56 protein-coding genes (2 of these 56 running past the window's edge) are annotated in these 56,414 nt (G+C 71.8%); 17 read left to right on the top strand and 39 right to left on the bottom strand.

The window, feature by feature from the left end; genetic code table 11:
- Positions 1–236, top strand: partial view of an alpha/beta fold hydrolase gene (locus tag ACERZO_RS35025; RefSeq protein WP_372670078.1) — the 3' end only. The gene continues 646 nt to the left of window position 1, outside the view; only the last 236 of its 882 coding nucleotides appear in the window; the start codon falls outside the window, past its left edge; the stop codon is at positions 234–236.
- Here the strand turns inward: ACERZO_RS35025 and ACERZO_RS35020 are convergent.
- On the bottom strand, positions 220–975 hold the full coding sequence (locus ACERZO_RS35020; RefSeq protein WP_372670076.1) for a 2-keto-4-pentenoate hydratase: 756 nt from the start codon (positions 973–975) through the stop codon (positions 220–222). The genes ACERZO_RS35025 and ACERZO_RS35020 overlap by 17 nt on opposite strands.
- Positions 972–1,763 (bottom strand): 2-keto-4-pentenoate hydratase, encoded by a 792-nt coding sequence (locus ACERZO_RS35015; protein ID WP_372670074.1) that lies wholly within the window; start codon positions 1,761–1,763, stop codon positions 972–974. The genes ACERZO_RS35020 and ACERZO_RS35015 overlap by 4 nt, the downstream gene beginning before the upstream one ends.
- Positions 1,764–1,902: 139 nt before the next feature.
- Here ACERZO_RS35015 and ACERZO_RS35010 point away from each other — a divergent pair, with 139 nt between their 5' ends.
- The 3 genes from ACERZO_RS35010 to ACERZO_RS35000 are packed head-to-tail and all read left to right on the top strand — an operon-like array spanning position 1,903 to position 3,462.
- Complete coding sequence (locus ACERZO_RS35010) at positions 1,903–2,406, top strand: VOC family protein (RefSeq protein WP_372670071.1); 504 nt, start codon at positions 1,903–1,905, stop codon at positions 2,404–2,406.
- A 57-nt stretch (positions 2,407–2,463) separates the two neighbouring features.
- Positions 2,464–3,036 (top strand): hypothetical protein, encoded by a 573-nt coding sequence (locus ACERZO_RS35005; protein WP_372670068.1) that lies wholly within the window; start codon positions 2,464–2,466, stop codon positions 3,034–3,036.
- A gap of 24 nt (positions 3,037–3,060) precedes the next feature.
- Positions 3,061–3,462: a CoA-binding protein gene (locus ACERZO_RS35000; RefSeq protein WP_372670066.1), complete on the top strand. Its 402-nt coding sequence runs from the start codon at positions 3,061–3,063 to the stop codon at positions 3,460–3,462.
- A 104-nt stretch (positions 3,463–3,566) separates the two neighbouring features.
- Here the strand turns inward: ACERZO_RS35000 and ACERZO_RS34995 are convergent, their stop codons facing one another.
- From ACERZO_RS34995 to ACERZO_RS34940, 12 genes are all read right to left on the bottom strand, one after another.
- On the bottom strand, positions 3,567–4,094 hold the full coding sequence (locus ACERZO_RS34995) for an NHL repeat-containing protein (RefSeq protein ID WP_372670064.1): 528 nt from the start codon (positions 4,092–4,094) through the stop codon (positions 3,567–3,569).
- A gap of 74 nt (positions 4,095–4,168) precedes the next feature.
- A complete protein-coding gene (locus tag ACERZO_RS34990) occupies positions 4,169–4,726 on the bottom strand; it encodes a GvpL/GvpF family gas vesicle protein (RefSeq protein WP_372670062.1) in 558 nt (185 codons plus the stop codon).
- Entirely contained in the window at positions 4,723–5,040 is a 318-nt protein-coding gene (gene gvpJ / locus ACERZO_RS34985) for a gas vesicle protein GvpJ (RefSeq protein ID WP_372670060.1), read from the bottom strand. The genes ACERZO_RS34990 and gvpJ (ACERZO_RS34985) overlap by 4 nt, the downstream gene beginning before the upstream one ends.
- A complete protein-coding gene (gene gvpK / locus ACERZO_RS34980) occupies positions 5,041–5,256 on the bottom strand; it encodes a gas vesicle protein GvpK (protein ID WP_372670058.1) in 216 nt (71 codons plus the stop codon).
- Complete coding sequence (gene gvpJ, locus ACERZO_RS34975; RefSeq protein WP_086674556.1) at positions 5,253–5,405, bottom strand: gas vesicle protein GvpJ; 153 nt, start codon at positions 5,403–5,405, stop codon at positions 5,253–5,255. Before gvpJ (ACERZO_RS34975) ends, gvpK begins: the two co-directional genes overlap by 4 nt.
- Positions 5,398–6,129, bottom strand: a complete 732-nt coding sequence (locus ACERZO_RS34970; RefSeq protein WP_372670056.1) for a GvpL/GvpF family gas vesicle protein — start codon at positions 6,127–6,129, stop codon at positions 5,398–5,400. Before ACERZO_RS34970 ends, gvpJ (ACERZO_RS34975) begins: the two co-directional genes overlap by 8 nt.
- Positions 6,126–6,449, bottom strand: coding sequence for a gas vesicle protein (locus tag ACERZO_RS34965; RefSeq protein WP_444843242.1), 324 nt, complete (start codon positions 6,447–6,449; stop codon positions 6,126–6,128). Before ACERZO_RS34965 ends, ACERZO_RS34970 begins: the two co-directional genes overlap by 4 nt.
- An 8-nt stretch (positions 6,450–6,457) precedes the next feature.
- On the bottom strand, positions 6,458–6,787 hold the full coding sequence (locus tag ACERZO_RS34960; RefSeq protein WP_372670052.1) for a gas vesicle protein GvpO: 330 nt from the start codon (positions 6,785–6,787) through the stop codon (positions 6,458–6,460).
- Positions 6,788–6,971: 184 nt separating this feature from the next.
- Positions 6,972–7,652: a response regulator transcription factor gene (locus ACERZO_RS34955; protein ID WP_372670050.1), complete on the bottom strand. Its 681-nt coding sequence runs from the start codon at positions 7,650–7,652 to the stop codon at positions 6,972–6,974.
- Positions 7,652–9,040 (bottom strand): sensor histidine kinase, encoded by a 1,389-nt coding sequence (locus tag ACERZO_RS34950; RefSeq protein ID WP_372670048.1) that lies wholly within the window; start codon positions 9,038–9,040, stop codon positions 7,652–7,654. Before ACERZO_RS34950 ends, ACERZO_RS34955 begins: the two co-directional genes overlap by 1 nt.
- 23 nt (positions 9,041–9,063) lie before the next feature.
- Positions 9,064–9,771, bottom strand: coding sequence for a type 1 glutamine amidotransferase (locus tag ACERZO_RS34945; RefSeq protein WP_372670046.1), 708 nt, complete (start codon positions 9,769–9,771; stop codon positions 9,064–9,066).
- Positions 9,764–10,993: a MurT ligase domain-containing protein gene (locus ACERZO_RS34940; RefSeq protein WP_372670044.1), complete on the bottom strand. Its 1,230-nt coding sequence runs from the start codon at positions 10,991–10,993 to the stop codon at positions 9,764–9,766. The genes ACERZO_RS34945 and ACERZO_RS34940 overlap by 8 nt, the downstream gene beginning before the upstream one ends.
- Before the next feature lie 474 nt (positions 10,994–11,467).
- Between ACERZO_RS34940 and ACERZO_RS34935 the strand changes: the two genes are divergently transcribed.
- From ACERZO_RS34935 to ACERZO_RS34925, 3 genes are read left to right on the top strand one after another with little or no spacing between them, the layout of a single operon-like run.
- Entirely contained in the window at positions 11,468–12,250 is a 783-nt protein-coding gene (locus ACERZO_RS34935) for an IclR family transcriptional regulator (protein WP_086674550.1), read from the top strand.
- Positions 12,247–13,932 (top strand): L-lactate permease, encoded by a 1,686-nt coding sequence (locus ACERZO_RS34930; RefSeq protein ID WP_372670041.1) that lies wholly within the window; start codon positions 12,247–12,249, stop codon positions 13,930–13,932. The genes ACERZO_RS34935 and ACERZO_RS34930 overlap by 4 nt, the downstream gene beginning before the upstream one ends.
- A 10-nt stretch (positions 13,933–13,942) precedes the next feature.
- Positions 13,943–14,497: an HD domain-containing protein gene (locus ACERZO_RS34925; RefSeq protein ID WP_372670039.1), complete on the top strand. Its 555-nt coding sequence runs from the start codon at positions 13,943–13,945 to the stop codon at positions 14,495–14,497.
- On the opposite strand, the gene ACERZO_RS34920 is transcribed toward ACERZO_RS34925, so the two are convergent.
- From ACERZO_RS34920 to ACERZO_RS34905, 4 genes are read right to left on the bottom strand one after another with little or no spacing between them, the layout of a single operon-like run.
- The gene (locus tag ACERZO_RS34920; RefSeq protein ID WP_372670037.1) at positions 14,494–15,264 is read right to left on the bottom strand and encodes a hypothetical protein; all 771 of its coding nucleotides are present in this window, start codon (positions 15,262–15,264) and stop codon (positions 14,494–14,496) included. The genes ACERZO_RS34925 and ACERZO_RS34920 overlap by 4 nt on opposite strands.
- A gap of 4 nt (positions 15,265–15,268) precedes the next feature.
- A complete protein-coding gene (locus ACERZO_RS34915) occupies positions 15,269–16,534 on the bottom strand; it encodes an RNA polymerase sigma factor (protein WP_372670035.1) in 1,266 nt (421 codons plus the stop codon).
- 39 nt (positions 16,535–16,573) lie between these two features.
- Positions 16,574–16,921 carry a YciI family protein gene (locus ACERZO_RS34910; RefSeq protein WP_372670032.1) on the bottom strand — a complete coding sequence of 116 codons (348 nt, stop codon included), beginning with the start codon at positions 16,919–16,921 and terminating at the stop codon, positions 16,574–16,576.
- Complete coding sequence (locus ACERZO_RS34905; protein WP_372670031.1) at positions 16,921–17,346, bottom strand: YciI family protein; 426 nt, start codon at positions 17,344–17,346, stop codon at positions 16,921–16,923. The genes ACERZO_RS34910 and ACERZO_RS34905 overlap by 1 nt, the downstream gene beginning before the upstream one ends.
- Before the next feature lie 146 nt (positions 17,347–17,492).
- Here ACERZO_RS34905 and ACERZO_RS34900 point away from each other — a divergent pair, with 146 nt between their 5' ends.
- Positions 17,493–18,467 carry a small ribosomal subunit Rsm22 family protein gene (locus tag ACERZO_RS34900; RefSeq protein WP_372670029.1) on the top strand — a complete coding sequence of 325 codons (975 nt, stop codon included), beginning with the start codon at positions 17,493–17,495 and terminating at the stop codon, positions 18,465–18,467.
- A gap of 102 nt (positions 18,468–18,569) precedes the next feature.
- Here the strand turns inward: ACERZO_RS34900 and ACERZO_RS34895 are convergent, their stop codons facing one another.
- Positions 18,570–19,406, bottom strand: a complete 837-nt coding sequence (locus tag ACERZO_RS34895; RefSeq protein ID WP_372670027.1) for a maleylpyruvate isomerase family mycothiol-dependent enzyme — start codon at positions 19,404–19,406, stop codon at positions 18,570–18,572.
- 64 nt (positions 19,407–19,470) lie between these two features.
- Between ACERZO_RS34895 and ACERZO_RS34890 the strand changes: the two genes are divergently transcribed.
- Both ACERZO_RS34890 and ACERZO_RS34885 read left to right on the top strand, forming a co-directional pair.
- Positions 19,471–20,775 carry a sensor histidine kinase gene (locus ACERZO_RS34890; protein ID WP_372670025.1) on the top strand — a complete coding sequence of 435 codons (1,305 nt, stop codon included), beginning with the start codon at positions 19,471–19,473 and terminating at the stop codon, positions 20,773–20,775.
- Between the two features lie 56 nt (positions 20,776–20,831).
- On the top strand, positions 20,832–22,139 hold the full coding sequence (locus ACERZO_RS34885; protein ID WP_372670024.1) for a DUF2079 domain-containing protein: 1,308 nt from the start codon (positions 20,832–20,834) through the stop codon (positions 22,137–22,139).
- A 123-nt stretch (positions 22,140–22,262) separates the two neighbouring features.
- Here the strand turns inward: ACERZO_RS34885 and ACERZO_RS34880 are convergent, their stop codons facing one another.
- From ACERZO_RS34880 to ACERZO_RS34855, 6 genes are all read right to left on the bottom strand, one after another.
- The gene (locus tag ACERZO_RS34880; RefSeq protein ID WP_372670021.1) at positions 22,263–22,841 is read right to left on the bottom strand and encodes a DUF4232 domain-containing protein; all 579 of its coding nucleotides are present in this window, start codon (positions 22,839–22,841) and stop codon (positions 22,263–22,265) included.
- Positions 22,842–22,861: 20 nt separating this feature from the next.
- A complete protein-coding gene (locus ACERZO_RS34875) occupies positions 22,862–23,353 on the bottom strand; it encodes a DUF4232 domain-containing protein (RefSeq protein WP_372670019.1) in 492 nt (163 codons plus the stop codon).
- Between the two features lie 131 nt (positions 23,354–23,484).
- A complete protein-coding gene (locus ACERZO_RS34870; protein WP_372670017.1) occupies positions 23,485–26,001 on the bottom strand; it encodes a CHAT domain-containing protein in 2,517 nt (838 codons plus the stop codon).
- Between the two features lie 181 nt (positions 26,002–26,182).
- The gene (locus ACERZO_RS34865) at positions 26,183–26,668 is read right to left on the bottom strand and encodes a hypothetical protein (RefSeq protein WP_372670015.1); all 486 of its coding nucleotides are present in this window, start codon (positions 26,666–26,668) and stop codon (positions 26,183–26,185) included.
- Positions 26,665–27,240, bottom strand: coding sequence for an RNA polymerase sigma factor (locus ACERZO_RS34860; RefSeq protein ID WP_372670013.1), 576 nt, complete (start codon positions 27,238–27,240; stop codon positions 26,665–26,667). The genes ACERZO_RS34865 and ACERZO_RS34860 overlap by 4 nt, the downstream gene beginning before the upstream one ends.
- Entirely contained in the window at positions 27,237–28,856 is a 1,620-nt protein-coding gene (locus ACERZO_RS34855) for a S8 family serine peptidase (protein WP_372670011.1), read from the bottom strand. The genes ACERZO_RS34860 and ACERZO_RS34855 overlap by 4 nt, the downstream gene beginning before the upstream one ends.
- Positions 28,857–29,038: 182 nt before the next feature.
- Between ACERZO_RS34855 and ACERZO_RS34850 the strand changes: the two genes are divergently transcribed.
- On the top strand, positions 29,039–32,164 hold the full coding sequence (locus ACERZO_RS34850) for a SpvB/TcaC N-terminal domain-containing protein (protein ID WP_372670009.1): 3,126 nt from the start codon (positions 29,039–29,041) through the stop codon (positions 32,162–32,164).
- A 26-nt stretch (positions 32,165–32,190) separates the two neighbouring features.
- On the opposite strand, the gene ACERZO_RS34845 is transcribed toward ACERZO_RS34850, so the two are convergent.
- Positions 32,191–33,069 (bottom strand): sigma-70 family RNA polymerase sigma factor, encoded by an 879-nt coding sequence (locus ACERZO_RS34845; protein ID WP_372670007.1) that lies wholly within the window; start codon positions 33,067–33,069, stop codon positions 32,191–32,193.
- Between the two features lie 151 nt (positions 33,070–33,220).
- Here ACERZO_RS34845 and ACERZO_RS34840 point away from each other — a divergent pair, with 151 nt between their 5' ends.
- Positions 33,221–36,025, top strand: coding sequence for an alpha-L-fucosidase (locus ACERZO_RS34840; RefSeq protein WP_372670005.1), 2,805 nt, complete (start codon positions 33,221–33,223; stop codon positions 36,023–36,025).
- On the opposite strand, the gene ACERZO_RS34835 is transcribed toward ACERZO_RS34840, so the two are convergent.
- Complete coding sequence (locus tag ACERZO_RS34835) at positions 36,014–36,637, bottom strand: hypothetical protein (protein WP_372670003.1); 624 nt, start codon at positions 36,635–36,637, stop codon at positions 36,014–36,016. The two genes, ACERZO_RS34840 and ACERZO_RS34835, sit on opposite strands and share 12 nt — an antisense overlap.
- Before the next feature lie 72 nt (positions 36,638–36,709).
- Positions 36,710–37,942 carry a S53 family peptidase gene (locus ACERZO_RS34830; RefSeq protein ID WP_372670001.1) on the bottom strand — a complete coding sequence of 411 codons (1,233 nt, stop codon included), beginning with the start codon at positions 37,940–37,942 and terminating at the stop codon, positions 36,710–36,712.
- A gap of 267 nt (positions 37,943–38,209) precedes the next feature.
- Between ACERZO_RS34830 and ACERZO_RS34825 the strand changes: the two genes are divergently transcribed.
- Positions 38,210–40,534 (top strand): chitobiase/beta-hexosaminidase C-terminal domain-containing protein, encoded by a 2,325-nt coding sequence (locus ACERZO_RS34825; protein WP_372669999.1) that lies wholly within the window; start codon positions 38,210–38,212, stop codon positions 40,532–40,534.
- Positions 40,535–40,590: 56 nt separating this feature from the next.
- Here the strand turns inward: ACERZO_RS34825 and ACERZO_RS34820 are convergent, their stop codons facing one another.
- On the bottom strand, positions 40,591–41,559 hold the full coding sequence (locus ACERZO_RS34820; RefSeq protein ID WP_372669996.1) for an erythromycin esterase family protein: 969 nt from the start codon (positions 41,557–41,559) through the stop codon (positions 40,591–40,593).
- Between the two features lie 29 nt (positions 41,560–41,588).
- On the opposite strand from ACERZO_RS34820, the gene ACERZO_RS34815 reads away from it, so the two are divergent.
- A complete protein-coding gene (locus tag ACERZO_RS34815) occupies positions 41,589–42,278 on the top strand; it encodes a TioE family transcriptional regulator (protein ID WP_372669994.1) in 690 nt (229 codons plus the stop codon).
- On the opposite strand, the gene ACERZO_RS34810 is transcribed toward ACERZO_RS34815, so the two are convergent.
- The 3 genes from ACERZO_RS34810 to ACERZO_RS34800 all read right to left on the bottom strand — a co-directional run bounded on the left by ACERZO_RS34810 (position 42,267) and on the right by ACERZO_RS34800 (position 45,723).
- Complete coding sequence (locus ACERZO_RS34810) at positions 42,267–43,121, bottom strand: ion transporter (RefSeq protein ID WP_372669992.1); 855 nt, start codon at positions 43,119–43,121, stop codon at positions 42,267–42,269. The genes ACERZO_RS34815 and ACERZO_RS34810 overlap by 12 nt on opposite strands.
- Positions 43,096–44,481 (bottom strand): tetratricopeptide repeat protein, encoded by a 1,386-nt coding sequence (locus tag ACERZO_RS34805; RefSeq protein ID WP_372669991.1) that lies wholly within the window; start codon positions 44,479–44,481, stop codon positions 43,096–43,098. The genes ACERZO_RS34810 and ACERZO_RS34805 overlap by 26 nt, the downstream gene beginning before the upstream one ends.
- A gap of 261 nt (positions 44,482–44,742) precedes the next feature.
- The gene (locus ACERZO_RS34800; protein WP_372669989.1) at positions 44,743–45,723 is read right to left on the bottom strand and encodes a hypothetical protein; all 981 of its coding nucleotides are present in this window, start codon (positions 45,721–45,723) and stop codon (positions 44,743–44,745) included.
- Positions 45,724–46,092: 369 nt separating this feature from the next.
- Here ACERZO_RS34800 and ACERZO_RS34795 point away from each other — a divergent pair, with 369 nt between their 5' ends.
- Positions 46,093–48,288, top strand: a complete 2,196-nt coding sequence (locus ACERZO_RS34795) for an NB-ARC domain-containing protein (RefSeq protein WP_372669987.1) — start codon at positions 46,093–46,095, stop codon at positions 48,286–48,288.
- A gap of 150 nt (positions 48,289–48,438) precedes the next feature.
- Complete coding sequence (locus ACERZO_RS34790; RefSeq protein ID WP_372669985.1) at positions 48,439–48,597, top strand: hypothetical protein; 159 nt, start codon at positions 48,439–48,441, stop codon at positions 48,595–48,597.
- 2 nt (positions 48,598–48,599) lie between these two features.
- Here the strand turns inward: ACERZO_RS34790 and ACERZO_RS34785 are convergent, their stop codons facing one another.
- The 6 genes from ACERZO_RS34785 to ACERZO_RS34760 all read right to left on the bottom strand — a co-directional run bounded on the left by ACERZO_RS34785 (position 48,600) and on the right by ACERZO_RS34760 (position 54,500).
- Positions 48,600–49,217: a TetR/AcrR family transcriptional regulator gene (locus ACERZO_RS34785; protein ID WP_372669983.1), complete on the bottom strand. Its 618-nt coding sequence runs from the start codon at positions 49,215–49,217 to the stop codon at positions 48,600–48,602.
- Between the two features lie 14 nt (positions 49,218–49,231).
- Positions 49,232–50,635 (bottom strand): MFS transporter, encoded by a 1,404-nt coding sequence (locus ACERZO_RS34780; protein WP_372669981.1) that lies wholly within the window; start codon positions 50,633–50,635, stop codon positions 49,232–49,234.
- Positions 50,636–50,738: 103 nt separating this feature from the next.
- The gene (locus ACERZO_RS34775) at positions 50,739–51,602 is read right to left on the bottom strand and encodes an alpha/beta fold hydrolase (protein ID WP_372669979.1); all 864 of its coding nucleotides are present in this window, start codon (positions 51,600–51,602) and stop codon (positions 50,739–50,741) included.
- Positions 51,603–51,874: 272 nt separating this feature from the next.
- Positions 51,875–52,519: a response regulator gene (locus tag ACERZO_RS34770; protein ID WP_372669977.1), complete on the bottom strand. Its 645-nt coding sequence runs from the start codon at positions 52,517–52,519 to the stop codon at positions 51,875–51,877.
- Complete coding sequence (locus ACERZO_RS34765; protein WP_372669975.1) at positions 52,516–53,682, bottom strand: sensor histidine kinase; 1,167 nt, start codon at positions 53,680–53,682, stop codon at positions 52,516–52,518. Before ACERZO_RS34765 ends, ACERZO_RS34770 begins: the two co-directional genes overlap by 4 nt.
- The gene (locus tag ACERZO_RS34760) at positions 53,679–54,500 is read right to left on the bottom strand and encodes a CPBP family intramembrane glutamic endopeptidase (RefSeq protein WP_372669973.1); all 822 of its coding nucleotides are present in this window, start codon (positions 54,498–54,500) and stop codon (positions 53,679–53,681) included. Before ACERZO_RS34760 ends, ACERZO_RS34765 begins: the two co-directional genes overlap by 4 nt.
- A 139-nt stretch (positions 54,501–54,639) precedes the next feature.
- Here ACERZO_RS34760 and ACERZO_RS34755 point away from each other — a divergent pair, with 139 nt between their 5' ends.
- A complete protein-coding gene (locus ACERZO_RS34755; RefSeq protein WP_372669971.1) occupies positions 54,640–55,791 on the top strand; it encodes a pentapeptide repeat-containing protein in 1,152 nt (383 codons plus the stop codon).
- A gap of 52 nt (positions 55,792–55,843) precedes the next feature.
- Here ACERZO_RS34755 and ACERZO_RS34750 read toward each other — a convergent pair whose 3' ends face one another.
- Positions 55,844–56,414: the 3' portion of a hypothetical protein gene (locus tag ACERZO_RS34750; RefSeq protein WP_372669969.1), read on the bottom strand. It continues 122 nt past the right edge of the window; the window shows 571 of its 693 coding nt (coding positions 123–693); the start codon falls outside the window, past its right edge; it ends in the stop codon at positions 55,844–55,846.

Raw genomic sequence — 56,414 nt, 5'->3', positions numbered from 1 at the left:
AGCGCGACCGGGCCCCGCGGCTGCGGAAGGTGCGGACACCCGCGTTGGTGATCCACGGGGCTCGCGACCCGCTGGTCCACGTCTCGGGCGGCCGCGCGACGGCGAGAGCCATCCCGGGCGCCGACCTCGACGTCGTCCCGGGCATGGGCCACGACCTGCCCCGCGCGGTCTGGCCGCGGATCGTGCGCGGCATCGCGCGGATCGCCGACCGCGCCGACGTCACCCGGAGAGCGTGATCGAGCCCAGGTGGGAGAAGTGGGCCGCGACGCGGGATCCGCGCCGGAGCGGGACCGCGTCCGTCATGCCGCCCGTCAGCACGAGCCAGCCCGGCTCCAACGCCAGCCCGCGCGCGCCCAGCGCGTTCGCCGCCAGGGCCAGCGCCTCCGCCGGGTGGCCCTGGACCGCCGCGCCCGTCGCCGTGTCGACGATCTGGCCGTCGACCTCCAGCAGCGCCGCCTCCAGCGAAAGGTCCAGCGACGCCGGCGGCAGCCCCACCGGCCCGACGCTGAAGTACGCCGACGAGCCGTTGTCCGCGACGGCGTCCGGGAGCGTGAAGCGGTAGTCCGCGTACCGGCTGTCGATGATCTCGATGCCGCCGTAGACGCGGTCGACCGCGGCCAGCGCCGTCGCCGCCGTGACACCCGGGCCCGCCAAGCGGTCCCGCAGCACGAAGACCAGCTCCGGCTCGGCGCGCGGGTGGATCAGTTGCGGCACGGGGACCCCGGCCGGAAGCACCATCGCGTCCGTCAGCCAGGCCAGCAGCGGCGCGTCGATGCCCATCCGCTCCTGCTTCGCCCGGGACGTCAGGCCCAGCTTGAGCCCGACCAGCGTCTCGCCGCGGGCCCGTCGCTGCCGCAACGCCTCGTCCTGGATCGCGTACGCCGTGTCGACGTCCAGCTCCGGCCACTCCTCGGACAGCGGCGAACGCTCCGAAGTCGTCCCCAGCAGCGCGGTGGCCGCCTCGCGCACGTTCACGATTCCTCCGAAAAGACCGCGGTGACACTGCCCAGGCCGGCGATGGTCGCGACGATCGTGTCGCCCGGCGACACCGGGATCGCGCGGGTCATCGAGCCCGGCAGCACGACGTGCCCGGGCTCGAGGGTGACGCCCAGCGGCCCGACCGTGTTCGCCAGCCACACGAGCGAGTTCAACGGCGACCCGAGCACCGCGCCACCCGCGCCCGTCGCCGCCACCGCACCGTTCTGGTACAGCACGCAGCCGGCGAGCCGCAGGTCGGCGTCGCGCAACGCCGTCGGACGGCTGCCCAGCACGACCCCGCCCGACGACGCGTTGTCGGCGATCGTGTCGAACAGCGAAATCTTCCAGTCCTGGATCCGCGAGTCGACGATCTCCAGCGACGGCAGCACGAAGTCGACCGCGCGCACCGCGTCGGCGACCGTGACGCCGGGGCCGCGCAACGCCGAGCCGAGCACGAACGCGATCTCCGGCTCGATCCGCGGCTGCAGGAACTCCGTCGTCGGGATCGGCTGGTGCTCCAGGTGGAACATGCTGCCGGTGAGGTGCCCGTAGTCGGGCTGGTCGACGCCCATCTGCCGCTGCATCGCGGCGGACGCGAGCCCGACCTTGTGCCCGCGGACGGCGTCCCCGCCCTCGACCCACTGGCGCACCTGCTCCTGCTGGATCCGGTACGCGTCCTCGATCCCCGCGTCCGGGTAGGTCTTGATCAGCGGCTCGATCGGTTCGCGCGTCGCGTAGGCCCGCGCCAGTACGGCGGCGGCCTCCTGCACCAAGCTGGCATCCACGCACCGGACTCTGCCGTGCGGGCACCCCGCGCACAAGCCTGGCTGTTCCGGCCAACGGAACTCTCGCCGTGCAATGTCTTGCGCGCGAGATAAATCGGGCGTAGCGTGAACGTCACCACCAGGAAGGGACGTGAGGGACATGGCACCGACCCAGGCCGAGGTCACCAAGCTCGCCGAAATCCGCGACGAACTGCGCGAGCGCCACCTGCACCCGGCCGCCGACCGCCCGGCGACGAACGGGCGCGGCATCCACCACACCGCGCTGATCTCCAGCGACGTCGAGCGGACCATCGAGTTCTACCAGGACATCCTCGGCTTCCCGCTCACCGAGCTGATCGAGAACCGCGACTACCCCGGTTCGAGCCACTTCTTCTTCGACGTCGGCAACGGCAACGCGGTCGCGTTCTTCGACCTGCCCGGCCTGGACCTCGGCCCGTACGCGGAAGTCCTCGGTGGACTGCACCACCTGGCCCTGTCCGTCACGCCCGAACGGTGGAGCGCGATCAAGGACAAGCTCGACGAAGCCGGCGTGCAGTACCTGCTGGAGAGCAGGACCTCCATCTACCTGTCCGATCCGGACGGTGCCCGCGTCGAGCTGATCTCCGACCCGCTCGGGGAGATGTACGGCGAGAAGATCGGCTGAAAGCGTGTTCCGGGCGCCGCGTGCCGCTTACCCTGTGCGCGACGCCTGGAGGTCCCCATGTCCGACTGGTCGCTTTCCCGCGCGAAGGCGCGGCTCGATCGCCGCGAGCTGCTCGACGAACTCACCGCGCGCACCCGCTTCGAGGTCCGGCTGCACCTGAACGAGCCGGCGACGAACGGCGCCTACGACGAGCTGACGAGCATCTTCGCGATCGGGCACGGCGAATGCGCCGCGCTGCTGGCCCACCACCGGCTGCTGCCGTGGTGGGAGCGCTCGCTGCTGTTCCGGTACGCGCGGCGCGTGCACGGCAAGGCGATCATGCGCAGCGTCGGCGTGGTGCCCGCCGAGGTCGCCCCGCAGGCCGCCCGCGCGTTCGGCGCCGAGATCGCCGAGCTGGCCCCCGATTCCGGCGACACCGGCGCGAAGTACGACCTCCAGGGCCGCGGGCTGCTGACGGTGTTCCGCATCGCGGTCGGCGCCAAGGGCGCGGTCTGGCCGGACCAGCACGAGGTGGCGACGACGTCCGCCCGCAACATCCTGACGTGCGCCGCGACGTTCGCCCGCCGCAAGCCGTGGCACGTGATCTGGCCCGTGTACCGCGTCCGTGGCCTGCGGCTCTGGAAGCTTTGACGCCCGCTGGGCGTTCTGGTCGGTATGAAGGCAGAGGAAATCCTCGAAGGCGCGAAGACGATCGCCGTGGTGGGGCTGAGCCGCGATCCGGCCAAGGCCGCGCACGGCGTACCGGCGGTCCTGCAGGCACACGGGTTCCGGATCATCCCGGTCCACCCGACGGCGACCGAGCTGCTCGGCGAGAAGGTCTACCGGTCGTTGAAGGACATCCCGGAACCGGTCGACCTGGTCGACGTCTTCCGCCCGTCCCCGGAGGCGCCGGGCATCGCGCGTGAAGCCGTGGAGATCGGCGCGAAGGCGTTGTGGCTGCAGCAGGGCATCATCTCGGCGGAGGCGCGCCGCATCGCCGAGGAAGGCGGGCTCGAGTACGTCGAGAACCGCTGCACCGCCGTGGTACGCGCGACGGCCGCGATCTCGAAAAACTAGAGTCGCGGGTTGCCGAGCAGCCCCGGCCGCAGTGAATGACCCATTCACCTCTCCCGACGACATGAATGACCCATTCATGTCGTCGGACCGGCGTACTGCTGCGGCTAGGCCGACGCTCCGAAGTGGACAATGCGGTGGTTACCGGTCTCGGCGACCCAAACCCCACCGACGCCGTCGTCCGCCATGTCGCGAGGGGAGCTGATCGGCTCGGTCGTGTCGGACAGCGCCGCGCCCGTGCGGGTGTCGAAGCGGGCCACCCGCCCGGTGTCGTCGACCAGCAGGCGCCCCGCGTGGTCCAGCGCCAGTCCGCGCGGCCGGTCCAGCCCGCCGAACTCGCGGACGAACCCGCCCCACCACGAAAACTGCACCACGCGCCGATTGCCCGTGTCGGCGACGTACACGTGACCCGCCGCGTCGACCGCGACCCCTTCCGGCCCCTTGAGCCGGCCGGCCAGGACCCGGACGAGTGCACCGTCGCGGGTGAACGCCTGGACGCGGTCGTTGCCGGTGTCCGCCACCCACACCCGGCCGCGGACGTCGACGGCGATCCCGGACGGCGCGCGGAACTGGCCCGGCCCGGCGCCGGGCCCGCCGAACGCGCGCGGGAGCGCCGCGACTTCACTGGTGGCCACGGCGTCAGGATCGCCGACCGCGAGCCACGGCGGCCAGTAACGAAACGAGTGTTCAGCGACTGTTCGGCCGTCGCTCACCAGGTCCACCGTGAGCACGTCCGCCGCTCCAGGAAGCTGTACGCGGGCAGCGGCCCGATCCAGTCGGCCTCGACGCCGCCGCGGGCGAGCCCGGTGACCGCGTCGCGCACGACGAGCAGGTCGCCCATCCCGACGAGGAACGCCCAGCGCTCGTCGGCGGACTCACCCGCCGGCAGCGCCACGGAGTCGCGGGCCCGCTCGGCGACCTCGGACAGCAGGACGTCGGAGCGGGCGGCCCGCCACGCCGAGCCGGGCTCGGTGAACCGCAGGCAGACGTGCACCTCGGCCAGGCCGTCGAGCCGGTCGAGGTCGGCGCGGTACGTGTCGGCCGCCGGAGCCAGCACGTCGGCGCGGACGGCGTCCTCGTCGTCGGCCACCGTGCCGAACCGGACCGGCAGCACCGGCCCGCCCTCGACCAGCGCGGACACCACCGCCAGGTGCACGGCCGGGTCCGGCTCGGGGTCGCCGACGACCATGGCCAGGTCTTCCCAGTCCACCGTCCGCGGCGCCCGCGGGTGCCCGGCGCGCACGACGCCGTAGAGCTGCAGCGTCACGGCTGGTCGACCGGGACGGCGGCCTCCACGGGTACCGCGACCGCGGGAGTCGGCGGCGGGGGCGGGATGAGCCCGGTCGTCTGCCCGAGCCCCTGGGAGATCTGCCCGGGCACCGGCGTGCTCTGCAGCCGCTGCATGGCTTCGAGGTAGCGGATGTAGGTGTCGACGCTGGCGATCACGATCCGCGCCTCGATCGCCAGCAGCTCGATCCCGATCACCGACACCCGGACCGAGGCGTCGATGACGAGACCCTTGTCGAGCAGGATGTCGAGCGTGTCGGCGAGGCCACCGCCGGTCTGTCCCGGTCTGGTCACCTAGAACCTTTCGTCGAGGACCGCGCGGAGCTCTTCGAACCGGAGGTCCAGCGCGATCAGGGCCTGGCCGAGGTCTTCGACCTGGGCGGGGGTGAGGGTCTCCAGGCGCCGCAGCGCTTGGCGTTCGAGCACTTCGCGGAGGATGTCGAGCACGGTGACGACCAGGTGGCCGAGCCCGCGGCCGGCGTCGGCGGGGATCCGGACGGGCTCGCTCATCCTTCGAGCCCGAGCAGCAGCAGCCGCAGGTCGAGCCGCACGAGGTCGATCCCCGCGAGCGAGATGATCACGTCACCGGTCACGACGGCACCGCGGTGCACGACCCGGTCGAGCAGGTCGGCCACGGACTCCACGGCGGCGTCAGCCATCGGCCGTCACCCCGAGCTCGACGTCGGTGAACGAGTACGGCGGCCACGGCCCGGACGTCTCCACCGTCGCGCCCGCCGCGCGCAGCTCGCGGGCGAACCACTCGAACTCCGCGTGGAACGCGGCCTCGCGCCCGGTTTGGACGAGGTAGGCGGTGTTGACCAGCACGCCGTGCGGCCGCGCGCGCTCGATGCTGTCGGCCGCGTGCCGGCGCAACGCGTTCTGGAGCCGCCCCGCCGCGCCGACGACGTCTTCGCGCGCCTGTTGGAGCGCCTTCAGCCGTTCGCGCCGCCGGACGAGGTACTGCGTGCCGGTCAGGCCCTCGGTGTCCGGCCGGGTGGTCGCGGCGGGTTCGGTGTGCCGGACCCGGACACCCCATTCGCGATGCCCCTCGACCTCGTCGAGGCAGTCCCGCGCCTGGTCGTAGGCGACTTCCAGGAGCCGTTTCACCGAGGCTTCGCCGTCGAGGACCGTGCCGAACCGCAGCGGCAGCACCGGTTCGTGGCGGAAGACCGCACGCACGACGGCGTCGTGTTCGCGGGCCAGTTCCGCGAGCGCGCCGTCCACCGGGTCGAGCGTGTCGATCCGGTCGAAGCGCGCCGGGCTCACCTCCGAGACGACGACGCCCAGGTCGCGGTAGCCGACGAGCCGGGGCGCCGGGCCGAGGTCCAGCCCGTCGCGGTTGCGGGTGATCGCGTAGGCGCAGAGCCAGTCGCGGGTGGTCACCGGGGTTCTTCCCTCCCGCTCGGCACGGGCAGCCGAGCCTCGAGTTCGGCGACGCGCGCCGCCAGGTCCAGTTTTTTCCCGGCGCTGTCCGCCAGTTCGCCCCGCGCCGCGTTCGGCGCGAAGAAGGGGTCGTTCGTCCACCAGTCCATGCCCATTTCCCGGGCGGTCTGCGCGGAGGCGATGAAGAGCCGGATCCGCAGCGTCAGCAATTCGACGTCGACGACGCTGACGCCGATGTCACCGGCTATCACCACGCCCTTGTCGAGCACGCGTTCCAGAATGTCCGCCAATGAATCGGACGAAGCGGCCAATCGTGTCACCCTTCCTTTCAGGAATCGGTGGTGCCCCGCGTGAACCGCCGCAGCCGTTCGCACGCGGTCAGCTCACCCGCGGCGTCGACGTCGACCCGGTAGGTGGCCAGCACACTGGTGGAGTCCGGGATCCGGGCCAGCTCGACGACGTCGACGAGCACGGACCAGCCACCGTCGGCGCGGGTCCGGACCCCGGTCACGGCGTGCGGGGTCATCCCCGTGACCACGCCGAACTGAGCCGTCGCTTCGCGAATGGCGTCGACGGCACGCAGCCGGGAAACGGATTTCCCGGAGGTTTCCGGTATATTGTTGTTTTGGGCAAGGAACGGCTGAGGCGATTCCGTCATCGCTTTCCTGGTCTCGGGTGGGTGCCCACCGTAGCAACGGGCACAACCACGCGCAGGTGAGCAGCGGCACGGTATTTTTCACCGGTTCGCGGGAACGGCTGGGCGATCTGCGGCAACCGGCGGCGGCGAACGGCGCAACACCGGCACGCCCAGCGGCACCAATTCCGGGATTTCCCCCGGAACATCACGATCGAGTAACGTCTACCAGTCGGTAGCCGACCCCCCGGACCGTCTCGATGGTCCGGGTGCCGAACGGGACGTCGATCTTGCGCCGCAGGTACCCGATGTAGACCTCGACGACGTTCTCGTCGCCGTCGTAGTGCGCGTCCCATACGTGGCTCAGGATCTCGTTCTTCGTCAGCGCGGTTCCCGGGCGCCGCAACAGGAACTCCAGCAACCCGAACTCGCGCGCGGTCAGCTCGATCCGCGTCTGTCCCCTGTGGACGGTGCGGGCCGACGGGTCGAGCCGCAGGTCGCCCGCCTCCAGGACGGCGGGCCGGGCCGGCGCGCCACGCCGCAGCAGCGCGCGCAGCCGGGCGATCAGCACGACGAAGGAGAACGGCTTGGACAGGTAGTCGTCGGCGCCGAGGTCGAACGCGTCGGCTTCGTCGTACTCGCCGTCCTTCGCGGTGAGCATCAGCACCGGCGTCCAGTTTTCGGCCGCCCGCAAGCGTTTGAGCACTTCGTAGCCGGACAGCTCGGGCAGCATGATGTCGAGCACGACGACGTCGTACTCCTGCTCGGTGGCCCGCCAGAGCCCCTCGCGACCGGTGTGCGCGACGTCGACGGTGAAGCCCTCGGCGACCAGGCCGCGCCGCAGCGTCTCCGCGAACTCGCGCTCGTCCTCCACGATCAGCAGCCGCACTACTCCTCCTCGGGCAGTTCGAGCACCGGCAGTTCGAGCACGAACCGCGCGCCCGGCTCGTCCGACGCGGTGTAGCGCGCGCTGCCGCCGTGGCGCGCCGCGATGCCCGCGACGATCGGCAGGCCCAGCCCGGTACCGCCGTGTTCGCGCTGCCGCGACGCGTCGAGCCGGACGAACCGTTCGAAGATCCGGTCGCGGTCGGCCTCCGCGACGCCGGGACCGTCGTCGCTCACTTCGACGACGGCGAGGTCGCCGCGCACCGAGCTGGCCACCCGGATGCGCGTGCGCGCGTGGCCGCGGGCGTTGTCGACGAGGTTCCGCACCGCCCGCCGCAGCTGGGCTTCGCTGCCGCGCACCTTCGCCGGCCCGGCGCGGACTTCGACGTCCAGCGCGCACTCGCCGCGGACCCGCTCGGCCTCGGCGCGCACGATGTCGTCGAGGTCGACCTCGGTGCGCGACGGCCGGTCGGTCGCGTCGTCGGTGCGGGCGAGCATGAGCAGGTCGTCGACGAGTTCACGCAGCCGCGCGGTCTCGCGGGCGATCACCGGCACCAGGTCTTGCGCGCTCTCGGGGTGCCGCCCGGAGACGTCGAGCGCGGTGCTGATCGTGGACAGCGGTGAGCGCAGCTCGTGGCTGGCGTCCGCGACGAACCGGCGTTGCGCCGCCTGCGCCGACGCGAGCCGGCCGAGCATCTCGTTGAGCGTCACGGCCAGCCGGTGCACCTCGTCGCCGCCCGGCGGCAGCGGGACGCGGGCGGCGAGGTCGCGCGTCGAGATCTCGGCGACGGTCCGGCGCATCCGCTCGACCGGGCGCAGCGCGGAGCCGACCGCGCGGTAGACGGCGAGACCGGAGATCGCCAGCAGCGGGATCGCGATCAGGCCGAGCAGCAGCGTCAGCCGCGTCGACGCCTCCGTCACCGGCTCCAGCGACCGCGCGGAGATCACCGTGTACGGCCCGCCCGGCCCGTTGACCTGCTGCGACACGACGCGGTAGTCGTCGCTGTCGCCGTTGAGCCCGAGCGGGAGGGTTTCGATGGCTTCCTGCCCGACGGCCGGGCGCGCGGCGGTCAGCGGCGGGTGCCCGACGATCGCCGGGTCGCTCGCGATCGGCACGCCCCGCGCGTTCAGCACCTGGGTGACGGCCTCGGTGTCGCCGGTGCTGGCGACGTCGGACGCGCTGAGGTCGCGCGCGCCCTCGCGGACGAGCTGGATGGCGACCTGGCGACCGGTGCTGCGGGCACTCTCGGTGACGCTGCGGTCGAGCGACTCTTCCAGCAGCACCACGACCACCGCGAGCGCGGCGGCGATGGCCAGCGCGAGCGCGAAGACCGCCACCGCGGTGGTCCGCATCCGCACGCCGGTCGCGGCGATCACCTTGCCCAGTTTCACCAACTCAGCGTAACCACGCGTCGTCACGACGTCCGCCGGCGGCGCGTGGCGGTGAGCCGCTCCCCGCGCAGGCGGTCGACCTCGGGCAGGTCCAGCGGCGGCAGCGGGTGCCCGGCCGTCCACGCCAGCAGCAGGTCCGCCAGGGCGGGGTTGCGGGCGAGCGCCGGGCCGTGCAGGTACGTGCCGACGACGTGGTCGGTCACCGCGCCTTCGGTGCCGTCGCCGTTGCCGGTGCCGCGCACGACCTGCCCGAGCGGTTCGCTGTCGGCGCCGAGCTTGCTGACACCGAGGTGGTTTTCGAAGCCGGTGAGCGGCTCCCCGATCCGCGGCGACGTCGCGACCAGCTCGGAGACGGCCCGCCGCTCGCCGGGCTCGGTGGTGACGTCGAGCAGGCCGAGGCCGTCGTGGTCGACGCCGTCGAGGCCGCGGAAGCGGGTTCCGAGCACCTGCAGGCCGGCGCAGACGCCGAAGACGACCGCGTCCGGCGTCAGGGCCCGCCGGTACTTCCGCAGGTGGGCCGCGGCGAGGGCCTGCGCGCCGTCCTCGCCGCCGCCGAGCAGGTAGAGGTCCAAAGTGGACGGTACCGGCTCGCCGAGCCCGACCGGCACGACCTCGGCGTCGAACCCGCGCCAGCGCAGCCGCTGGCAGAGGATCTGCGCGTTGCCGCTGTCGCCGTAGGTGCCGAGCACCTCGGGCAGCAGTAGTCCGATGTGGACCGTCGACTCAGGCACCGGGCAGCCTGCCGACGAGGTCGCGGAAGGCGGTGTAGTTGGCGACGAGCTCGACCCCACCGGGCGGCAGCGCGTCGATCGCGGCGACCGGATCGGGCTCGGCCCAGTGCGCGACCTCGGCGTAGCAGAGCCGGACGGCGAGGTCGGCGCAGCGCTCGCCGGTGACGACGACCTGGCGGCCGCGCAGCCGTTCGAAGTGGACGTCCCAGAGCCAGGACAGGTCGCGGCCGTCGGCTTCCTGGGCGTTGACGGCGACGACGACGGGGGTGTCCTCGTCGAGCACGCGCAGCGTTTCCACCCAGCCGGCGGGGTTCTTGGCGAGCATGAGCCGCACGGAGTGCCGCGACCGCCGGATGGTCCGGTAGCGGCCGCCGATGTCGGTGATGGTCCGCAGCCGGGCGGCGGCGGTGTGCGGCGGCACCCCGAGCCGGTGCGCGGCGGCGAGCGCGAAGGCGGCGTTGGCGCGGTTGGCGTCGCCGGGGAGCCGCAGGTCCAGGTCGACGTGGCGGCCGCCGGGGGTGCGGACGAGGTCGCCGTCGAGGGTCCAGGCGGGCTCGGGGCGGGCGAGGCCGCAGGCGCAGCTCCAGTGGTCTTTGACGTGGGCGATCAGGCCGTCGCAACGGGGGCAGGCGGTGGAGTCGCCGGTCCAGCGCCGTCCGGTGCCGACCCAGAGCCGCTTGTCGGCTGCGGTCGCCGCGGAGGTGACGAGGATGTCGTCGGAATTGGCGACAATCGTGGTTTCGGGATGGTTCTCGATCGCTTTGCGGAGATCTCTTTCGGTGGACCGGACCTCGCCGACGCGGTCGAGCTGGTCGCGGCTGAGGTTGAGCAGGACGAGAACGGCGGGGTTCAGCTGATCGGCAACCCAGGGGACGTAGGTTTCATCGACTTCGAGAACGGCGTAGGGCGCTTCGGGGCGCGCGGCCAGGGCGGCGAGGACACCGTCGGGCATGTTGGCGCCATCGCTGTTGGCGGCGACCTCGGCGAGGGCTTCGAGGGCTTTGGTGATCATCAGCGCGGTGGTGGTCTTGCCGTTGGTCCCGGTGACGAGCACCACGGCCCGGTCCTGGCCGACCCGCTGCAGGGCCTTCGGGTCGAGTGCGAGGGTGACGCGGCCACCGATGACACCGCCGTTGCCGAGGCCGGAGTTCCGCGAGAGCCAGGCGGTGAGCCGCCCGGCGGCGACGGACGCGCGGGTACGGAGGGGGCTTCGGGCGGACACCGGTTGGATGGTGCTCGGTGGGCGCTGTGAGTTTGCTGAGTCCGTGACCCGGGCCACCGGGCCCCGGCTTCGGCTGCGCCTTCGCGCGGCGGCTCCGCTTGACGCCCTCGTGGGGGCGCCCGGGCGACCGGTCCGTTCGGAACGTCTTGAATGACTCATTCAGGTCTTCGGGGGTCCTGAATGAGTCATTCAAGACCGCCGACCGGCGCGGTCTCTACTCCCTTCACGAGCCATTCACGAATCTGAACCACACCTGTCGAACTTGTCGAACGCACCCCGTCAACACCTCCGCAACCGCCATAGGTAGGAAACTTAACCATCGGAGGTTGTACCAATTAGCACACACAAGTAACCGCATTCTCCTGAAGCGTTTCAAGATCTTCCGCCCATACATCGGAGGTGTTACCGTCCAACCCCACCCAGCGGAAATGCGTACCGCTGAGCGGAAACCGGGAACGTCCAACGGAGGGCAGCGTGGGACCGGAGCGCGGGCTGGAGAACAGCGGAACTCTCGAACGCGGGCTCGCGGTGCTCGAGCACGTGGGTCGGCACCAGGAGATTTCCACCAATGCGATCGCGCGGCAACTGGGGCTTTCCCGCAGTGCCGCCTACCGCATCGTCGGCACCCTGAAGAGCCTCGAATACCTCGAAGCCGACCAGGTCACCGGGCGGGTACGGCTCGGCACGCGGCTCGTCGAACTCGGGGCGCGGGCCATGGCCGCCACCGACCTGCACCGCTGTGCGCCCCGGTACCTCGCCTCGCTCGCCGAACGGTCCGGGGAGACCACCTACCTCGCCGTTCCCGACAACGACACCATGGTCTACGTCGCCACCGAACGCAGTGCCAGCGCCGTCACCCTCGCCTGCCGGCTCGGCACACGGCGGCCGCAGCACGCCACCTCGCTCGGGAAAGCCTGGCTCGCCGCGCTGCCCGAAGCCGATCGGGCCGAACGCGTGCGGCGCATGAAACTCGACTCGCTCACGCTCAAGACGATCAACGATCCCCTGCGCCTGCTCGACGACCTGGCGAGGACCAGCCGCCGCGGGTGGGCGATCGACGAGGTCGAGAACGAGCCGGACGTCGGGTGCGTCGCCGCCGCCGTGCGGGACCACTCCGGGCGCCCCATCGCCGCCATCAGCATCGCCGGGCCCGCGCCGCGGGTGCTGCGCCGGCTCGACGAGCTGGGCGCCTCCGTCGCCGGCACCGCCGCCGCCCTTTCGCTGCGGCTCGGGTACGTCCGGGGGCAACGCGCATGACCTGGATCCAGGACTACCAGCCGGCCGGCGGCCTGTGGCTCTCCGCGCTGCTCGCCGCGCTCCCGATCGTCGTGCTGCTCGTCGCGCTCGGCGTCGTCCGGTTCTCCGCGCACCTTTCGGCCGCGCTCGCCTTGGTCACCGCGCTCGGCGTCGCGCTGCTGCTGTACCGGATGCCGGCCGCGCTCGCGTTCGACTCCGCGGCCATGGGCGTGCTCTTCGGCGTGTGGTCGGTCGCGTGGATCGCGTTCCACGCCGTCTACTTCCACAACGTCACCGTCGCGACCGGACGGTTCGACGCCATCAAGCGCGTCCTCGCCGGCTTCAGCGAGGACCGGCGGCTGCAGGCGCTGCTCATCGCGTTCGGCTTCGGCGCGCTGCTCGAAGGCGTCGCGGGCGGCGGGTCGCCGATCGCGATCACCGCCGCGATGATGGCCGCGCTCGGGTTCCCGCCGGTGAAGGCCGTCGTGCTGGCGCTGCTGGCGAACACCGCGCCGGTCGCGTTCGGCGGCCTCGGCAACCCGCTGATCGTGCTCGGCCGGCTGACCGCGCCGATCATGCACCTCAAGCAGGACCAGGCGACCGAGCTGTTTTCGGCGGCCGTCGGCCGTCAGGTTCCGGTGCTGGCGCTGATCATCCCCGCGTTCCTGGTCGTGGTCCTGGCCGGCTGGAAGCGCATGCTCGAGGTGTGGCCCGCGGTGCTGACCGCCGGGCTCGCGTTCGCGGCCATGCAGTTCGTCGCGTCCAACTACATCAGCGCGAGCCTGGTCGACGTCCTCGCCGCGCTCACCGCGATGGCCGCGCTGTGGGTCCTGACGCGGTTCTGGCAGCCGGCGTCGGTGTGGCGCTTCGACGGCGAAGAAAGCGCTGTCAAAAGCCTGGGCGCGGCGCAGTCCGAGCGTGGCGCGCTGTACGCGTGGATGCCTTACATCATCCTGATCCTGGCGATCTTCCTGTCCCGGATCGGCACGATCTTCAAGAACCTCCCCACCTGGCTCGACCTGACGAAGCTGCTGCACAAAGCGGACTGGATCTTCGCCTGGCCGGGGCTGCACAACCACGTCGTCCAGCACCCGCCGATCACCGCGAAGAACGCGCCCTACGCGGCGACGTTCACGGTCGACTTCCTGTTCTCGCCGGGCACGGTCGCGCTGATCGCGGCGGTCATCGCGGGCTTCGCGATGGGCGCGCGGCCAAAGCTGCTGCTCAAGACGTACCGCGAAACGCTGTTCCAGATGCGCTGGGCGCTCGCGACGATCTTCATGATCCTGGCGATCGCGTTCGTGATGAACTACTCGGGCGCGACGCAGACGCTGGGCCTGGCGCTCGCGACGACGGGCGCAGTCTTCCCGTTGTTCTCGGCGTACATCGGCTGGCTGGGCGTGTTCCTGACGGGCTCGGACGCGTCGACGAACAGCCTGTTCGGTCCGATGCAGGTGATTTCGGCCCAGCAGCTGAACCTGAACCCGATCCTGGCCGGCGCGACGAACACGTCGGGCGGCGTGATGGGCAAGATGATCTCGCCGCAGAACCTCTCGATCGGCGCGACGGCGATCGGGCAGAGCGGCAAGGAAGGATCGTTGCTGCGCCAGACTTTCCTGTGGTCCCTGCTGCTGACCGCGGTGGTCGGCGTGATCTCCCTGCTGCAGGCGACGATCCTGACGGCGATGATCCCGACGCCCTAGGCTGGGCGGCATGACGTTCGAGGGGTTGGCCGCGTTCGGCTACGAGCTGGGCCTGCTGAAGCGCGTCCGCCGGTCGGGCTGGTGGCACGCGGGGGTCCGCGACCCGGAGTCGGTGGGCGAGCACAGCCTGCGGGCCGCCCAGCTGGCGGCGCTGCTCGCGGCGGAGGAGGGGGCGTCGCCGGAGCGGGCGGCGTTCCTGGCGCTGTGGCACGACACGCAGGAGACCCGGACGGGTGATCTGCCGCTGACGGCGGTCGACTACCTGGAGAAGCCGCAGCCGCGGGCGATCACGGCCGACCAGACCGACCGGCTCCCGGCACGGTCGAAGGACCTGGTCCGCGAGGCGGTCGACGAGTACGAGACCCGCGAGTCGGCGGAAGCGTGGTGCGCCAAGGACGCCGACAAGCTGGAGATGCTGTTGCAGGCGCTGGAGTACCGGGACGTCGGGGTGCGGCGCGTGGACGAGTGGATCGAGTCGGCCCGGAAGGGATTGACGACGAAGACCGCGAAGCGGATCGCCGAAGCCGCGTTGACGCTGTCGCCGATGGCCTGGCGGGACCGCTAGCCGCTCATCGCCGCGGAGCTGATCGTCCCGTCCGCGAGGCTGTGCGCGATCATGCTGTGGGCCTCGCGAAACAGTCTGCGCGCTTCGAAAAAGAGGTAGAGGTCGGCGACGCAGATCGCCACCACTATGGCCGCTTCGAGCCACGGCGGGGCGGACAGATTTGCGCAGACCGCCACCGTGAGTATCGGCAAGGGCAGCAGGATCGCGTCCCGGAACTCACTTTCGGCCTTGATCCGCCCGAACTCGGCATGCAACTCGGGTTTCGCGACGATCAGCCTCGGAGACATGTGCAGCACCTCGCCCAGCGCTTCGATGGCACGCCGGTCGACCTCGAAGCGGTCCTCGCCCCGAGGCGACGCATCGGACACCGTGGCTTCCTGATGCTTTCGGTACTCCTTCCTTGCCCGGCTACGAACCCGGGCGACCGCACGGCCGCTGACCGGCCGGAACACCGACAGCAAACCCCGGGGTCGGTGATCGAGATCATCAGCGGTCAGGCGGCGGAGGTATCCGAGGCACACCCGGTAGAAGAATGCCTGGACAAGCCTGCTCGTCACCTCGCCGATCAGCAGGCACAACACGCTGATCACCGCCAGCCGGCCACCCGTTCCGAACAGCTCCAGCAGCTCCACCGCCGGCCGGGCCAGCAGCCCGGCCGGCGGCGGGTGGTAGTGGCCGATCAGCAGCCAGCCGGCGCAGAACCACATGTAGCCCGCCACCAGCGCACTGCGCACGTCCCGGAAGCCCGGCAGCAGCGAGGCGAGCACGGCGTCAGCGGCCCACCGCCGTCGCGCGGTCGAGCAGCAACGCCCGCTCGCGCGCGTTCTCCGTCATCTCCGCCGCCCGTCTGAACTCCTGCTCGGCCTCTTCCAGCCGGCCCAGTTTCTGCAGCAGGTCGCCGCGGACGCTCGGCAGCAGGTGGTAGTCCTTCAGCGCCGGGTCGTCGGCCACCGCGTCGACCACCGCCAAGCCCGCCGCCGGGCCGTCCGCCATCGCCACCGCCACCCCGCGGTTCAGCTCGATCACCGGGGACGGCTGGAGCTTGCCCAGCCCCTCGTACAACGCCGCGATGCGGGCCCAGTCCGTTTCCGAAGCCGTGCGGGCGCGCGCATGGCACGCCGCGATCGCCGCCTGCGCGGAATACGGGCCGTACGCGCCGTCGGCGATCTGCTCCGACAGCGTCAGCGCCGCCAGGCCGTGCTGGATCAGGAACCGGTCCCAGCGGCCGCGGTCCTGCTCGAGCAGGAGCACCGGCTCGCCGTTCGGGCCGGTGCGGGCCTTCGACCGCGACGACTGCAGTTCCATCAGCGCGACCAGGCCGTGCACCTCGGACTCGCCCGGCATCAGCCCGGCGAGGACGCGGCCGAGGCGCATCGCCTCCTCGCACAGCGCCGGGCGCATCCAGTCGTCGCCGCGGGTGGCCGAATAACCCTCGTTGAACACCAGGTAGATGACCTCGAGCACGGACGACAGCCGGGCGACGCGTTCCTCGCCCTCCGGGACCTCGAACGGCACCTTCGCCGCCGCCAGTGCCTTCTTCGCGCGCACGATCCGCTGCGCGATCGTCGACTCGCGGACGAGGAACGCGCGCGCGATCTCGTCCGTGGTGAGGCCGCCGAGCATCCGCAACGTCAACGCGACGCGGGCCTGCGTGTTCAGCACCGGGTGGCACGCGACGAACAGCAGGCGCAGCAGGTCGTCCTCGATGTGGTCGTCCAGGGCGGCGTCGAAGTCGGGCAGCACGCCCTCGCCGACCCGCTCGCCGCGGCCGACCTCCTCGAGCTTCTCCGCGTACCGCTCGTTGCGGCGGAACTGGTCGATCGCGCGGCGCTTGGCGATCGTCATCAGCCACGCGCCGGGGTTGCGGGGCACGCCGGACTCCGGCCACTGCTCCAGCGCCGCGACGAGCGCGTCCTGCGCCAGCTCCTCGGCCAGCCCGACGTCGCCGCGGGCCATGCGGGCCAGGCCCGCGATGAGCCGCGGCGATTCGATGCGCCAGACCGTCTCGACCGTGCTCCGGGTGTCCGCAACCGTCACCCGGCCATCAGACAGGGTGATCGGTCGCGGTGCAACCCGCTACTCGCTGATCGGCCGGATCTCGATGACACCGCCCTTCGCCTCGGGGTTCGGCGCGCGCTTCATCAGCGCGACAACGTCCTCGAGCGACTCCCCGTTGAGCACCCAGATCCCGGCGACGAGCTCCTTCGACTCGGCGAAGGGGCCGTCGATCACCTTCGGCTCGGCGTCGCCTTCGAAGAGGACGCGCACGCCCTCGGAACTCGGGGTCAGGCCTTCGGCGAGGACGATCCGGCCGTCGTTCAGCAGCTCCTCGTTGAACTTCGACATCGTCTCCAGCTCTTCGCGGCTGGGGCCGACGCCTGCTTCGGACTCCGGGCTGCCCTTCACCATCACCAGGAACCGCATCACGCCTCCTGGGCGCTCTGCGCGCGAAGCCGTCCTTCCAGCTCCTCGACCTCGGGCGTCATGTTCTCGAAGTCGGACGCCTCGGCGACGCGCCGGATCTCGACGACGCCGGCCTGGCCGTCGGGGTTCGGCATCCGCTTGATCCACTCGACGCACTCGTCGCGGTCGCGGCACTGCAGGATCCAGAAGCCGCCGACGAGCTCCTTGGTCTCGGCGAACGGACCGTCGACGACCTTGGGGGCCTCGGTCCCGGAGAAGACGACGCGCGCGCCCTGCGAGCTCGGCGTCAGGCCCTCGCCGGCGAGCAGGACGCCCGCCTTGACCAGCTCTTCGTTGAACTTCCCCATCTCGGCCAGCAGCTCGGCGCTCGGGCCGTGCCCGGCCTCGGACTCCTCGTTCGCCTTGACGATCACCATGAACCGCACAGCGGTCTCCCTTCGCTCGTTGCTGCCTACGCGTCGAACGGCCACGCCCCGGATCGACAGCGTCCGCCAAAAAACTTTCGCGCCGGAAAAGTAGCAGCTCAGGGCCGGTCCGGGCGGGCAATTCGGACAGGGGAGAATCGTCAGCCGTGGCGGTACTCCCCGACGACCTCTCCTCCGCGCTCGACGACGAGCTGGCCCGGCACCCGCTGGCCCGGCTGACGCAGTCCGTCGACCGGCTCAGCACGCGCTACCGCCAGGGTGACGCGGCGACCTCACCGATCCTCAGCTCCGAAGCCGACGTCGCCGCGTACGCCGGCTACCGGATGCCGGCCACCTACGCCGCCGTACACGCTGTGCTCGCCGAAGCCGCTTTACGCGCGCCTGGGTTCGAGCCGCGGACCCAGATCGACGTCGGCGGCGGAACCGGTGCCGCGGTCTGGGCGGCCGCCGCCGTCTGGCCGTCGCTCACCCGGTGCACGGTCCTGGAGCAGGTCGCCGGGGCCATCGGGCTGGGCAAGCGGCTCGCGGCGGGCGCGTCGCTGCCGGCGGTGCGGGACACGCAGTGGCGGCGCGGGTTCGTCGACCCGGCCGCGCCGGCGCCGGACGCCGACCTCGTGACGCTGTCCTACGTGCTCGGCGAGCTGCCGGACGCCACCCGCGCGGACGTCGTGCGCTGGCTGGCCGCGTCGGCCGGGGCGGTCGCCCTGATCGAGCCGGGGACGCCGGCGGGCTACGAGCGGATCCGCGCCGCCCGCGCGCAGCTGATCGAGCTGGGCCTGCACGTCGTCGCGCCGTGCCCGCACGACGCGGCGTGCCCGATCGTGCCGGGCGAGGACTGGTGCCACTTCGCCGCGCGGCTCCCGCGGTCAGGCCTGCACCGGCGGCTCAAGGCGGGGACGCTCGGGTTCGAGGACGAGAAGTTCGCGTACGTCGTGGCTTCGCGATCAGCGCCGGAGCGCCCGGACGCGCGGATCATCCGGCACCCGAAGAAGCACAAGGGCTGGGTCGCGCTCGATTTGTGCACGGCCGCTGACGGGTTGGCGCCCGGCGTGGCGGTCTCGAAGAAGCAGGGCCCGCGCTACCGGGCGGCCCGCGACGCGGAATGGGGGGACGGCTGGTGACAGCCGGTCGAACGGCATGAACGAGTCGTTCATGTCGTCGGACGAGGTGAACGACTCGTTCACTGCATCGCTGCGGCCCGACGACGCCGGAGCCAGGGCGCACTAAGGCATCCGCACAGTCCGCAGAAACGCCGGCAACAGCCACGGCCGCGGCCCGCCGATCCGCACGCCGCCACCCAACACCGCGCGCACGCGGGAAAGCCGGCCGAACATCATCGGTACCAGCACCGCCGGGTCGAACGTCAACCGCACGTCGGCCGTTCCGTCCGGTTCCTCGAAGCGCAACCTCCCGTGCTGCAACGCCAGCACCGCGGGCGCCGTCGACGCCGATCGGAACTCGACCGCGATCCGGCGCGGGGACGGGGTCGCGTCGTCGAGCAGCCGGCCCATGTCGTTGCGCACCATGCCGAACAAGAACAGCTCCAGGAACAGCGCCTCGTGCGCCGCCGGGATCGGCCACGGGCGGCGGACCGCGCGGGCGATGTCCAAGCCGTGGATCAGCATCTCGTTGACCAGGTGCGCGAGCACCCCGGCCACCGGCACGCGCGAACCGCCCAGCCACCACACCGGCTTCTCCGGGTCCAGGTCCTCGCTGACCAGCAGTACCTCCGCGATGTCCGCGCGCAGCCGCTCGGCCAGCCGGACGGGGTCGCGTTCCGGGTAGAGCTCCAGCGCCAGCGCGTTCATCCGCGAAATCGTGTCGACGCTCGCCGCGTTGATCGGCTCCTCGAGACCCGGCAGCGGGAGCGGACCGCCGTCGCCGCGGATCATCGCCGGGTACATCAGCGCGATCATCCCGACGTGCGCCGCCGTTTCGGCGATCGTCCACTCGCCGAGCGATGTCGCGTGCCCGTACCGGACGCCGGCCACCAGGTCCGCGAACCGGGCGCCGGTCTCCGGCAGCGCCGCGCGCACCGCCTGCCACTTCTCGAGCGTCACGGATTCGACGGTAGGTGCCCGGACGGCGTCGGAGGATCTCCGACCGTGCGGTTATCTTCGGGACATGATCCGGCTCCTGCCCCGGTCGACCCGGTGGCGGGTCGCCCTCTTCGCCGCGCTCGCGTCGGCGCTCGTCCTCGGCCTCGGGTCGTACTGGTTCGTGCAGGCGCTGCGCGGCGGCCTCGAAACCAACGCGCGGGCGCTGGCCGGCGACAAGACCGCCGCCGTACTCGCCCTGTTGGACTCCGGGGTCGCGCCCGCCGACGTCCCGCGGCGGCTCGACAAGGGCGGCGGGTACATGATCAGCGCCGAGCGGGTGAACCGCTGCTCGACCGGTCTCCCGGACGTGCCTTTCCAGGGGCGCGCGCAGGTGTTTTCGCCGACCTGTGTCATCGCGATGCCCTACGGCGACGAGGACCAGGAGTACAGCGGCGCCGGAACGGCGGACGGCCGGTACTTCGTCGACGCGGCCGAGTTCCTCGACCCCGTCGGCCTCGAAACCGTCGACACGGCCGAGCGAATCCTCTGGGGTGGCGTGCCCGCGGCCGCGCTGCTCGTCGGCGGCGTCGCCTGGTTCGCCGTCCGGCGGTCATTGCGCGCGGTGGGCGCGATCCGCGCCGAGGTCGACGGCGTGCGCGCGGGTGATCTCGGCCGCCGCGTCCCCGTGCCGGACTCCGGCGACGAAATCACCGAACTCGCCGTCACGATGAACGAGATGCTGGGCCGGCTCGACCGGTCGGTGCGGCGGCAGAGCCAGTTCACCGCCGACGCGTCGCACGAGCTGCGCACCCCGCTGGCCTCCCTGCGCACCCAGCTCGAGGTGCAGCTCGCCCACCCCGACCGCCTCGACTGGCGGCGCACCTGCGAAAACGCCGTGCTCGACGTGACGCGGATGGAGACCCTTTCCGCGGACCTGCTGCTGCTCAGCAAGCTGGACGCCGACCAGCCGGCCGGCACTGAACTGGTGGCGCTGGCGAGTCTGGTGACCGCGCGGGAAGGCATCGAGGTGCACATCGAGGCGTCGCCGGTGGTGCGCGGGAACGCCGGCCGGCTGGAGCGCGTGCTGCGCAACCTCGTCGACAACGCCGAGCGCCACGCGAAGAGCCGCGTCACGATCACGCTCACCGCGTCCGACGGTCAAGCCGTGCTGACGGTCCAGGACGATGGGCCCGGCATCCCGGCCGAGGAACGCGAGCGCGTCTTCGACCGGTTCGTGCGCCTCGACGCCGACCGCGCCCGTGAGGACGACGGCGGCGCTGGGCTCGGCCTGGCGATCGCCGCGGAGATCGCGCGGTCGCACGGTGGCACGTTGCGCGTCGCCGACAGCCCGTCGGGCGCCCTTCTGGAGCTGCGCCTCCCGCTTGCCTGAAGACGTCTTCAGCTTGCTTAAGCTCCGGTTCAGCGTGGCCCCAAGACCATCCCGCCATGCTGATCGACTTCGCACCGGTCCAGGTGCGTACGCGCGCGGTTCCCTTCCTCGTCGCCGCGGTCGCCTTCGCCGGGTACGCCGTCTGGTCGCTGCAGCGGCTGCGGACGTTCGACGCGAGCGGGTTCGACCTGGGGATCTTCGAACAGGTCGTCCGGTCGTACGCGCACGGGCACTGGCCGGTGGCGGACCTGCTCGGCCCCGGCGCGCCGGCGCTCGGCGACCACTTCCACCCCATCCTGGCGCTGCTGGCGCCGTTCTACCTGCTCTGGCCGTCGCCCGCGTGCCTGCTCATCGCGCAGGCGTTCCTGTTCGCGCTGTCCGCGGTGCCCGTGACGCGGTGCGCTGTCCAGGTGCTCGGCTCTCGTCGGGGCGCGGTCGCCGGCGCGGGGTACGCGCTGTCGTGGGGGCTGCTGTCCGCGGTGAACTTCGACTTCCACGAGGTCTGCTTCGCCGTCCCGATGGTGGCGTTCGCCGCCGAGCACCTGCTGCGCGAGCGGTGGCGGGCGGCGGTCTGGTGCGCGCTGCCGCTGGTGCTGGTCAAGGAGGACCTGCCGCTGACGCTCGCCGCGGTGGGGGTCGTGCTGGTGCTCAACCGGCAGCGACGGCTCGGCTGGGCGGTGATCGTCTTCGGCGTGGCCTGTTCGGCGCTGCTGTTCCTGGTCGTCCTGCCGGCGCTGAACCCGGCCGGGACGTACGCGCACGGCGGCGGCTTCAACCCGTTCGGCGGCGCGATCGTCAAGGTCTCGATGCTGCTGGCCCTGCTGGTGCCGACGGCGTTCGCGGCACTGCGGTCGCCGGTGCTGCTGCTGGCGGTGCCGACGCTGCTGTGGCGGCTGGTCTCGGCGAACGACCGCTACTGGGGCATGGGCTACCACTACAGCGCGGTCCTGATGCCGATCGTGTTCCTGGCGGGTCTGCACGGCGCCCGCAGAGCGGCCCGGCTGCTGCCGGCGTGCGCGTTGGCCGCCGGGCTGGTTTCGCTGGCCCTTCAGGCGGCCCACCTGACGAGCGGCGTCTGGACGCCGTCGCAGCGCGCGGGCATCGACGCGGTCCTGACGCGCGTCCCATCCGGTGCCACGGTGCTGGCGTCGAACCGGCTGGCCCCGCGGCTGACGTCCCGCTGCACGGTGCTGTTCTTCGACGGCGTGACGCGCGAGCGGCCGGAGTGGGTGGTGGTGGCCCGCCCGGAACAGTCGTGGCCGACAACGCTGGCCACGAAGGCCCTGGCGTTGGACGAGCTGGAGGACACGGGGTACGTGCGCGTCGACGAGACGGACTCCGTCGTGCTGCTCCACCGTGCGTAGAAAGGCCGCAGCGGTAACCGGCCAGTCGGGGGGCGTGCCGGCCGGTTACCGCCGCACCGAGAAAGAGGGAGCCACACGCCAGGAATGACGCGCGGCTCCCCGCTTCACCCGATCGAGTGACAATCAGGCCGGGTCGGCCAGGATGCCGTTGACGTACGAACCCGGGTGCGTTGCCGCGTCCTGGCGCAGGACCGGCAGGTCCGCCGGCCATTCCGCCGTCAACGGCGACCGCGAACCCGGCGGGATCGTGTTCAGCTTCGTCGGCGTCCACGTCGGCTCGCCGGGCGCCGGCTTCAGGACCGTGATCGTCGCCGAGGCCGTCGTCCCCGCCGTCACCTCGTTGTACTTCACCCCGTTGTCGACGCGGGGCAGGTGGTACACCGGGCCGAACGTCGCGTCGTCCGGGCCGGCCAGGTCGACGCCCGGGACGCCGTACAGGCCGCACGTGTGGTCCGTCGTGTTGCGGTACGTCAGCGGGACGTCGTACTGGCCCGGCGCGTCGTTCTTCTCGGCCGGCTTGCCCAGCAGGACCTCCAGGTCGGCCGTCGTGCAGCGCGGTGTCGCGGTCGACGCCGCCGCGACGCCACCCCCGGCCCCACCCGCCGCCGGAGCGACGGGCGCCGGAGCCGCCGTCGACGTTCCGCATGCCGCCAGCGCGAACGCGCCCGCCGCCGTGCCGATCCCCATCAGAATGCGCTTCATGTGGATTCCCCTCCCCGAATTCAGTTGCTGACCGGCGTGACCTGGACGGAGTCGCCCTTCACGGCCGCCCCCGCGGGCCACGCGACGCTCACCGGCTGGCCGAACGGCCCGGTCGGCAGGTCGAACGTCACGAAGTCCGGCGCACCCGACGGCGTCGCCGCCGAACGCTGGATGATCCGCGACTCGGCCGGGTGGCCCTCCCGCAGGTTCACCGGCACGGACTCACTGCCGTCCGGCGTCGCCGAGACGGCCAGCGGCTGCCCGCCGGCCAGGAACGACACCGCCGTCGGTGCGCCCTCCAGCTTGCAGTTCGTGGTCGGCGCCGCCGCGGTGTAGGTGAGCACGTAAGCCTCGTGCCCGGCGGCGTTCGACGGGTCCGGCGCCACCGACACGCGGACGTCCGAAGCCCCGCACGGGTGATCGCTCGGCATGGCGTTCGCGGACCCGGCCGCCAGCACCAGCCCACCGGCCACCAGACCCCCGGTGAGCAACGCGGTCGCAGTGCGCTTCATGGTCATCCTCCCTCGTTCCGTGATCAACTGGACTCACTGGAGGAGATGCCCAGGGGCCGCCCGGGGATGCGCCGGGATGGGGTCGATCACCGGAAAGCAACCTCGGCGAACCCGATGCGTCAAAAGGAATGTCAGCTTCGGCCGAAGCAGACGAACGGCATCAGCGGCTCGGCCTGGGCCGCGTCGGCCAGGGCACGCGCAGGGGGCGTGCCCGCCGACAGCGCGCGGTGGTAGGCCAGCATGACACCGCCCGCCGTCCGGTCGTCGACCCGCGCCACGCTCGAAACCACCGTCCGGCTGCCGCCGTAGAGCAACGCCGCCGTGAACCCGAGGACCTCGTCGCCCTCCCGGACCACCGCCTGGCCGACGTCGCACGACGACAGCACCACCTGCTCCGGCGCCGTCGAAAGCTGCTGGACGTCGTAGGCCATCAGCGGCCCGTCGGCCAGGTTCAGCCGGGAGAACAGCACGTTCTCCTGTTCGTGGTGGCCGTGCGCGGCGAAGTGCGCGAGGCGGCAGCCGTCGAACGCCTTGAGCGTCGCCGCGACCGTCGCGTCCGGCCCGGTCAGCACCTCGGCCTCCGGGTAGAGCGGCGCCAGCGATGACACCTCGGTCTCCGCGTGGGTCAGGTCCGAGCCCGCGACCAGCAGCGGCGCACCGGCCGCCCGGCGCGGACGGCGGCCCGCGTCGAGCCACGCCGACGACGACGGCGTGACCGTCACCGGCCGGCCGTGCAGCGTCGGCAGCAGGCCCCACGGGATGGCCGAAAGCGCGCCGGTCGGCACCACGACGACGTCGAGGTCGCCCAGCCGGGATGCCAGCGGCGCCAGCAGGATCGAGTCGAGCGCCGTGACCTGCGTCCGCACCGACCGGCGGATGACCTGGTCGAGCCTCGCCGGCAGCTGGCGCCCGCACAACGCGTCGAGGTCGCTGTGCAGCCGCGCGACCGGTTCGGCGACGGCCGACGCCGGGCCCAGCTCGATCAGCGCGACCCGGTGGTTCGCGATCACCTGCGCGCACAACGCGCCGTGGTCGGCGAGGAAGCAGACCATCGCGCTGCCGGTTTCGGCGAGCTCGTCGCCGACTTCGCGCAGCTTCGCTTCGGGGTGGTCGATGTCGGTGCCCTCGGCCTGCCAGCCCTTGGCGCGGATCTCGCGTTCCAGCGCGGCGCAGCGCTTCACGGCCTGGGCGTCCGGCTTCCCGGACAGCTCGCCGGCGCGGATCTGCATCGAGAGGTACCGCAGCTCGGCGACGGCGTCGACGGTCTCGGGGTGCGCGGGCGGGCGCACCGGCCGGAACCGGAACGCCTGCGCGCGCGAGCGGTCGAGCCACCGGAACACGACGCCGGGCGAACGCTGGGCGAGCGCGGCGGCGAGGCCGGCGTCGGCGAGTTCCTTGCCCAGCGACGTCGTCCCGGTCTGCAGGTCGATGCTGCCGAACCGGCCGCGGTGGCGCTCCAGCTGCGTCAACCCGGCGCGCGCGTTCGCGAAGGTGACGCGCCGGTCGCCGCTCGCCGCCCCGAGCTCCGCCAGTGCGAGCCGCCGCACCAGCCGGTTTTCCAGGGGCGCGGTCCGGCGGTCGCGCGGGGCGATGCCGGCGCGGGCGCCGTCGAGGTCGCCGAGGGCGATGCGCGCGCGGGCGGCCAGGAGCGCGGCGATCTCGGCGTCGTTGCGCAGGCCCAGCCCGGTGAGCCGGCCGGCCAGCGCGGTCGCTTCGGTGGCGACGCGCGCGATCCGCCGTCCGGCCGCGAAGTCCGCGCGCAGCACGGTCAGCTGCGCGACCGCGGCCCAGGTTTCGTTGCCGCGACGGCGAAACCTCCGTTCGGCGCGCCCGGCCCAGCTGCGCGCGGCCGCCGGGTCACCGCTCGCCAACGCGGCCAGCGCGCGGGTCAGCTCGGCTTCGGCGTGTTCCTGGTTCATCCGCAACCGCGGGAACTGCTCGAGGGCGGCGTCCAATTCGGCCGCGGCTTCCTGCGGCAGCCCGGCGGCGAGCAGCGCGCGGGCCTTGTCGACGGCCAGCACCGGCAGCATCCCGACGCTCTGTTCGGCGTAGAACCCGCTCGCCGCGTCGAAGTCGCGCAGCGCGCCCGGGATGTCTCCGGTGAGGACGCGCGCCTGGCCGCGGCCGTGCGCGGCTTTGGCGAAAATCCGTTCCAGTCCCTCTTCCGACGCTTGCCCGGCACCGATCTGCTCGCACTGGTCGAGGTCGGCGAGCGCGAGCCGGACGCGCCCGGCGTACTGGTGCAGCATGGCGCGGTTGAGCAGCGTCCGGGCGAGCACGACGAACTCGCCGGCCTGGCGCAGCAGCGGGATCGCTTCGTCGAAGCAGACCAGCGCTTCGTCCATCCGGCCGATCAGGATGAAGACGAGACCCCGTTGCTGGCGCAGGATCCCGCGCCCGGCGTCCGAGACGAGGACGTCGGCTTCGTCGAGCAGGGCCAGGCCGCGGGTGCTGTTGCCGAGCGCGGTTTCGACGGCGGCGTACGTGCCGAGGACGCGCGTGGCGAGGTCGGTCCAGGCCGGCCATTCCGGCGGCGGTTGCGCGGCGGGCAGGCCGAGCAGCCTTGCGGCGGACCGGATCAGGCGCCCGCCGACGACCGGCTGGCCGTTGTTGGTCGCCGCGACCGCACGCCGATGCAGGTCGCGCACCCGGTCTTCCGCCTTCGGCGACGCGACCACAGGCTGCCCTTCCGGCCGGGGCCGTCCCCCTCGGCCGAGAAGGACGTCCCGGATCGTACCTCCGGGTCGTGGCGGTCCGGGGGTTTTCGCCGGGTGGACAGCTTTTCACTTGTGGGCGCGACATCCGGGCGCCGGCCGACGACGTTGACCGTCACAGCTCGACCGCGGGAGTGCTCACCGTCCTCGACCGGCCCAAGGTCCGCACCAACACCTGCACCATCCCGTGCGGCACGCCGCTCACCGCGAACCGCCCTTCGGCGTCCGATGTGGTCGTCAGCGGGCCGCCCGCCGTGCGGACCTCGATCGGGTGCTCGGCCGGCGGCGTCAGCCACCCGTCGAGCCGGATCGTCCCCCCGGGCTCGGGGCTCACGTTCACCATGATCGTCAGGCTTTCGCTGTCGAACGTGATCAGCCGGCCCTGCTCCGCGGCGCTTCGCGCGCCCGCCAATCCCTCCTGTTCCCGGATCCGCATCACTTCGAGGTCGACGTCCTCCAGCTGGATCGCGAAGCGGATCTGCTCCACGAGCGTGGCGGGCATCGGGTCGGCGTCTTCCCACAGCTCGCGCAATCCGGCCAGCAGCCGGAAGTCGAGCTCGTCCAAGGGCTCGTTCGCGCCGGGTGGTTCGACGGTGGTCACAGCCAATCTCCTTCGCCGTTGGCGAGTAGCTGCTCGCGCAGGCGCGCGAGGCAACGTCCCCTGGTCGGGCCGATACTCCCCCTCGGCATTCCCAGCCGGGCGCCCACTTCGGCGTAGTCCGGCCGGTGCACGAACGCCACGATCCGCAGCAGGCTGCGGCAGCGTTCGGGCAGTGCGTCGACCGCGCGCCAAAGTCGCGCGCGCTGGTCGTCGCGCAGCACCCCCTCCTCGGGTGCCGGTGACGCTTCGGTCAGCCGCTCCGGAAGCTCCGGCAACGGCCGCTCGACCTGGCGTTTTTCCCCAGCCCGCCAAGCCTCCCTCTTGGTCACGGTGATCAGCCAGCCGGTCAGCGCGACCGGCGAGCGGATCTCCGCGAACGAACCGAGCAGGCGCAGCCACGCCGTCTGCACGACGTCGCCGGCCTGGTCGGCGTCCAGCCCCTGATCGCGCGCGACCTGCCAGAGCAGCGGCGTGAGCAGGGAAACCAGTTCGTCCAGCGCCGCGCGGTCACCCGACCGCGCGGCGTCGAACAGGGCCGCTACCCGGCTGTGATCGGTCTTGGCCACGTTCACAGCGAGCCCAGCGCGGTCCAAGCGCGCTTGACGACGGTGTCGCGGTCGACCGTCGCCAGGTCGCCCGAGTGGACCAGGGCCTTGGCGATCTCGGCGGCGGCGAGCGGCGCCGCGAACGACGTCCCGTCCCAGACCGCGAAGCCGGCGCTGTAGTCGTCCGGGTCGAAGGAACCGCGGCCGGGCAGCTCGTGGTCGGCGGCCGCGCTGCCGCGGACGTCGTCCGGGTACGTGCTGACGATGCCGGCGCCGGTCGCCCAGCAGCGCACCCACGGGCCTTCGTTGGAGAACAGCGCCCGGCTCGCGCCGACGTCGGGGTTGAGCGCGCCGACGCTGATCACCTGCGGGCCGCAGCCGCTGCCGAGCGGCTGGTCGGCGAAGGCCGCCGGGAAGAACCGGCGGGTGGTGGCGTCGTTGCCCGCGGCCGCGACGACCAGCACGCCCAGGGAGAGCAGGTCGGCGATCGCCGCGCCGAAGAGGCCGGTGAACGCGACGTCCGCCGGGTCCTCGACGTAGTAGCCCATCGAGAGCGAGACGATGTCGACCATGTCGTCGGGCCGGTGGTTCGCCTGCGCGTTCCGGACCCGGTCGGCCAGCAGGTGCAGCGCCAGCAGCACGTCGGCCTCGTACGCGACGCCGTCGCTGTGCACGACGCGGATCGCGAGGGTGTCGGCCTCCGGGCAGGCCTGCCGGATGATGCCGGCGATGAACAGGCCGTGCCCGGTGTCGGTGTCGATGTCGCCGATCAGCGGCTGGCCGGTCGTCGGCGCGTCCCAGTAGTCCTCGAGCAGCTGGGTCGGCACGGTGCTCGACGCCAGCTCGGCCTGCAGGATCGCCGCCTGGATGTCGGGGGCGACGCGGAGGCCGGACCCGGTGGGCGGCGGGCCGCCGCGGCCGGCCAGCCCGAACCAGCGGTGCGGGCCGATGCCGGTGTCGAGCACGGCGACGACCGGACGCCGGTGCGCGGGCTTCTTGCTGCGGTAGGGCGGGTCCGCGGCCAGCGTCACCGGGATCCGGTTCGCGCCGTGCGTGCGCCCGTACGAGCTGCCCGCGCCGAACCCGCTGGTCTCCCACGGCGTGCCGCCGAGGCCGCTGGTCTCCCACGGCACCCCGCCGAACACCGGCGAGGTGAACAGCAGGTGCTCGACCGACACCTTCGCGACGATCTCCGGGTCGATCTCGGGCTTCTCCCCGGCCGCGGCCGAGCGCAGCAGCTGCAGCGCCTTCCAGCAGTCGACGACGACGGGGTCGGAGTCCGCGCGGACGTTCAGCAGCGCGCGGGCGGGCAGGTCGTCGAGCTGCCGGGCGCGGGCGTACCCCTTCGAGTCGCCGCCCCGGTCGGCCGGTTCGGCGTAGACGCCGATGCGGGCGAGCACGCGGTTGATCGCGGCCAGGGTCTCCTGGTCGCGCAGGTACCGGTTGGGGAGCAGGAAGGTGCCCGGCCGGTACACGGTCGTGCGCGGAACCGGCTGCCCGGCGGCGACGACCGCCGTGGCCGGGTCGAGCACCCGCGCGCCGTGCCGGTCGAGCAACTGTCTGGGCGGGGTCGGGAGCTCGTTGAGCGTGCTCGCGTCCTCCGTCGCTTCCGCGGTCTCGTCCCGCACGAACTTGACGACCATCGGGTCCACCCTCCGCCATTGATCACTGATGGCACCCGGGAAAGACCCGTGGGCCGCCACCGGGATACGACACCAACGTCACGAATGGGTAACGACGACGGCAAACGGGTGAAGACGTATCTGACGGGTCCGGCTCACCCACTTGGCCCCCGGAAGTCACGGATGCATTCGGGGAGATCAGCATGGTTGTGCTCCGGTCGAGCGCACAGGAAGCGGAACGGCCCGCGCCGGTCCGGGGGCTGGGTGGCCCGTTCACCCCGGACCCGGCCACCGGCGGCGGCTGCTTCGCCGTACCGCTCGACCTGCCGCCGGGTCCTGGCGGCGTCGCGCCCGCGCTGGCGCTGCGCTACACGACCGGCGCGCCGAACGGCGTCTTCGGCGGCGGGTTCGCGCTGCCGCTGCCGCACGTCCGGCTGACCGACGGCCGCGCGCGCTCCGGCGACGAGGGCAGGCTCGTCCGCCGCGGCGACGGGTTCGTGCTCACCACCCGGTCGGGGGTCCGGCACCTGCTCGGCACGACCGAGGGCGGCCGGTCCGCCGGCACGGCCTGGTACCTCGAACGGACCGAGGACGCGTTCGGCAACGCCGTGGACTTCGGCTGGGCGCACCACAGCGGGCAGGCGTACCTCGCGCGCGTGTCCTACGGCCCGTACGAAGTGGACTTCACCTACGAAGAGCGGCCGGACGTGCTGCGCTGGGGCCGCAGCGGCACCCTCGTCACGACGGCGTTGCGGTGCACCCGCGTCGACCTGCGGGTGCCGGCGGACGCGCGGCCGCTCGTGCGGCGGTGGCACCTCGGTTACGACGAAGACGAGGTCACCGGTGCTTCGCTGCTGACGTCGGTCGCGCTCACCGGGTTCGACGCGCACGGCGCCGAGGCGGCCGCGCCGGTGCTGCGGCTGGCCTACGCCCGCGCGGAACCGCCCGCGCCGCGGCGGCTCCAGGTCGCCGCGCCGGCCCGGGCCGGCGGTGCGGGTGGCGGCGTGCTGCTGCTCGACGACTCCGTGCCGTGCTACTCCCTCGATCCCGTCGACCTCCCGCGCACCGGGCGGCTGAGCGAGATCGACAACGGGCTCGGGCTGCTCACGTCGGTCGAGTACGCGACCGTCGAGGCGGTCCCGGTGGTCCGGCGCGTCACGCGGCACGAGGCCGTCACGGGACAGACCGGCGTGACGGAGCTCGCCTACTACGACGGCTTCGGGCGCGTCGTCCAGGACGAGCTCGGCGACGAGTACGCGCCGACGTTGCGGACCGTGCGCTGGTTCGGCGACGGCGGGCTCCTCGACAAGGAGGAGGTCTACGGCCTCGACGGGTCCACAGTGGAGGATCGGCCGTACGTCCGGGTGGAGCACTCTCGCCGTCCCAAGTGGACTCGTTCGGTGGCGACCGACTTCGAGCGTCGCGAACGGCCGGTTTCGGTGACCACGACGGAAACGGAGTTCGACACCGCCGGCAACCCGGTCCGGGAGGTGGAGACCGTCAAGCGGCCGGGCCGCGAGCCGGTCGTCCGCGACACCCGCACGACGTACGCGACGGCTCCCGAGCGCCGGTTCACCGCGCTGCCGGCCCGCGTCCGCTCGGTGGACGGCGGCGGGAAAGTGGTGTCGGACCAGGTGTTCCGGTACGACGAGCGGCCCGACGGCACCGCCGGTTCCCACGGCCTGCTCACCGCGCGCGAAGAGCTGGCGCTCACCGACGCGCTCGTCGCCGGCGTCTACGGCCCGGTCGTGCCGGACTTCCGCCACCACGGCTACCACCGCCGCCCGGGCGAGGACGGCTGGTGGGTGACGACGTTCCACGGGCGGCTCGACACCGTCGCCGGGCTGCGCACCACGACGACCGGGCCGCACGGCCACACCCACGAGGTGCGGTACTCGGCCGACCGGTGCTTCCCCGAGGTGTTCTCGGACCCGCTCGGGAACGTGACGGCGACGCGGTACGACGTCCGCTCGGCGCGCGTGTGCGAGGTGACCGACCCGGCGGGCGCCGTGACGACGGTGACGCACGATCCGCTGGGGCGTCCGGAAACCGTGGTGCGACCGGGTGATTCGGCGGAGCTGCCGACAGTCCGGCACCGCTACGAAGGAACCCGGGTGACGACCGAGCAGCGCGCGGTGTCCGGCGAGGCCGAGGTGCTCGTGACTTCGGAGCTGCGCGACGGTAGTGGCCGGCTGTTGGAGCGTCGGCACGCCGAGCTGCTCGGCGACGTCGTCGACGAGCACCACGAGTACTGCGCGCGCGGCCTGGTGTGCCGGACGAGCCGGGCGTTCCCCGCCTCCCAGCCACCGGTCGCTTTCGAAGAATTCCGCTACGACGCACTGGGCCGTCCGCTGGGGACGTCCACATCGGACACTCCGTCGACGGCGGTGCGGGACCTGCTGGGCCGGGAGCTGCGGGACGCGGACGGGGTGGTGCACGCGCGGGACGCGGCCGGCAACGCGGTCGAGACGCGGACCGTGAGCGGTCACACGGTGTACCGCGTGCACGACGCGGCCGACCGGGTGGTCGCGGTGCTGGTGGACGACCCGGGCGGCACGCCGGTCACAACGTTCACCTACCACGACGGCGGGCTCCCGGTCCCCCTCGAAGCGGGCCCGCACAGCTGCGGCCGGCTGGTCCGCGTCGCCGACGAATCCGGCGTGACGCTGTTCGGCTACGACCCGCTCGGCCACCCGGCGGAGCGGCGCTGGCGGCCGGCGCACATCGCCGTCGAGTACCGGCTGGACGTGACCCGGCGGGCGGACGGGCGGCTGTCCGAAGTGGTCTACCCGGACGCGGGCGACGGGCGGTTGACGGTCCGCCACCAGTACGACGAGGTCGGGCGGCTGGTGAGCGTGCCGGGGTTCGTCGACGCCGTCCAGTACGACCTGCGCGGCCGCCGGACGGCGGTGCACTACGCGAACGGCGTCAGCGAGCACTTCACACCGGAGCACGTCGTCCGGGGCCCGGGCTGGTTGCGCGCGATCACGCCCGGCACTCCCGGGGAGCCGCGGCCGGGCAGCGAGATCCGCGACGCGTTCGACCGGCTGCGCGGGGTGCACGGCGACGACGGCGTCAACGCGCTGTACGGCTACGACCACACGGGCCGCCGGGTCCGCACGCTGACCACGAACGGCACGCACATCCACGAGGTCCTGACCCCGGACGACCTGTACGCGATCGAGGACGGCGAGCTGGTGGTCGTGGTGGCGGGCACGGTCCGCCAGCACGCGGACGGCCACCGCGAGTACCTGCACTTCGACGAGCGCGACGAAGTGGCCCTGACCACCGACGACGCCGGCGCGGTCGTGAGTGAGAAACAGGGTTAGAACACTGTTTCTCACTCACGAGCCGGTCAGTCCAGCACGGCCAGGTCGAGGCGGCTGAGGCGCTCGGGGTCGGCGAGGATGTCGATCTCCACGATCCGCCCGCCCGCCACCGTGAAGCCCAGCACCGAGAACGGCCGCCCCTCGCGGATGCCGACCACGCCCGCGGCGCCGTTGACCAGCGCCCGGCGGACCGTGCCGCCGCCCGCGCCCAGCCTCGAGAACGTCAACGCCTGGTTGGCCACCGCCGCCGGGCCGTGGACCTCCACCGATTCGCCGACGGCACCGCGGTCCGCGCGCAGCACGACCTCCGGGTCGAGGACCGACACCAGCGCGTCGAAGTCGCCGCCGCGGGCCGCCGCCAGGAACGCCTCGACCACTTCGCGCTGCCGGGCGAGGTCCGGGTCCGGTGCCACCGGCGCGCCTTGGACCCGGCGCCGGGCGCGGCTGGCCAGCTGGCGGGTCGCCGCCTCGGACCGGCCGACGATCGGCGCGATCTCCTCGAACGGCATCGCGAACATGTCCCGCAGCACGAACGCCAGCCGCTCGCCCGGCGTCAGCGTGTCGAGCACGACCAGCAGCGCGAGGCCGACCGAGTCCGCCATCAGCGCCTCGTGCTCCGGACCGGCGTCCTCACGGCTGATGATCGGGTCGGGCACCACGACGTCCCACGGCTCCTCGCGCCGGGACTTGCGCGAACGCAGCATGTCGAGGCAGACGCGCCCGACGACCGTCGTCAACCAGCCGCCGAGGTTTTCGACGGCCGCCGAGTCGCTCCGGCTCAGCCGCAGCCACGACTCCTGCACGGCGTCCTCGGCCTCGCTCAGCGAGCCCAGCATCCGGTAGGCGACGGACCGCAGGTGGCTGCGGTGGGTCTCGAAGCTGCGGGCCAGCAGATCGTCGTTCACGGGTCGGTCCTTTCGCGGGTGTCACCACCTTGACGTATCCCGCGCGGAGGATGTGACAGGTCTGACGATTGCGTCCCGCTCAGCGGCATCTGCCCTTGACGTACGATATATCACCGCATAATCATCGGACCTCTCCAACGAAGGAGAGGGCATGAGAGTCCGAGCCTGCCTCGCCGCGGTCATCGTGCTGCTGGCGACCCTGGTCACCCCCGCGCACGCCGAGCTGTACCACCCGCGCCAGGACTGGCTCCGGGCGTCGACGGCCGGCCTGTTCCTGCACTGGGGCATGTTCACCGCGCCGCGGCACACCGACTGCGCCGCCTGGGAGCACGACGTCACCGCCGGCGGCTGGACGCCGGACTACTGGATCGACGAGGCGACCAAGCTCGGCGCGTCCTACGTCGTCCTCACCACCTTCCACAGCCGGCTGGGCTACGCGCGGCCGTGGCCTTCGAAGATCCCCGGCAGCTGCTCGACCCAGCGCGACTTCCTCGGCGAGCTGATCGCCGCCGGCCAGGCCAAGGGCGTCCGCGTCATGCTCTACATGACCGACGATCCCCAGTGGCACAACGAAACCGGCCACGAGTCGCTCGACTCGGCCGCCTACTCGGCGTACAAGGGCCACCCGGTCGACCTGACCACCCGCCCGGGCTTCGGCGAGTACAGCTACGACCTGTTCGACGAGGTCATGGACCGCTACTCCGACCTCGCCGGCTTCTGGATCGACAACGACAACGAGTACTGGGAGCAGCACGGGCTCTACGAACACATCCGCGAGAAGCGGCCGTCCTGGTTGTTGAGCAACAACAACGAGGACACGCCGATCATGGACACGGTCAGCAACGAGCAGAAGACCGGCATGACGCCGTCCTACGACTACCCACAAGCGATCTACACGCCCATGCCGCGGCTCACCGAAGCCGACTACAAGCTGCCGACCAACGGCGACTGGTGGTACAGCGGCGGCGACCAGGCCGTCGACTTCCGGCTCTCCACCGGCCGCTACATCACCAACGCGGGGTCATCCATCAAGTCGCTGATGGCCGAAACAGCCATGCTGAACGGGAAGTTCCCGCCGCAGCAGGAGGCGTTCAACAACTTCATGGCGTCCTGGACCCAGCCGATCAGGAAGACCCTGGAAGGCGCCGTGGGCGGCGGCTACATGTACGGCGGCCTGCAACCCGGCTTCTGGAACGACGGCGCGCACGGCGTCATCACCATGAAAGGCGCGACGCAGTACGTGCACGTCGTCACGCGGCCGTCGACGAACCTGGTCCGCCTGCGCGACAACGGCTACCGCGTCACGGGAGTGTCCGATGTGCGCACCGGCAAGCCGATGCGGTTCGCCCAGTCCGGCGGCTACCTGTCCATTCTGGACATCAAGGACTGGGACACCTACGACACCGTGTTCCAAGTGGACACCGCCGGGCAGCAGTACTTCTACGACAAGAGCACGATCAAGGCGACCGCGTCGGCGTCGGCACCCGGACACCCCGCGTCGAACCTCACCGACGGCAGCTACCTGAACTACTGGGACGCGGGCGGGCAGCAGCCGGTGTCGGTGACGCTGGACCTCGGCAAGAAGCGGTCCACGGCCTACCTGGCGGTGCACGAGCGCGAATCGTCGCCGACGGCCGCGCGCGAGTCCTTCGGCCGCGCCGAGGATTCCGCGCGGATCAAGGACTACCGCGTCTACGCCAGTGACGACGGCAAGAACTGGCGCAGTGTGCGCACCGGCGCCCTGCCGAGCACGCGCGGCGTCCAGTTCGTCGACGTCGGCGAGGTGCACGCGCGCTACCTCAAGCTCGAGGTGCTGAACACGTGGTCCGGACCGCAGGCCAAGCCATTCTTCCACCAGCTCGCGATCGACGAGATCGACGTCGCCTACGGTTACCCCGGCCCCCGCGGCGAGGTGCCGCTGGAGGCCGAATCACCCCGCAACGGCTTCGAGGGCAAGGCGTCCCCGGTGTGGTGCGAAGCGTGCTCGGGCACGGCCGCCGTCGCCGGCCTCGACCGCGGCGCCGTCACCTTCCGGAATGTCCAGGCTTCGGGCCCGTCCCGGCTGCAGCTGGACACGGCCGGTCCGGGCACGCTGTCGGTGAGCGTGAACGGGGCCGCCCCGGTCACCGTCAACGCACCGGGCGCGATCGCGGTGCCGTTCACCGCCGGCGCCAACACCGTCAAGGTGTCCGGGACGGCCGCCCTCGACCGGATCGCGGTGGCGCCGCTGCCCCCCGAGTCGTACACGCCGAAGACGACACTGACCGTCGTACCGGCCGGGGTGCAATGGGTTTCGCCCGGACCGCAGTCCATAAAGGTCACCGCCTCGCTACGGCTCGACGTCGACGACCCGATCGACCAGGTGTCGCTGGCCCCGGTCGTCCCGGCGGGCTGGACGGTCCAGGGCGCCCCGGTGACCGCGGCGAACCTGCGGCTCGGCCAGGTCCTCAGTGGATCGTGGACGGTGACCGCGCCGGCCGCCCAGGACGTCACCATCCCGGTGACGGCGAACTTCACGACGCTCGGGCGGGCGAAGTCGGTCAGCAAGCCGGTGCAGGTGAAGCCGCGTCCGGCCGACCGCGTGTTCATGCGGGAGGCCGAGGACTCGGCCAACGACATCGGCGACGCCGGGGTCACGAGCTGCTCGGCGTGCTCGGGTGGGCAGAAGGTGCGCAACATCGGCGGCGGCGCGGGCGCGGCGGTGACGTTCCCCGACGTCACGGTCGGCGCGGCCGGTCAGTACACCTTGTACCTCGACTTCACCGTCAACGGCGACCGGTCGTACTTCGTGTCGGTCAACGGCGGCGCGCCGGTGGAGGTCAAGGTGAGCGGCGCCGGCAACAGCACGCCGTACACCACGTCGGTCCCGGTGACGCTGACCGCGGGCGCCAACGTGATCCGGATCGGCAACGACCGCGCGGGCGCTCCGGATCTGGACCGGATTTCACTGGGTTAGCTCACGCAGGACCCGGGCCGGGTCGACATCGACCGCCCGGTCCGGGTCCCCGCCCGCCGCGCTCCAGGCGACGGTCACCCAGAGCTCGGCGTAGTCCCCGCGGTCGACGGCCGGCAACTGCCAGGTGAGCCGGCCGCCGGTCCGCTCGACGGCGTCGCCGCCGAGCAGCCGCGACCAGTACGGCGGCACGTGCTGCCCGGCGCGCGAGCACCGCCGCAGCACCTCGACGCTGGGGCCGCCGACGCTCACGACCGCGTCGGCGGTCTCGGCGGTGAAGGCGCTTTCCCAGACGCGCGCCTCCACCGGCGCGCCGGCCAGCTCGGCCTGCACGACGAACTCGCTGACGTCTTCCCGGGCCAGCACCCGGAAGATCGTGGTCTCGCGGGTGACACCGGGTTGCTCGGCAGCCGTGGCCCCGGAGAGCACGTCGAGCCGGACGGACCGGTGCCGCCACCGGCACAGCCGCGCACCCGAGCCGAGGCCCCACGTCAACTCGGGTCTCGCGGGCACGTCCCAGCCACCGGCGCGGACGGCGAACCGCACGTCCCCGAGCGGGGTGACGACGTCGAGCGCCCGCGAAGGCGCCTGCGAGAGGGCCTCGGTGTCCAGCATGCAGACATCCTTACCCCGCGCGGGGACCAGCGAAAATGCACCAGGCGAACGTCACCCGTCCGTGCGGCCGGGTCAGAACCCTGAGGTGCCGTTCGGCGTGCCCAGCCCGGTGGGGCCGTCGTACCCGGCGCCCGCCGTGCACAAGTACGTCCCACCACAACTTCCGTTCGACCCGGACGTCACGTCGTACAGCCCGCCGGTGTGCGCGTACGGGTACGACCCCGACGTCACCGAGTTGCCCGCCAGCGCGTACACGCTCGCGATCACCGGCGACGACAGGCTCGTGCCGCCGACCTGCACCCAGCCGTCCGCGCCCTGCGCGAGGCCCAGCGACAACAGCACGTCGCACCACGACGAGCTGCCGCAGCTGTTGTACGTGTCGTAGACGCCGAGCCCGGTGGCCGGGTCCGCGACCGCCGAGACGTCCGCGACCGTCCTCTTGGCACACCCGGTGTCGTGCTGCCACGACGGCTTCGCTTCCAGGGCCGAGCACCCGGAGCCGCTGCCCTTCCACGTCGTCTCGGTCCAGCCGCGCGCCGTGCTCGTCGACTTCTTCAGCGTCGTACCGCCGACCGCCGTGACGTACGGCGAGGACGCCGGCCAGCTCACGCCGTAGCCCGAGTCGCCCGAAGACGCCGTCACCGCGATGCCCGGGTGGTTCAGGTGGGCGTCCGCGGCCAGGATCGTCGAGTCCTCGGTGCCGCCGTAGCTGTTGGAGATGGCCACCACGCCCGGCGTCGCCGCGGCCGTGTCGACCGCCGTCATCAGCGGGTCGGTGTCCGGGGAATTGGCTTCCACCAACAGGATCTTGCAGTCCGGACAGGTCGCCGACACCGCGTCGAGGTCGAGGCTGATCTCCATCGCCCAGCCGTAGTCCGGCGCGGGCAGCGGGCTCGTGGCGCCGTTCTGGTTGACCTTCTTGAAGCAGCCGTTGGCCGTGGTGCACGGCGAAAGTCCCCGCGCGGCGCGGAACTTCGCCAGGTCCGCCTCCGCGGTCGGGGCGTCCTGAGCGTCCACAATGGCCACCGTGCGGCCGTTCGCGTGCAGCCCGCCGAGGTTGTAGGCGGCCTGGATCTCGGCCGGCCCGTAGCCGACCGGGGTGGAGTTCAGCAGCGGGCCGGAGCCCTTCGGCGAGCGGATCGCCTTGCCGAGGCAGTGGAACTTGCCGGAGGTGGCGCACCCGAAGCTCATGACACCGCCGCTCTTCAGCGGGGCGGCTTCGGCGGGTGCGGCGACGGCCACCGAAAGCGGGGCCGCCACGAGGGAAAGGACGATCAGGGATCGGAACAGCCGGGAACGGGCCATGCTACTCCTCGGTAGGGGACCGGGTGTGGCACGGGATCGTCGCATGTCACCCGTTCCGGGTCACCCGCTTGACGAGTGTTTCTCGGTTCAGTCATTCGCCCACCGAGCGGCCAACCGGACGAACGGTCACGAACCTTCTCCCCCGACCGAGTTATTGGTCCAGACAAGTGTTATCGAAAAGTGACTGAAAGCCCGCTGAGCGGGAGCTACTTTGTTGTGACTCGCAACAAATGGCTCGTGGATCCCCAACGGCGGAGGTGTCACGGCGTGAACCGGACCTTGGACAAGCTTCGACGGCACAGCCCAAGGCTGGCGCTCGTCGCATCGGCGTTGCTGGTGGCGGCCGGGCTGAGCGCCCCCGCCGCCCTCGCGGCCGACGACTACACCCAGAGCGTCAGCCAGCTGAGCTCGACGCAGGTGCAGATCAACTTCACCCCGACCACCCCCGCGCTGTACGTGGACGTCCACTACACCGGCGTCCCGGGCGTCGGCCAGCAGAACGTCCGGATGACCAACGGCTCCGGCACCTGGCGGACCACCGTCAGCGGCCTGAGCAGCGGGAACGTCCTCGACTACTGGTTCACCTACGAGAAGAGCGGCCCGCAGTACGACACCCCGCACTTCAGCTACACCGTCGGCGGCGGCACGACGACGGTCGCGGCGCCGACGTTCAGCCCGCCCGGCGGCACGTACTCGAGCGCCCAGACGGTGACGATCAGCAGCGCCACCTCGGGCGCGACCATCCGGTACACAGTGGACGGCTCGACGCCGACGGCGTCCTCGACGCTCTACAGCGGACCGATCAGCGTCCCCAACTCCCGCACGGTCAACGCGATCGCGCTCAAGTCCGGTTCGACGAACTCGCCCGTGTCGAGCGCGACCTACACGATCGGCACCCAGGCCGGCTGCCCGACGCAGTCCGACACCCCGAACTTCGGGCCGAACGTGCGGATCTTCGACCCCGGCATGTCCGCGGCGACGATCCAGGCGCAGCTGGACACCGACTTCAACAACCAGAAGGACACGCTGACCGCGCAGATGGCGGACCGGCGCGTCGCCCACCTGTTCAAGCCGGGCACGTACTCAGGCGTGCACGACAACGTCGGCTTCTACACCTCGGTGGCCGGCCTCGGCCAGAACCCCGGTGACGTCCTGATCAACGGCGACGTCACGGTCGACGCCTTCAACGCCTCCGACAACGGCGTCGCGCTGCAGAACTTCTGGCGCTCGGCGGAGAACATGGCCGTCAACCCCTCGGGCGGCAACGAGCGGTGGGCGGTCGCGCAGGCCGCGCCGTTCCGCCGGATGGACGTCCGCGGCGGACTGCAGCTGTACCCGGCGAGCTACGGCTTCGCCAGTGGCGGCTACATCGCCGACACGAAGGTGGCCGGCCAGGCCGCGTCGGTGTCGCAGCAGCAGTGGTACACCCGCGACTCGCAGCTCGGCAGCTGGGCCGGCGGCGTCTGGAACATGGTCTTCTCCGGCACGAGCGGCGCGCCGGCGAACACGTTCCCGAACCCGCCGGAAACGACGCTGGCGACCACGCCGGTCTCCCGCGACGTGCCTTACCTCTACATCGACGGCACCGGCAAGTACCGCGTCTTCCTGCCTTCCCTGCGCACCAACGCGTCCGGCCCGAGCTGGGCGAACGGCAGCACGCCCGGCACCTCGGCGCCGATGAGCCAGTTCTACGTCGTCAAGTCCGGGGACACGGCCGCGTCGATCAACAACGCGCTCGCCGCGGGCTGCAACCTGTTCTTCACGCCGGGCGTCTACCACCTGAACCAGACGCTCAACGTGATCAAGGCGAACACGACGATCCTCGGCATCGGTTACCCGACGCTGGTGCCCGACAACGGCGTCAACGCGATGCAGGTGTCCGATGTGGACGGTGTGCGGCTCAAGGGCCTGCTCTTCGACGCGGGCACGACGAACTCGCAGGCGCTGCTCACGGTCGGGCAGTCCGGCTCGTCGGCGTCGCACGCGTCGAACCCGACGACGGTCCAGGACGTGTTCTTCCGGATCGGCGGCGCGATCGCCGGCAAGGCGACGAACAGCCTGATCGTCAACAGCGCCGACACGATCATCGACCACATCTGGGCGTGGCGGGCCGACCACGGCAACGCGGGCACGTACGGCTGGAACACGAACACCGCCGACACCGGGCTCGTGGTGAACGGCGCGAACGTGCTGGCCACCGGCCTGTTCGTCGAGCACTACCAGAAGTACCAGGTGATCTGGAACGGCCAGGGCGGGAAGACGATCTTCTTCCAGAACGAAATGCCCTACGACGTGCCGAACCAGGCGTCGTGGAACGCACCGTCCGGAGTCGCGGGGTACGCCGCCTACAAGGTCGCGTCGAACGTGACGTCCCATGAGGCGTGGGGTCTCGGGAGCTACTGCTTCTTCGACACGAACCCGGCGGTGTCCAGCTACCACGCGTTCGAGGTGCCGAACAGCAGCGGCGTCCGGTTCCACAACCTGCTGACGGTGTCGCTCAACTACCGCGGCACGATCACGCACGTCATCAACGACACCGGCGGGGTCACGCCTTCGGGCACGGTGCCGGTCAACGTGGTGAACTACCCGTAACCCGGGTGAACAGCGGCCCCCGCACCGGACCCGACCCGGTGCGGGGGCCGCTTTTTTCACGCGACGTGCAAGATCGCGTCGGCGTTCTCGAGCAGTTCGCGGGTGAGCGGCGCGTACCGGTAGTCGGCGTCGTCGCGGGTGCGACCGGCCGGGATCTCGGTGGTCAGCTGCCAAATGTCGGTGCGGCGCTGAAGGTGGCCTTCGTAGGTGTCCGCGGCCGGCTCGCCGAGGCCAAGGGCTTCGCTGTGGCCGAGGCTGCCGGCGATGAACGCGTACCGGCCGCCGAGCCGCGACGCGACGATCGCCCCTCCGCCGGAACCCAGGTGGGCGTTGTGCGCGAACACGAACGTCCGGCCCGGGTGCGACGCGTGGATGTCGAGGAGGTTGCGGGCCATGATGGCCGCGCGGGCGCCCGCGAGCCGCGCGATCCTCGTGTCCCGGTCGCCGGGCAACGCCGACGCGGCGTGGTAGCGCAGCAGATCGAGCCCGGCCATCGCGTTGATCCGCGCGCGGCTCGACTCCGGGGTCTCGACGCGGGCGTCGAGGGCCATGAGCAGGTCGTCCGCGATGACCCGCAGCTCGCGGGCCTCGGGTGCCGCGCCGGGCGACGCGGCCGGGTCGAGGATCGCTTCGGACCGGCTCCACCGTTCGTCGTCGCCGGCCAAGGCCGCGATGTCGACGTCGAAGCCCAGGTGGTCGCGGGCGTGTTCGAGGTAGCTGCGCGGGCTGGGCGCGCTGAACATCTCCGTCGGGGCGTCGAAGCCGTGGAAGGCCAGCGGTTCGCCGGCGGTCTCGTTGTACTCGCGCAGCCAGTCGAGCAGCTGCCGGTTGGCCGCGAGTTCGCCGAAGCCGTGCGAGAACCCGCCGTCAAGCGCGGCGACGCGGTCGGTCTCCAGCGCGATCGCGCGGAAGCCGTGCTCGGCGAGCCGCGCGAACAGCTCATTGCGGATCCGCCCGAAGGCCGGTTCGAAGTGCGTCGGCTCCCCGAACGCGAGCAGTTCGGCGGTGAAGTCCGTGAGGTCCATGTGGTTGAATCGTATCCTTGAACACTCGATTGAGACCCGCTGACCTCGCCCGCGAACACGGCATCTCCACGCAAGCGGTCCGCAACTACGAGCAGGACGGCTTCCTCCCGCCGGCGTCCCGCACGGCCAGCGGGTACCGGATCTACACGGAGGTCCACGCGTCGGCCCTGCGTGCGTTCCTGGCGCTGGTCCCGGCCTACGGCCACGCGACGGCCGGCGGGATCATGACCGCCGTCCACGACGACGACCTCGGCCGCGCGCTGACGCTCGTCGACCGCGGGCACGAGCAGCTGCTCCGCGACCGCGAAACCCTCAACGCCGTTCGTAAGGCCATCGGCCACCTGACCACCGGGACAACCCCCAAGCCGACGGCGACCGGCTGGTCGATCGGCGAGCTCGCGCACCACCTCGACGTCACGGCGGCGACCGTCCGGGCGTGGGAACGCGCGGGCATCCTCGTGCCGCGCCGCAACCCCGCGACCGGCTACCGGGTCTTCATCGCCACCGACATCCGCGACGCGGAACTGACACACCTGCTGCGTCGCGGCGGCTACCCGCTGGCGCACATCGCGACGGTGGTCGGCCAGGTCCGCACCGCCGGCGGCACGGACTCCCTCGTGGACGCCCTGGAAACCTGGCAGGAAAAGCTCAACGCCCGGGGCGTCGCGATGCTCGACGCGGCAGCCCTGCTCGGCGCGTACCTGCGGTCACGGCCGTGACCTCGGGTGCAGCCGGTCGTACTCGAGCGCGGCCGAGTGCTGGGTGCGCACGGGCAGCGACTTCTCCTTCTCGTCGTCCTCGGTCTCGTGCAGGCCGAGCTGCACGGCCTGGCGGATCTGCTCGCGGTTGTCGCGGACGACAGCGGAGAAGAAGTCGTCGATCCGCGGGTCGACGAGGACTTCGAGCAGCACGCGGAACGACGTGTCGACGACGGTCCGCACGATCTCGTCGTGGAAGGGCAGCCGCTTGAGCTTCCCGAGCTGAGGGTCCTGGGCGATCTTCTCGGCGATGATCGTGCGCAGCTCGTCCTTGTTGGCGTTGAGCGATTTCGCGAGGTTTTCCGGGTAGTTCCCGGTTTCGAGCACCTTGACGACCTCGTCGAGCACGGCGATGGTCACCGGCTTCTTGATCGCCTTCACGATCGGCTCGGACAGCTTGTCGACGAGCCGGTAGGTGAACTGCTCGCCGACGGCCCGGTCCGCGGCCCGCCCGATCCGGATCAGCAGCAGCACCACGCTGACGAACTTGTGCGCGGCCATCGCGGGGTGCGCGACGGGGATCATGGCGAACAGCTCGTACCAGTTGCGCACGAGGAACTTCCTGGCCCACCGCCGTTTCCGCCACCGCCAGAGGAACTCGAGCAGGAAGACGCCGCAGATCCCGCAGTCGACGTAGAAGATCACCAGTCCGACATCGCGCGCGGGCGGGCTCAGCAGCATGAACCCGAGCAACCCGACCGAACCGGCGGCGAGGACGAGCATGATCCAGTCGTCGGCCCGCACGTTCCCGGGCAGAACCCCGCTGTTGAGCTCCGGCTCACGGGTATCGCGAAGGGTGACCATGCCCGATGATGGCACGCACCGCGTTGATCAGCCGGTTCGCCGTCGTGTCGCGGACCAGGACCGGCCCGTCCACGCCGAGGTGAGTCCTCAGAGCGTGCCGGACCAGTTCACCCACCGGCTCCCCGCGCGGTGCCCGCCGTCGCACCGGTGCCCGATTGATCGCCGCCTGCCGCAGGACGTCGGCGGCGGTGCCCGTCACGGCGTCAAGGGCGCCGGCGATCCCGGTCGCGCTCCGGCGGTCGCGCAGCGCCGTGCTCACGCTCGTCAGCACGATCGGGTGCCCGCCGCAGCGCTCGACGAGCCGGCGCACGGCCGCGAGCTCGACGGGGTCCGCCGAGCCGGCGATCTCCGTGTACAGCGCGGTTCCCTCGTCCTCGGTCAAGCCGCCGAGGTCGACGACCGGAGCGGGCCACCCGGGGTGGCCGGACCTCGTGGTCAGCACCGTCCGGACGTACGACGTCGGCATCACCAGCTCGTCGAGCACGGCCGCCGGCAGGTCCGGCGGGACGTCGTCGATGACCCACAGCTGCGGCTTCCGCGCGGCCTCGATGCGCTGGGCGACCAGGTCGCGGATCTCCTCGGGTGACCGGTCGCCGACGTCGGCGCCGAGGTCGGCCGCGATCACGCGGAGGTGCGCGTGGAACCGCGTGAGCGCGCCCGCGGGATCGTCCTTTCCGAACAGGTCCAGCCACCGCACCCCGCCGGGGAAGGCGTCCCGGAAGAGGAACGCGTACTGCTCGGCCAGGCTGGTCTTCCCGAGGCCGGCGGCCCCGCGCACGACGGCGAGCGCGGCCGACGTCCGCGGCGTGGTGGCCGGCAGGTCGCGGGCGTGCAGGGCGCTGTGCACCGCCCAGAGCTCCCGGTACCGGCCCACGAACCGCCGGGGCCGCAGCAGCCGCGGCAACAGCGGTGCCGTGCTGCGCACCGCGCCCAGCGGCGTGTCGGCCGCCCGGACCATCTCGGCGACGCGGTCGGCGATGCGCGCGAGGTCCTGATCGGTGCGCGGCCGGCCGAAGTACGCGGCGTCCGCCAGTTCGACCGGCGCGACGTGGTTCCCGTCGGGCTCGGGGTTGACCACGAGCACCCGCCGCCGGGGATCGCCGGAGCGCTGCGCCGCGAGAAAGGCGGACGTCAGTTCCCATTGGCACGCGTACCGGCTCGGGAACCGCCGCGAATAGTAGGCGAGCAGCACCTTTGACTCGGCGAGAGCGGAGACGAGCTTCTCGGTGACGCCGTCGAACCGGTCGATTCCCCGATCCCGGAAAACCCGCAGCCCGGCGGCGCGGAGAGCGTTTTCGAGGGCGTTCACCTCGGCGGTGTCCGACCAGGTGAAGCTGAGGAAGACGTCATGGGGGCGCATCCAACCTCCTCGCGGTTAACAGCGCCTGCGGAGATAATGCTTTTTGCGGACGTCGTCGCATTCGCGCGACACGTTACCGGCGCCACGCCTCTTGACCGGATCGTCACCAGGCCAAAAGCGACCGGTGAAATTCAGGGAAAAAGACGTCAGCGAACCGGTTCCGGAATTGTCGTGGTTTTGTCGTGTGTCCGGTGCGGCTTTCGCCTGCCGGATACGGCATTCTGGAAGAAGACGCGCACGGCGAGGAGGAGCATGACGCGGTCAGCCGGCCGGCTGCCAGCCCACCCCGTAGGACCTCGCGGGCTGCAGGCCGTGGAACTGGGTGTGCACCTCGCCCGCGCTGTCGAGGAACAGGGGTTTGCGGGCGGGCACCGGGTCGCCCGCGTCCTTGGAGAGGTCGCCGTCGATGCGCCAGATCCGCTGCGGCGGCTCGTTCCGGTCGAACCGGACGTTGAGGTCGAAGCTGTCGCACGGGAACTCCGGCGTGCAGCAGTAGAACGGCGCGGGCAGCGCTTCCAGCCGGATGCGGAAGAAGAACTCGTGCTGGTCACCGGCGTCCAGCGGCCGCGGCGGCCGCAGCCGGAACGCCACCCGCGTCGACGACACCAGCCGCTCGGAATGCACCTCACCGCCCGCGACGACGTCGATGCCGAGCCGGGAGAGGTCCAGCGGCGTGGTCGCGCTGGCGGGCCGTGCGAGGGAGATGCCGTGCTCGATCTCCTCGAGCCCGGCGACGTGACTGACGATCCGCCGGGTCTCGAAGACCTCGGCCGCGGCCCCGGTGAAGGTCAGCCGGACCGCCAGCGCCGACGTGTGCCACGGGTCCCGGCTGTTCGGCGGCACCCCGCCGAACGCCGCCGGCGACCGGTACGCGGTCTCGGCGATCAGGTAGAGGACGTCGTCGGCCCGGCGTTGCATCGTGCGGACGTTGCGGTCGGCGCCGCTACCGAGCAGCTCGAGGCGCGCGGTGTAGCGCTCGTTCGCGCCGGTGCCGAAGCCGAGCACGATCCGCGCCGTTTCCCGCTGGGCCGCGGGCAGCTTTTCGATCAAGGACAGAAGCGTCGCGACCACTTTCGCGCGAACCGTTCCCGGCGGGTCGTCCTCGCCGACACCGCACACCTCACGCAGCGCTTCGCCGACGTCCGCCGGCAGGTTCTTCGCTTGGACACCCAGGCCTTTGCGAAGCAGTTTCAGCTCCGTTGAGAGAGCGTTGATCTTCGCTTCGGCCGCCTCCTGAGCCAAGCCGCACCTCCGTCTTGGTCGCTGCGGGGAAGTGTACTCATGGTGCTCCGCCGTGCCCGCGCCGTCACCCGTTTCCGGCCGGTTTCCGGAACCGGGAAACAGCGCAGGTCGATCCGGTAGCCGCGGTTTCCTCTTGACCGGCAACGGGAAACGCCTGTCCCGCGCCGGATTCACCGGGTGATGCTTGTTCCGCCGAAACCGTTCGGCGGAACAAGGAATCCGATCCGGAAAGGGGAAAGCGATGCACACGCACTTCGTCATCGTGCTGAGCCAGCTGGTCTCCCTGCTGGGCTGACCAGGAACCGGCCGGCGGGCCCGGGCCGCCGGTCACACCTTCCCCCCGTTCGCCGAATACAGGATGATTGACCGATGCCGGACTTTGGAGCGGAATTGAAGCGTCGACGTACGTCGGTCGGCATGTCACTGACCGGACTCGCGGCGGCCGTGCATTTCACCAAGGGCTACCTGAGCAAGGTGGAGAACGGCAAGACCCGGGTGAACCGGGAACTGGCCAAGGCGTGCGACCAAGCGCTCGGCGCGGGCGGCGAACTGCTCGCCCTCGTCACGGAGCCGGCGTCGTCCGCGCGGCGCAGTGCCGGCGGCATCGCCGGCTTGCCGGACGCGGGCCGCTACTTCGTCGGCCGGGAAACGGAACTCGACGCGCTTTCCGCACTGCTGCTCGACCCGGACGACGCCCGGGTCGGCGTGGTGCACGGAATGGCGGGCGCGGGCAAGACGGCACTGGCCGTCGCCGCGGCCCGGCGGGTCGAGCGGTCCTTCCCGGACGGCTGCCTGTTCTTCGACCTCCGGGGGCACACCCCCGGCGCGGCCGAGCTGTCCGCCGGCGAGGCGCTGGGCCGGTTGCTGCGGCTGCTGGACGTCTCGGCCGACCAGCTGCCCGCCGACGAGGACGGCCTGGCCAACCTGGTCCGCGACCAGCTGCGCGGCCGGCGGATGATGCTGGTGCTGGACAACGTGCGGTCCGCCGAGCAGATCCGCGCGATCGTCCCGGGTGAGACGTCGTCCCGGATCCTGGTGACCAGCCGCGGCCGGCTCCCCGCGCTCGACGACGCCTGGCACTTCCCGGTCGACGTGCTGCCGCTCGCCGACGCCGTGAGCTTGCTGCGCTCGGTCGCGGGTTCGCACGCACCGGACGACGAGGGCGTCGCGACCGAGATCGTCCGCCACTGCGGGCAGCTCCCGCTGGCCGTGCGCATCGTCGCCGCCCGGTTCGTCGCGGGCGGCTGGACGGCGACCCGGCTGCGCGACCGGCTCGCCGACGAAACAACCCGCCTCGGCACGCTGGACGACGGCGAGCGCAGCGTCGCGACGGCGTTCGCGGTGTCGTACGAGTCCCTGCCCGGCGATCAACGGCGGCTGCTCGGCTTGCTCGCTCTGCATCCCGCGACGGCGGCGGAGATCGCGGCGGTCGAAGCGCTGGCGGGCCTCGGGCCCGGCGAAGCGGACCGGCTGGTCGATCGGCTGCACGACGCCCACCTGGTCGTCCGCGACGAGCGCGGGTACGTCGAGCTCCACGACCTGATGCGGATGTTCGCGTCGACGCACGCGCTGCCGGGTGTCGAGCCGGAGGACCGCGCGTCGGCCATGGGCCGGCTCGTCGACCACGCGCTCATGACGACGCTGGCAGCCGACGAGCTGGCGGAGCCGTACCGCTTCCGCCCGGCCACCGGCCTCCCGTTGGCGTCAGGTGCCCCGTTCACCGACGCGGACGGCGCGCTCGCCTGGCTGGCCGCGCAGTGGCCGACGCTGGTGGAGATCGTCGATTCCGCGTTCCGGCACGGACTCCACGACCGCTGCTGGCAGCTCGCGTTCGTGCTCCGCGCGTACTTCTTCCGCGAGAAGCTGTTCGACCCGTGGATCCGCACGCACGAGCGAGCCCTCGAGGCAACGCGCGCGATCGACGACGCGAGCGCGACCGGCATGATCCTCAACAACCTGGGCATGGCCCACGTGGAGTCGGGACGCGTCGACGAGGCAGTTCGCTTCCACGAGCGGGCGCAGGAGTGTTTCGCGCGGGCTCGCGACGACCGCGGCGCGATAGACGCGTTGTCGAGCCTGGCGTGGGCGCGGCTGTATCGAGGTGAAGCGGAAGCGACGTTGACCGATTTGACGACGGTGCTGGCCGTTTACCGCCGGACCGGGCGGACGCGCAACGTCGTCATTGCGTTGCGGGGTATCGCGCTCGCTTCGACGGTGCTGGAGCGGTTCGAATCCGCGCTGTCGAGTGCGCAGGAGGCGGTTCAGCTGGCTCAGCTGCCGGTGGATCGGGTGATGTCGGTGAATTGCGAGGCGTGGGTGCGGTTCCGCGCGGGTCAGTGGGCGGAGGCGGAGAGCTGTTACCGGCGGGCGGCCGAGTTGGCGGACGACGCGGGGAGCGAGTACGAGAAGGCCCGCGCGTTGACGGGGTTGGGCAACACGGCGGCGGGCCGCGGCGACCGCGAGGCGGCGGCCCGCTGGTGGACGGAGGCGGCCGCGTACCGGGTGACGTTGGATCCGCGGGTGCTCGGCGAGGCGGAGTACCGCGATCGGGCGGCGGTCGGCTGAGGTTTCCCCGCCCAAACCGTTTCCGGCAACGGAAACGCCTTGTCCCCCACCCCCGCGAAAGCGCACCATCTATACAGTTCCGAATTTCCGCGGCCACCCCGCGGAATCGCCGAAATCCCCGTTGATCCGGGAAATCCCGAGGAGCGAGTCATGATGGTCGTCTGTTCGTTTTCCGCCCTCTTCCGCGCCGCGCTGTTCCTCGTCGCGGTGGCACTCGTCGCCGGCGTGTCGCTCGCCGGGCCTAGTGCCCCCTCCAGCACGCCCGGCCAGGGGCCTGCCGTCGCCACCTCCGAACCCGTCGAGCACTGACCTCAGGTGGCCGACAGGTGCTCGACCAGTTTCGCCAGCTGGTCGGCGTACCGCTCCACGAACTCCGGGGAGTCCGGCGCCGTCCGCGTCAGCCCCTCGGCCACGTGCGGCAGGGTCACCGGGGCCATTGCCGCCGCCATCAGCAGGACCGTCAGGCACTCCGGGTCGACCCATTCCGGCAGGCGGCCCTCGGCCTTCATCGCCGCGATCAGCTCCACCGTCCCGGCCAGGCGCTGCGTTCTCGGCGCGTGGTCGGGATCCGTCTCGGCGCCCTCGTACTCCAGGCCCGACCACGCCACCAGCCGCATCCCGTCGCGGCTCGACAGTGCGTGCCGCCGCACCTGTTCGGCCAACGGCGTGTCCGGCGCGACCAGCTCCCGTTGCTGCTCGGTCCACTGCTCCGACAACGCCCGGTACAGGCCCTCTTTTCCGTCGAAGTAGTACGAAATCAGCTGCTGGTTCACCCCCGCGCGGCCCGCGATCGACGCGATCCGCGCGCCCGCGTAGCCCTTCGCCGCGAACTCCGCGCCCGCCGCATCCAGGATCAGCCGGCGGGTGCGTTCCGGATCCCGTTGCCGCTCCTGGGGTTTCGGCGAACGGCGAGGCTTCGAAGCGGTCACGCCGCGACTATACGTCAACCAGTCATTTGACTCTGCGGAACAGAAGGGTGACGAGCGGGCAGCACCGCCGTCAGCGCGAGCGCCAGCACCAGCACGCCCGCGCTGACCGCGAGCGCGCCGGCTGTCGCCGACGCGTACCCGTCGCCGAGCCGGGTGAAGAACACCGTGCCGAACACCGCGATCCCGGTCGCCGTGCCGAGCTGGACGGTGGTGTTCACGACGCCGGACGCCGCGCCCGCCTGGTCCGGCCGAAGCTCCGCCATCGCCGACGCGAACAGCGCGTTCAGCACCGCGCCCATCCCCAGCCCGACGCCGATCACCGGCCCCAGCAACGCCCACCCGCTCAGCGCCGCGCCCTGCGACAGCACCAGCACGGCGACCGCGACCAGGCTCGCCAGCAACACCGCGACGGCACCCGCCGCGAACGACCGCCCGAGCGACGGCGCGAGCCGCATGCCGAGGACGTTGCCCGCGACGATGCCGAGCGTCGACGGCGCGAACGTCACCGCCGCTTCCCACGGCGAGAACCCGAGCCCCAGCTGCAGGTGCAGCGTCAGGACGAAGAACACGCCGACCCCGGTGTTGACGCAGAACAGGACCGCCTGCCCGCTCGCCAGCCGCCGCACCAGGTTCGGCGGCACCAGCGGTTCGCCGCCGCGCCGCGCCTGAACCCGTTGGTACAGCACGAAAACACCGAACAGCGGGACGGCCGCCACCAGCAGCGCGACCGACCACGCCGGCCAGCCCAGTTCGCGGCCCTGCACCAGCGGGTAGAACACCGCGAACAGCGCGGCGGTCAGCAGCGCGAGGCCGCCGAGGTCCAGGCGGTGCCGGAGGAACCCGGGCCGGCTCGGCATCGTCGCCACGGCGCCGGCGAGCGCGAGCACACCGATGGGCACGTTGACGAGGAAGATCGCCCGCCAGCCGGTGCCGAAGAGGTCGGCCTGGGTCAGCGCGCCACCGAGCAGCGGACCGGCGAGCCCGCCGACCGGGAACGCGCCCGCGTACCAGGCCATCGCCTTCGGCCGCTCGCGCTCGTCGAACTCCGCGTAGACGAACGAAAGCACCTGCGGCACCATCAGCCCCGACCCGACGCCCTGCACCACGCGCGCGGCGATCAGCACGCCGACGTGCCCGGCGAGGCCGGCGGCCAGCGACGCCGCGGTGAACACGAGCATGCCCGCCACGAACAGCTTCTTCGTGCCGTGCCGGTCGCCGAGGCGGCCGCCGGTGATCAGCGTCAGCGCGAACCCGAGCGCGTAGCCGGCCGAAATCCACTGCAGCGCGGCCCCTCCGGTGCCGAGCTCCCGCTGGACGGTCGGCAGCGCCACCGCCACGATCTGGTTGTCGATCATGTCCACCAGGACGGCCAGTACCGCGACCGCCAGTGCCCACCACCTGAGCGCGTGCTTCCCCACGACGTCCCCCTTGCTCCACGAGCGAACTCGACGCAGCAAGCATCAACCAGCTGACCGACTCTGTCAACCAGTTGTTTGATTCAGTTCGTCAACGGGGTGACTATCAGCTCTCAAGCACCTCCCGCAGCTTCCGGGCGAACGCCTCGGGCTGGCCGGCGTAGCCGAACTCGCCGCCGAGGAAACCGCCGTGGTGGCTGGGGAAGACCGTCGCCTCCTGGCCGAGGCGGGCGGCGGTCCCGATGGCGGCGCGCCCGGTCATGACGTCGATGGACTCCTCGCCGACGGCGATCACGATCCGCGTCGGCGCCGCTTTCAGGGCGTCGACGTCGAGCTGGTAGGCGGAGACGGCCAGCGAGCGGTCGCTCATCAGCGGATCGTCGCGGCGGCCGTCGTCTTCGGTGGGCATGCCGAACTCGGCCGGGTCCGGCGCGGGCTGGGCGAAGTAGTCGTCGGTGAACTCGCCCTTCCACGAGGTCATGGCGATGAAGGCCGCCATGCCGGCGCCGAAGCCGCGCGCCTGGTAGGCGTCCCGGAAGGCCTTACCGGCTCGTTCGGCCGCGTCGGCGTCGGGCAGCACCCCGACGATCGGCGGCTCGTGCGCGACGAGCGTGCGGACGTCTTCCGGGTGAGCGATGACGAGCGCGAGCGCGGCGACGGCGCCCCCGCTGCTCCCGAACACCTCGACGGCGCCGACGCCGAGCGCCTGGATGACGCCGTGGATGTCACCCGCCTGGATGGCGGGGTCGTGGTCTTCCCGGCCGTCCTTGCGGACGCTGCGCCCGAGCCCGCGCGGGTCGTAGGTGACGACGGTCCGGTCGGGGAACAAGGACGCCAGCGTGCTGAACCCGGTGGCGTCCATGGGTTGCCCGACCATGAGCAGCGGTGGCCGGGGACTGTCGGCGGGCGCGGGGCCGTGGACGTCGTAGACGATGTCGGCCTCGGGTGTTTCCAGTGTGTGCGTGGTCATGGTGCCTCCCCAATCCGGACGTTGGGGGGAGCGTAAACCGGGGCACCGACAGTTTCGGGTGGTCGCGCGCCGTGGTGTCGATCCACGTGGGCGGGGCGTATGAGACCCCACTGGTTGCCGAACCGCGCGCGTGGCGCGCCAACGCGCCTGGGCGCACTCGCGTCCACCGCGACAATGGCGACGAAGACGAGCGCAGAAAAAAGCTCAAGAAAAAGAATTGCGTTCCCGCACGAGAATCATCATCACCCACCCGGCCGAACGGCGTCAACGCATTAACTGACCAGCCCGGTCCGGTACGCGTACACCACGGCCTGCACCCGGTCCCGCAGGTCCAGCTTGGTCAGGATCCGCGACACGTACGTCTTGACGGTCTCCTGGCTGATCACCAAAGCGGCAGCGATCTCACTGTTGGACAACCCGTCCGCGATCAACCGCAGCACTTCCAATTCCCGCGGCGCCAACGCGACCTCCGCGGACGAAGCCGGCCGGATGCGCGCCGCGTACTTCCCCACCAGCCGGCGCGTCACCTCCGGGTCCAGCAGCGCCGCGCCGGTCGCGACCGTGCGGATCCCGTGCAGCAACTGCGCCGGCGGGGCGTCCTTCAGCAGGAACCCGCTGGCGCCCGCGCGCAACGCCTCGTACACGTACTCGTCGAGGTTGAACGTCGTCACCACCAGCACCTTCACCGGCTGCGCGACGCCCGCGCCGGCCAGCAGGCGGGTCGCCTCGATGCCGTCCAGGACCGGCATGCGGACGTCCATCACCACGACGTCGGGCTGCAACGAGCCGGCGAGTTCGACCGCCGTGCGGCCGTCGCCGCATTCGCCGACCACCTCGAGGTCGGTCTGGGCGTCGATGATCGTCGCGAAGCCCGTGCGGATCAGCGCCTGGTCGTCGCAGACCAGCACCCTGATCACGACGCCCTCCCCGCGGGAATCCTTGCCTTCACGACGAATCCGCTCTCGCCGCGCTCCGCGGTGAACTCCCCGCCGAGCACGTCGACGCGTTCGCGCAGCCCCGCCAGGCCCCGCCCGCTCCCGCGCAACACCACCGGGCCCGCGGGGGCGCCCCCGTTTTCCACGCTACCGGAAGGCACCGACAGTTTCGGCGCCCCGGAAGTCACCTCGACGACGATCTCGCGAGCCCCGTGCTCCACGCGGACGTCGGTGCGGCTGCCGTGCGCGTGCTTGAGCGCGTTCGTCAACGCCTCCTGGACCACGCGGTACGCCACCGCCTCCGCACTCCCCGCCGCCGCGGGCGTGCCGACCTCGGTGAACTCCACCGGCTGCCCGGCCCGCCGCGTCTGCTCGATCAGCGTCTCCAACGAGCCGGACGTGCGCAGCTCGCTGCCGTAATCGGGGTTGAGCAGGTCCAGCAGGTGCCGCAGGTCCGTGATCGCCAGCCGCCCGGTGTCGGTGATCGCGGTCAGCGCCTGGTCGAGCCGCTCCGGCGCCGCCGTCAGGTAGCGCGCCGCCTCCGTCTGGACGACCATCGCCGTCACGTGGTGGGTCACGACGTCGTGCAGCTCGCGGGCGATGCGGGTGCGTTCGGCGGCGCGGGTCGTCTCGGCGACGTGGCGGCGGCGCTCCGCCTCGGCCGCGCGCGACTGCCGCAGCCACACCCCGATGCCCCACGCGAGGGCGAGCGCGAAGTAGAACGTCACGAACCCGGTCCAGCCCTCGGTCGACCTGCGCGAAGCGAGAGCGACGGCGAGCGCCGCGTACGCCGCCGAGCCGACGGCCACGGTCGTCCATCGGTACCGCTCCAGGTAGGCTGCCGCGCTCAGCAGCGCGACTGGCAGCGCGGAGCCGGAAAGCGTGTGGTAGCCCCAAAGCTGGTCGACGGCGAAGCCGGCCGAGACGAGCGCGAGGCAGCCGGCCGGCCACCGCCGCCGCAGGGCCAGCGGCAGGCACTCGACGGCGACCACCACGAGTGCGAAGGCGTCCATCGGCCGCGTCGGCAGGTTGCCGACCTGGGTTCCGTAACCGCCGAGGGCCGGGATCAGCGCCAGGCCGGCGAGGAGCAGGCCGAACGCGAGATCCCGGACCGTGACGTCGAGCCGCCGCCAGAGGTCGATCACGCGACGACAGTAGCGGTCGCGTCAGTGCGTCCGCGGAGCGGAACGATGTGGCCGCGACGGCGGGCGAGCACCATGAAGACGGCCGTCGTGACGACGCCGGCAAGCACCGAGTAAAGGCTCGCCTCGGGCCCGAACTCCCCGCCGGTGAGCGCGGCCGGGCCGGACGTGACGGCGTGGAGCAGCCCTTCGGGAGCGTCGGTGCCCGAGACCCCGGTGCCGAAGATCCCGCCCTCGGCGAAGTTCCACGCGAAGTGCAGCCCGATCGGCAGCCAGAGGGTCCGGGTGGCGGCGTAGGCGGCGGCGAGCATGCCCCCGGCCTCGACGGCGATGGCGACGGCGCCCCAGAACGTGGCGTGGGCGTTGAAGAGGTGCGAGAGGCCGAAGAGCACTCCGGTGAGCGTCAGCGCGAGCCAGGTGCCGATCCACCGTTCGACGAACCGGAAGAGGATGCCGCGGAAGAGGAGCTCTTCCGTGACGGCGGCGGCCGCGCTGAACCCGAACAGCGCGAGGGCCCCGCCGACGGAACCCCACCCGAGCACGTCGTAGCCGCCGACGAGGGCGATGTTCCCGATGACGCAGGCGAACAGCCCGAACCCGATGACCACCCCGCGCCCGAGAGCCGCGTTGTTCTTGGTGATTTCGGCCGGCACGCGGTCTTCGGTCCTGCGGACGATCCACCGGTAGGCGAGCACGGCGAGAGCGGCGCTGCCGAGCCCGAGGACGAGGGTGAGCGGGGTGTTCCACTGCACCGCGCCGACGGCGAGACTGCCGGCGAAGGCAACGGCGGCAACGGTGACGAGCTGCAAGAACAGGCGCACGACGACTCCTTGGCGAGAACCCGCGGCAGGGGCGCCGCGGCCGAGGGAAACGCTAGGGATTTCGGGCGCGCGGAACGTCACCGTGGAGTGGACAGTTGCGAGTAGCTCGCACGGGGGACAAATTCGCGAAGATAGCCGCATGGACGACGACGTGACGCCCGGCAAGGTGCTGTCGAACCGCGTGATCGCCTGGTGCGCGGCCGGGCTGGTGGTGGTCGCGGCCGGGATCGGGTGGCCGCTGCTCGCGGTGTACGGCCTCGGGTTGGAGGCGATCCGGACCGTCGGCACGATCGTGCTCGGCGCGGGCGGCGCCGTGGGCCTGCTGCTGGCCGCGCGCAGACAGCAGACCGCCGAACAGGATCTCGTCGAGAAACGCCGCGATCTCGCGCACAAGGAGCTCGTCCAGCGGCACACCGAAGCCGACGCCGCGGAGCGCCGGATCACCGAGCTGTACGCGAAGGCCGTCGAGCAGCTCGGTTCGGACAAAGCCGCGGTCCGGCTGGGCGGCCTGTACGCCCTGGAACGGCTCGCGCAGAACACGCAGGCGCAGCGGCACACGGTGATCGACGTGCTGTGCGCCTACCTGCGGATGCCGTTCGAAGCCGAGCACGAGCAGGAAAAGCACGTGCGGATCGCCGCTCAGCGCATCCTCGCTCGGCACCTGCGCCCGGGGACGGGCTCCGACGCCTTCTGGCCGGACGTCGACCTGGATCTCCGCGGCGCGACGCTCTTCGAATTCCAGTTCCGACGCTGCCGGGTCCGCTCCGCCCAGTTCGCCGGCGCGAAGTTCGACGGCGACGCCGACCTGGGCGGCACGGCGTTTCTCGAACGAGCCGACTTCGACCGCACGACGTTCACCGGCCGGGCCCGGTTCAGCGACGCGACCTTCGTCAAGGGCGTTCGGTTCCGCACGGCGGAGCTCCGGGGCAAGGCCCGCTTCCGGGGCACGAACTTCCACGAGGAGGCCCGGTTCACCGGCACCCGGTTCCTCGACAGCGCCTGGCTCGGCGAGGCCACCTTCCGCACCGACGTCTGGTTCACCCAGACCCACTTCGAGCAGGACGTCCGCTTCGACGGCGCGGTGTTCCGCGGTGGCGCCCGCTTCCACGACGCGACGTTCGCGTGGCCGGCCGAGCGACGGCAGAAGATGTTCCGGCACGTGTGGATCCGCCCGTCGAGCCGCTCTCAGTGGCCACCGGGCTGGACACCGGTCGCCGCGACGGACCGGCCGGCGCCGGATCCCGACGGCGTCTGGCGGCAACTGCGGTACGAGGAGCCGGCGCAGCTTTGACACACGTCAGGGCCGGAAGCGCGTGCGCTTCCGGCCCCGAAACGTGGGTGAACTACTTGCCGAGCAGCTTGGTCGCCGACTCGATGGCGCCCGGGCCGTGCTGGGTCACCGGGGCCGTGACCGCGCCCGTGTTGTAGCGGCCGCCCTGGTTCAGCGGGGTGCTCCCGGCCAGCTTGGTCAGCCCGGCGAGCGACGTCAGGTCGGACGCCCCACCGAGCGCCTGCGTCGGGAGGAGTCCGTTGGCGCTCGGCAGCAGCGCGCCCAGCAGCGGGAGGCCCGCCGCCGGCGCGTCCGCGCGCGGGCTGTCGGACGTGCTCAGACCGGTGACCCGGGTGCCCGCGGTGGGGTTGAGCGGCTGGGTCGTGACGGTCCCGTGCAGCGGCAGCCCGCCGTCGATCGGCGTGGTCGTCCGGTCGGACTCCGTGTCGGCCGTCGCCGTCAGCGGCAGCGCGATCGGCAGCTCGGTGGCCGCCAGCTCGCTGCCCAGCGGCGCGTTGAGGTCGTGCTCGGGCAGGTCGCCGGTGACCTCGGTGCTCGGCGTCACTTCCTGCTGGAGCAGGTGCAGGGGCACCGTGTGCAGCACCGCTGCGGGCGCGGGGGCCTCGGCGGCCGGGGCGGGACGC

Origin of the sequence: Amycolatopsis kentuckyensis (assembly GCF_041679295.1) — a bacterium.
Classification (GTDB): domain Bacteria; phylum Actinomycetota; class Actinomycetes; order Mycobacteriales; family Pseudonocardiaceae; genus Amycolatopsis; species Amycolatopsis kentuckyensis_A.
This window is presented reverse-complemented; position numbering and strand designations above follow the sequence as displayed.

Excerpts from the sequence above, each read along its gene's own strand:
- ACERZO_RS34755 (WP_372669971.1), top strand. The coding sequence starts at position 54,640 with ATGGACGACGACGTGACGCCCGGCAAGGTGCTGTCGAACCGCGTGATC.
- ACERZO_RS34875 (WP_372670019.1), bottom strand. The coding sequence starts at position 23,353 with ATGAAGCGCACTGCGACCGCGTTGCTCACCGGGGGTCTGGTGGCCGGT.
- ACERZO_RS34855 (WP_372670011.1), bottom strand. The coding sequence starts at position 28,856 with ATGGTCGTCAAGTTCGTGCGGGACGAGACCGCGGAAGCGACGGAGGAC.
- ACERZO_RS34890 (WP_372670025.1), top strand. The coding sequence starts at position 19,471 with ATGATCCGGCTCCTGCCCCGGTCGACCCGGTGGCGGGTCGCCCTCTTC.
- ACERZO_RS34835 (WP_372670003.1), bottom strand. The coding sequence starts at position 36,637 with ATGCTGGACACCGAGGCCCTCTCGCAGGCGCCTTCGCGGGCGCTCGAC.
- ACERZO_RS35005 (WP_372670068.1), top strand. The coding sequence starts at position 2,464 with ATGTCCGACTGGTCGCTTTCCCGCGCGAAGGCGCGGCTCGATCGCCGC.
- gvpJ (WP_086674556.1), bottom strand. The coding sequence starts at position 5,405 with ATGGCTGACGCCGCCGTGGAGTCCGTGGCCGACCTGCTCGACCGGGTC.
- ACERZO_RS34880 (WP_372670021.1), bottom strand. The coding sequence starts at position 22,841 with ATGAAGCGCATTCTGATGGGGATCGGCACGGCGGCGGGCGCGTTCGCG.
- ACERZO_RS34830 (WP_372670001.1), bottom strand. The coding sequence starts at position 37,942 with ATGGCCCGTTCCCGGCTGTTCCGATCCCTGATCGTCCTTTCCCTCGTG.
- ACERZO_RS34805 (WP_372669991.1), bottom strand. The coding sequence starts at position 44,481 with ATGCGCCCCCATGACGTCTTCCTCAGCTTCACCTGGTCGGACACCGCC.
- ACERZO_RS34910 (WP_372670032.1), bottom strand. The coding sequence starts at position 16,921 with ATGCGGTTCCTGGTGATGGTGAAGGGCAGCCCGGAGTCCGAAGCAGGC.
- ACERZO_RS34790 (WP_372669985.1), top strand. The coding sequence starts at position 48,439 with ATGATGGTCGTCTGTTCGTTTTCCGCCCTCTTCCGCGCCGCGCTGTTC.
- ACERZO_RS34820 (WP_372669996.1), bottom strand. The coding sequence starts at position 41,559 with ATGGACCTCACGGACTTCACCGCCGAACTGCTCGCGTTCGGGGAGCCG.
- ACERZO_RS34810 (WP_372669992.1), bottom strand. The coding sequence starts at position 43,121 with ATGGTCACCCTTCGCGATACCCGTGAGCCGGAGCTCAACAGCGGGGTT.
- ACERZO_RS34885 (WP_372670024.1), top strand. The coding sequence starts at position 20,832 with ATGCTGATCGACTTCGCACCGGTCCAGGTGCGTACGCGCGCGGTTCCC.
- ACERZO_RS34925 (WP_372670039.1), top strand. The coding sequence starts at position 13,943 with ATGACGTTCGAGGGGTTGGCCGCGTTCGGCTACGAGCTGGGCCTGCTG.
- ACERZO_RS34795 (WP_372669987.1), top strand. The coding sequence starts at position 46,093 with ATGCCGGACTTTGGAGCGGAATTGAAGCGTCGACGTACGTCGGTCGGC.
- ACERZO_RS34775 (WP_372669979.1), bottom strand. The coding sequence starts at position 51,602 with ATGACCACGCACACACTGGAAACACCCGAGGCCGACATCGTCTACGAC.
- ACERZO_RS34840 (WP_372670005.1), top strand. The coding sequence starts at position 33,221 with ATGAGAGTCCGAGCCTGCCTCGCCGCGGTCATCGTGCTGCTGGCGACC.
- ACERZO_RS35010 (WP_372670071.1), top strand. The coding sequence starts at position 1,903 with ATGGCACCGACCCAGGCCGAGGTCACCAAGCTCGCCGAAATCCGCGAC.
- ACERZO_RS35000 (WP_372670066.1), top strand. The coding sequence starts at position 3,061 with ATGAAGGCAGAGGAAATCCTCGAAGGCGCGAAGACGATCGCCGTGGTG.
- ACERZO_RS34850 (WP_372670009.1), top strand. The coding sequence starts at position 29,039 with ATGGTTGTGCTCCGGTCGAGCGCACAGGAAGCGGAACGGCCCGCGCCG.
- ACERZO_RS34930 (WP_372670041.1), top strand. The coding sequence starts at position 12,247 with ATGACCTGGATCCAGGACTACCAGCCGGCCGGCGGCCTGTGGCTCTCC.
- gvpK (WP_372670058.1), bottom strand. The coding sequence starts at position 5,256 with ATGAGCGAGCCCGTCCGGATCCCCGCCGACGCCGGCCGCGGGCTCGGC.
- ACERZO_RS34960 (WP_372670052.1), bottom strand. The coding sequence starts at position 6,787 with ATGACGGAATCGCCTCAGCCGTTCCTTGCCCAAAACAACAATATACCG.